Source organism: Cryobacterium sp. 10I5 (assembly GCF_035019865.1).
Lineage (GTDB): Bacteria > Actinomycetota > Actinomycetes > Actinomycetales > Microbacteriaceae > Cryobacterium > Cryobacterium breve_A.
The window spans coordinates 1-45,245 of record NZ_JASJVI010000024.1; the positions used below are offsets into that span (position 1 = coordinate 1).

The 45,245-nt window shown below is 67.7% G+C and carries 47 protein-coding genes and 1 tRNA gene; 21 read left to right on the top strand and 27 right to left on the bottom strand.

Going from position 1 to position 45,245, the window contains the following annotated elements; translation table 11 throughout:
• Positions 1-44 precede the first annotated feature (44 nt).
• The 3 genes from ftsX to prfB form a co-directional block, all read right to left on the bottom strand.
• Complete coding sequence (ftsX, locus tag QN350_RS08470) at positions 45-959, bottom strand: permease-like cell division protein FtsX (protein WP_322137491.1); 915 nt, start codon at positions 957-959, stop codon at positions 45-47.
• A complete protein-coding gene (ftsE, locus tag QN350_RS08475; protein WP_323516109.1) occupies positions 956-2,287 on the bottom strand; it encodes a cell division ATP-binding protein FtsE in 1,332 nt (443 codons plus the stop codon). The genes ftsX and ftsE overlap by 4 nt, the downstream gene beginning before the upstream one ends.
• Before the next feature lie 108 nt (positions 2,288-2,395).
• Positions 2,396-3,508, bottom strand: coding sequence for a peptide chain release factor 2 (prfB, locus tag QN350_RS08480; protein ID WP_281535404.1), 1,113 nt, complete (start codon positions 3,506-3,508; stop codon positions 2,396-2,398).
• Between the two features lie 84 nt (positions 3,509-3,592).
• On the opposite strand from prfB, the gene QN350_RS08485 reads away from it, so the two are divergent.
• From QN350_RS08485 to QN350_RS08495, 3 genes are read left to right on the top strand one after another with little or no spacing between them, the layout of a single operon-like run.
• Positions 3,593-4,906 carry an MFS transporter gene (locus QN350_RS08485; protein ID WP_322137493.1) on the top strand — a complete coding sequence of 438 codons (1,314 nt, stop codon included), beginning with the start codon at positions 3,593-3,595 and terminating at the stop codon, positions 4,904-4,906.
• Between the two features lie 43 nt (positions 4,907-4,949).
• A complete protein-coding gene (locus QN350_RS08490; RefSeq protein ID WP_281535406.1) occupies positions 4,950-5,453 on the top strand; it encodes a nitroreductase family deazaflavin-dependent oxidoreductase in 504 nt (167 codons plus the stop codon).
• Positions 5,454-5,455: 2 nt separating this feature from the next.
• Positions 5,456-6,118: a pentapeptide repeat-containing protein gene (locus tag QN350_RS08495; RefSeq protein WP_322137494.1), complete on the top strand. Its 663-nt coding sequence runs from the start codon at positions 5,456-5,458 to the stop codon at positions 6,116-6,118.
• Between the two features lie 238 nt (positions 6,119-6,356).
• Here QN350_RS08495 and QN350_RS08500 read toward each other — a convergent pair whose 3' ends face one another.
• The 5 genes from QN350_RS08500 to QN350_RS08520 all read right to left on the bottom strand — a co-directional run bounded on the left by QN350_RS08500 (position 6,357) and on the right by QN350_RS08520 (position 9,499).
• Positions 6,357-7,241, bottom strand: coding sequence for an EamA family transporter (locus QN350_RS08500; RefSeq protein WP_322137495.1), 885 nt, complete (start codon positions 7,239-7,241; stop codon positions 6,357-6,359).
• Between the two features lie 78 nt (positions 7,242-7,319).
• Positions 7,320-7,964 carry a phosphoribosyltransferase gene (locus tag QN350_RS08505; RefSeq protein ID WP_322137496.1) on the bottom strand — a complete coding sequence of 215 codons (645 nt, stop codon included), beginning with the start codon at positions 7,962-7,964 and terminating at the stop codon, positions 7,320-7,322.
• Between the two features lie 71 nt (positions 7,965-8,035).
• Complete coding sequence (locus QN350_RS08510) at positions 8,036-8,542, bottom strand: pilus assembly protein TadG-related protein (RefSeq protein ID WP_322137497.1); 507 nt, start codon at positions 8,540-8,542, stop codon at positions 8,036-8,038.
• Positions 8,539-8,982 (bottom strand): hypothetical protein, encoded by a 444-nt coding sequence (locus QN350_RS08515; protein WP_322137498.1) that lies wholly within the window; start codon positions 8,980-8,982, stop codon positions 8,539-8,541. The genes QN350_RS08510 and QN350_RS08515 overlap by 4 nt, the downstream gene beginning before the upstream one ends.
• 124 nt (positions 8,983-9,106) lie before the next feature.
• Positions 9,107-9,499 (bottom strand): TadE/TadG family type IV pilus assembly protein, encoded by a 393-nt coding sequence (locus tag QN350_RS08520; protein ID WP_281536076.1) that lies wholly within the window; start codon positions 9,497-9,499, stop codon positions 9,107-9,109.
• Between the two features lie 170 nt (positions 9,500-9,669).
• Between QN350_RS08520 and QN350_RS08525 the strand changes: the two genes are divergently transcribed.
• The 8 genes from QN350_RS08525 (at position 9,670) to QN350_RS08560 (ending at position 17,265) form a co-directional block, all read left to right on the top strand.
• Positions 9,670-11,046, top strand: a complete 1,377-nt coding sequence (locus QN350_RS08525; protein ID WP_323516111.1) for a recombinase family protein — start codon at positions 9,670-9,672, stop codon at positions 11,044-11,046.
• 84 nt (positions 11,047-11,130) lie between these two features.
• Entirely contained in the window at positions 11,131-11,598 is a 468-nt protein-coding gene (locus QN350_RS08530; RefSeq protein WP_323516113.1) for a hypothetical protein, read from the top strand.
• An 814-nt stretch (positions 11,599-12,412) separates the two neighbouring features.
• Positions 12,413-12,805, top strand: coding sequence for a hypothetical protein (locus tag QN350_RS08535; protein ID WP_323516115.1), 393 nt, complete (start codon positions 12,413-12,415; stop codon positions 12,803-12,805).
• Complete coding sequence (locus tag QN350_RS08540; RefSeq protein ID WP_323516117.1) at positions 12,802-14,127, top strand: DUF3631 domain-containing protein; 1,326 nt, start codon at positions 12,802-12,804, stop codon at positions 14,125-14,127. Before QN350_RS08535 ends, QN350_RS08540 begins: the two co-directional genes overlap by 4 nt.
• Positions 14,124-14,360, top strand: a complete 237-nt coding sequence (locus QN350_RS08545; protein WP_323516119.1) for a WhiB family transcriptional regulator — start codon at positions 14,124-14,126, stop codon at positions 14,358-14,360. Before QN350_RS08540 ends, QN350_RS08545 begins: the two co-directional genes overlap by 4 nt.
• Positions 14,361-14,362: 2 nt before the next feature.
• On the top strand, positions 14,363-14,650 hold the full coding sequence (locus QN350_RS08550) for a hypothetical protein (protein WP_323516121.1): 288 nt from the start codon (positions 14,363-14,365) through the stop codon (positions 14,648-14,650).
• Positions 14,651-14,888: 238 nt separating this feature from the next.
• Positions 14,889-16,256 (top strand): phage major capsid protein, encoded by a 1,368-nt coding sequence (locus tag QN350_RS08555; protein WP_323516124.1) that lies wholly within the window; start codon positions 14,889-14,891, stop codon positions 16,254-16,256.
• Between the two features lie 598 nt (positions 16,257-16,854).
• Positions 16,855-17,265 (top strand): hypothetical protein, encoded by a 411-nt coding sequence (locus QN350_RS08560; RefSeq protein ID WP_323516126.1) that lies wholly within the window; start codon positions 16,855-16,857, stop codon positions 17,263-17,265.
• A 146-nt stretch (positions 17,266-17,411) separates the two neighbouring features.
• Here QN350_RS08560 and QN350_RS08565 read toward each other — a convergent pair whose 3' ends face one another.
• The 6 genes from QN350_RS08565 to QN350_RS08590 form a co-directional block, all read right to left on the bottom strand.
• Entirely contained in the window at positions 17,412-17,582 is a 171-nt protein-coding gene (locus QN350_RS08565; protein WP_323516128.1) for a hypothetical protein, read from the bottom strand.
• Positions 17,583-17,985: 403 nt separating this feature from the next.
• Positions 17,986-18,933: a type II secretion system F family protein gene (locus QN350_RS08570; RefSeq protein ID WP_323502839.1), complete on the bottom strand. Its 948-nt coding sequence runs from the start codon at positions 18,931-18,933 to the stop codon at positions 17,986-17,988.
• On the bottom strand, positions 18,921-19,829 hold the full coding sequence (locus QN350_RS08575) for a type II secretion system F family protein (protein WP_322137540.1): 909 nt from the start codon (positions 19,827-19,829) through the stop codon (positions 18,921-18,923). Before QN350_RS08575 ends, QN350_RS08570 begins: the two co-directional genes overlap by 13 nt.
• Positions 19,826-21,055, bottom strand: coding sequence for a CpaF family protein (locus QN350_RS08580; protein ID WP_322137541.1), 1,230 nt, complete (start codon positions 21,053-21,055; stop codon positions 19,826-19,828). Before QN350_RS08580 ends, QN350_RS08575 begins: the two co-directional genes overlap by 4 nt.
• A gap of 89 nt (positions 21,056-21,144) precedes the next feature.
• Positions 21,145-21,909 carry a 3-hydroxybutyrate dehydrogenase gene (locus QN350_RS08585; protein ID WP_322140328.1) on the bottom strand — a complete coding sequence of 255 codons (765 nt, stop codon included), beginning with the start codon at positions 21,907-21,909 and terminating at the stop codon, positions 21,145-21,147.
• A 20-nt stretch (positions 21,910-21,929) separates the two neighbouring features.
• A complete protein-coding gene (locus tag QN350_RS08590) occupies positions 21,930-23,333 on the bottom strand; it encodes an MFS transporter (protein ID WP_322137542.1) in 1,404 nt (467 codons plus the stop codon).
• A gap of 140 nt (positions 23,334-23,473) precedes the next feature.
• Here QN350_RS08590 and QN350_RS08595 point away from each other — a divergent pair, with 140 nt between their 5' ends.
• The 4 genes from QN350_RS08595 to QN350_RS08610 all read left to right on the top strand — a co-directional run bounded on the left by QN350_RS08595 (position 23,474) and on the right by QN350_RS08610 (position 26,081).
• Entirely contained in the window at positions 23,474-24,400 is a 927-nt protein-coding gene (locus tag QN350_RS08595; RefSeq protein WP_322137543.1) for a LysR family transcriptional regulator, read from the top strand.
• Between the two features lie 32 nt (positions 24,401-24,432).
• Positions 24,433-24,514 (top strand) — tRNA-Leu (locus QN350_RS08600).
• A 1-nt stretch (position 24,515) separates the two neighbouring features.
• Positions 24,516-25,226 carry a DedA family protein gene (locus QN350_RS08605; protein ID WP_322137544.1) on the top strand — a complete coding sequence of 237 codons (711 nt, stop codon included), beginning with the start codon at positions 24,516-24,518 and terminating at the stop codon, positions 25,224-25,226.
• 99 nt (positions 25,227-25,325) lie between these two features.
• Complete coding sequence (locus tag QN350_RS08610; protein WP_281535418.1) at positions 25,326-26,081, top strand: DedA family protein; 756 nt, start codon at positions 25,326-25,328, stop codon at positions 26,079-26,081.
• Between the two features lie 111 nt (positions 26,082-26,192).
• Here the strand turns inward: QN350_RS08610 and QN350_RS08615 are convergent, their stop codons facing one another.
• The 4 genes from QN350_RS08615 to murI form a co-directional block, all read right to left on the bottom strand.
• A complete protein-coding gene (locus tag QN350_RS08615) occupies positions 26,193-27,110 on the bottom strand; it encodes a cation diffusion facilitator family transporter (RefSeq protein WP_322137545.1) in 918 nt (305 codons plus the stop codon).
• A 133-nt stretch (positions 27,111-27,243) separates the two neighbouring features.
• The gene (gene rdgB / locus QN350_RS08620; protein ID WP_322137546.1) at positions 27,244-27,846 is read right to left on the bottom strand and encodes an RdgB/HAM1 family non-canonical purine NTP pyrophosphatase; all 603 of its coding nucleotides are present in this window, start codon (positions 27,844-27,846) and stop codon (positions 27,244-27,246) included.
• A gap of 3 nt (positions 27,847-27,849) precedes the next feature.
• On the bottom strand, positions 27,850-28,584 hold the full coding sequence (gene rph, locus QN350_RS08625) for a ribonuclease PH (protein ID WP_322137547.1): 735 nt from the start codon (positions 28,582-28,584) through the stop codon (positions 27,850-27,852).
• On the bottom strand, positions 28,581-29,495 hold the full coding sequence (murI, locus tag QN350_RS08630) for a glutamate racemase (RefSeq protein WP_322137548.1): 915 nt from the start codon (positions 29,493-29,495) through the stop codon (positions 28,581-28,583). The genes rph and murI overlap by 4 nt, the downstream gene beginning before the upstream one ends.
• 167 nt (positions 29,496-29,662) lie before the next feature.
• Here murI and QN350_RS08635 point away from each other — a divergent pair, with 167 nt between their 5' ends.
• Both QN350_RS08635 and QN350_RS08640 read left to right on the top strand, forming a co-directional pair.
• Positions 29,663-30,895, top strand: coding sequence for a beta-ketoacyl-ACP synthase II (locus QN350_RS08635; protein WP_322137549.1), 1,233 nt, complete (start codon positions 29,663-29,665; stop codon positions 30,893-30,895).
• Between the two features lie 97 nt (positions 30,896-30,992).
• The gene (locus QN350_RS08640) at positions 30,993-32,321 is read left to right on the top strand and encodes a nicotinate phosphoribosyltransferase (RefSeq protein WP_322137550.1); all 1,329 of its coding nucleotides are present in this window, start codon (positions 30,993-30,995) and stop codon (positions 32,319-32,321) included.
• A gap of 52 nt (positions 32,322-32,373) precedes the next feature.
• Here QN350_RS08640 and QN350_RS08645 read toward each other — a convergent pair whose 3' ends face one another.
• From QN350_RS08645 to QN350_RS08660, 4 genes are read right to left on the bottom strand one after another with little or no spacing between them, the layout of a single operon-like run.
• A complete protein-coding gene (locus QN350_RS08645) occupies positions 32,374-32,667 on the bottom strand; it encodes a DUF3039 domain-containing protein (RefSeq protein WP_134445818.1) in 294 nt (97 codons plus the stop codon).
• 20 nt (positions 32,668-32,687) lie between these two features.
• Positions 32,688-33,170 (bottom strand): DNA alkylation repair protein, encoded by a 483-nt coding sequence (locus QN350_RS08650; protein WP_322137551.1) that lies wholly within the window; start codon positions 33,168-33,170, stop codon positions 32,688-32,690.
• Positions 33,171-33,177: 7 nt separating this feature from the next.
• Entirely contained in the window at positions 33,178-34,755 is a 1,578-nt protein-coding gene (locus QN350_RS08655) for a hypothetical protein (RefSeq protein ID WP_322137552.1), read from the bottom strand.
• Positions 34,731-37,118: an ABC transporter ATP-binding protein gene (locus QN350_RS08660; RefSeq protein WP_322137553.1), complete on the bottom strand. Its 2,388-nt coding sequence runs from the start codon at positions 37,116-37,118 to the stop codon at positions 34,731-34,733. Before QN350_RS08660 ends, QN350_RS08655 begins: the two co-directional genes overlap by 25 nt.
• A gap of 258 nt (positions 37,119-37,376) precedes the next feature.
• Here QN350_RS08660 and QN350_RS08665 point away from each other — a divergent pair, with 258 nt between their 5' ends.
• Genes QN350_RS08665 through QN350_RS08675 form a run of 3 tightly spaced genes read left to right on the top strand, consistent with a single transcriptional unit; the run spans position 37,377 to position 39,694 of the window.
• Positions 37,377-38,069, top strand: coding sequence for a phosphocholine cytidylyltransferase family protein (locus QN350_RS08665; RefSeq protein ID WP_322137554.1), 693 nt, complete (start codon positions 37,377-37,379; stop codon positions 38,067-38,069).
• Positions 38,070-38,111: 42 nt separating this feature from the next.
• Positions 38,112-38,912, top strand: coding sequence for an ABC transporter permease (locus tag QN350_RS08670; RefSeq protein WP_322137555.1), 801 nt, complete (start codon positions 38,112-38,114; stop codon positions 38,910-38,912).
• Complete coding sequence (locus tag QN350_RS08675) at positions 38,912-39,694, top strand: ABC transporter ATP-binding protein (RefSeq protein WP_322137556.1); 783 nt, start codon at positions 38,912-38,914, stop codon at positions 39,692-39,694. Before QN350_RS08670 ends, QN350_RS08675 begins: the two co-directional genes overlap by 1 nt.
• 6 nt (positions 39,695-39,700) lie before the next feature.
• Here QN350_RS08675 and QN350_RS08680 read toward each other — a convergent pair whose 3' ends face one another.
• Positions 39,701-39,976, bottom strand: coding sequence for a helix-turn-helix transcriptional regulator (locus tag QN350_RS08680; RefSeq protein WP_322137557.1), 276 nt, complete (start codon positions 39,974-39,976; stop codon positions 39,701-39,703).
• 117 nt (positions 39,977-40,093) lie between these two features.
• Here QN350_RS08680 and QN350_RS08685 point away from each other — a divergent pair, with 117 nt between their 5' ends.
• Positions 40,094-41,146: a hypothetical protein gene (locus tag QN350_RS08685; protein ID WP_322137558.1), complete on the top strand. Its 1,053-nt coding sequence runs from the start codon at positions 40,094-40,096 to the stop codon at positions 41,144-41,146.
• A gap of 8 nt (positions 41,147-41,154) precedes the next feature.
• On the opposite strand, the gene QN350_RS08690 is transcribed toward QN350_RS08685, so the two are convergent.
• The 4 genes from QN350_RS08690 to QN350_RS08705 are packed head-to-tail and all read right to left on the bottom strand — an operon-like array spanning position 41,155 to position 45,100.
• Positions 41,155-42,381: a hypothetical protein gene (locus QN350_RS08690; RefSeq protein WP_323516130.1), complete on the bottom strand. Its 1,227-nt coding sequence runs from the start codon at positions 42,379-42,381 to the stop codon at positions 41,155-41,157.
• Between the two features lie 26 nt (positions 42,382-42,407).
• A complete protein-coding gene (locus QN350_RS08695) occupies positions 42,408-43,286 on the bottom strand; it encodes a glycosyltransferase family 2 protein (RefSeq protein ID WP_322137560.1) in 879 nt (292 codons plus the stop codon).
• Positions 43,287-43,289: 3 nt separating this feature from the next.
• The gene (locus QN350_RS08700; RefSeq protein ID WP_322137561.1) at positions 43,290-44,117 is read right to left on the bottom strand and encodes a CDP-alcohol phosphatidyltransferase family protein; all 828 of its coding nucleotides are present in this window, start codon (positions 44,115-44,117) and stop codon (positions 43,290-43,292) included.
• Positions 44,114-45,100 carry a glycosyltransferase family 2 protein gene (locus QN350_RS08705; protein ID WP_322140329.1) on the bottom strand — a complete coding sequence of 329 codons (987 nt, stop codon included), beginning with the start codon at positions 45,098-45,100 and terminating at the stop codon, positions 44,114-44,116. Before QN350_RS08705 ends, QN350_RS08700 begins: the two co-directional genes overlap by 4 nt.
• Positions 45,101-45,245: the final 145 nt, after the last annotated feature.

Sequence of the window (45,245 nt, forward strand, 5' to 3'; positions counted from 1 at the left end):
GCCCACCAGTCTAGCGCTCGGCCTCGAGCCGCTCGGACGAACGGCTAGACCTTCAGGTAGCGGGTGATGGCGAAGTTCGCGGAGAACGCCGCGAGCACCGCGCCCACCACGAGCAGGATCGGCACGACGAGGAGCGCATCCTGCATGCCCACGAGCGAGAAGCCCGTCAGCCGGGAACCGAGGAAGCCCTGCACGAACCATTGCACCAGGGCAAGGACCGCACCACCCGCCAGGAGCGACCCGAGGAGAGCGGCGAAGACGCCCTCGAGGATGAACGGTGTCTGGATGAACCGGTTCGACGCGCCGACGAGTCTCATGATGCCGAGCTCGCGCCGCCTCGAGAACGCCGACAGGCGGATGGTGGTGGCGATCAGCAGCGCAGCCGCCACGAGCATGAGCGAGGCGATACCGATCGCCGTGTAACTGGCCGCGTTGAGCACGGAGAAGATCTGGTCGAGATACTTGCGCTGGTCCGCGACGTTCTCGACCCCGGCCACGCCGGACAGGCTCTCCACGAGCACATCCGATTGGGACGGGTCCTTGAGGTTCACCCAGAAGGTCTGGTTGAGCTGGTCGGGAGTCACATAGTCGGCGACGGGGTTGCCGGCGAACTGTTTCTTGAAGTTCTCGAACGCCTGCTCATGCGTCTCGAAGTAGTACTTGTCCACGAAGGGCGAGAGCGTCGGCGACTCGAGCTGCGCTTTGACGGCGTCGATCTGGTCCTGGCTCGCCTCTCCCCCGGTGCAGGTCTCCCCCGGTGAGATTGCCGTGCACATGTAGATTCCGACCTGGGCGCGGTCGTACCAGAAGTTCTTCATCTGGCCGATCTGCATCTGCATCAGGATCGCAGCGCCGACGAAGGTCAGCGAGATGAAGGTCACGAGCACGACAGAGACAACCATCGAGGCGTTGCGACGCAGGCCATTGGCAGCTTCGGAGAGCACCAGTCCGAGTCTCATCGGGTGGGTCCCACATTCTGTTCGCCGGTCTGGTCTGGTTTCTCGCCGGGAGCACGAAGCCCCAGCCTCTCGGCCAGGGTGAGCTGGTCGAGCACGTCGTCCTGGGTGGGCGCCATCGGACGCGCCATGTATGTCGGCTGCTCGCTCGCACCGGCGTCGGGGGAATCGTCTGTGACGGTATCCGGGGTCGCGGTCGCGGCATCCGCCTGCGGCTCGCGGCCGGGCACGAAGACCGCCGAGGTCAGCGGAAGGGGCATGCCGGAATCTGCGGCGATGGCCATGGCCTGCTCTCCGAAGGGCCGCGGGATGGAAGCGGGCGGCGCGATCGGCGCCGCAGGTTCTGCGCCCGTCTCGGCGAGGGAGACCGCACGAGCCGGGGCGTCGGGGACGATGACGACCGGCGTGATGGGTGCCGCAGGAACGTGAACGGCGGCGGGCGCAAGCGGTGCGGGCACGGGTGCGGAAGGGTGGGTGAGGGCGGGAGTCGCGGGGGCCATCGGGTTCGCCTGGTTCGTCGGGTTCGCCGGGCTCGCCGGGGCGAAGACCGACGGCAGCGCACTCGGTGCAAGCGCAGAGACGGTGCGCTGGGGGTCGATGGCCGGCTTCCGGTGCAGGCCGGCCCCGAGCGGGATGATCGGGATGCCCGCGGTCGCGTACCCGCCCTGGCGCTCGTCGCGCACGATCTTGCCGCCGGAGAGTTCGATGACCCTGCGCTGCATCTGGTCGACGATGCCGGCCTCATGCGTGGCCATGACCACGGTCGTGCCGCCCGCGTTGATGCGCTCGAGCAGGGCCATGATGCCCGCGCTCGTGGTGGGGTCGAGGTTTCCGGTGGGCTCGTCGGCGAGGAGCACCTGGGGCTTGTTGACGATGGCGCGCGCGATCGCAACCCGCTGCTGCTCACCGCCGGAGAGTTCGTGCGGCAGCCGGAGCGCCTTCTCGGCGAGCCCGACCATCTTGAGCGTGTCGGGCACGGCCTCCTGGATGAAGCCGCGCGACTTGCCGATCACCTGGAGGCTGAAGGCGACGTTCTCGAAGACGCTCTTGTTCGGCAGCAGCCGGAAGTCCTGGAAGACGACCCCGAGGTTGCGCCGGAAGTACGGCACCTTACGGTTTGAGATCGACCGCAAGTCCTGGCCGAGCACGTGGATGCGCCCGCTCGTGGGTTTGTCCTCCTTGAGGATCAGCCGCAGGCAGGTTGATTTGCCCGAACCGGATGCACCGACGAGGAAGACGAACTCGCCGCGCAGAACCTCGACGTTGATGTCGTCGAGGGCCGGTCGGGTCGTTCCCGGATATTTCTTAGTGATGCTGTCAAAACGGATCATGGCCCCTTGAGCCTAGGCAGGCATCCTGCGTTTTACCAGTTCGACATACCGGCGAGCCGGTCCTCACAGGCAGGAACCCCCGAATTGGGCCCCGTTCTGCGAGTGAGCTCAGTCCTGCGGCGCCTGCTTGCGCCAGCGGATGCCGGCGGCGATGAATCCATCGAGGTCCCCGTCGAAGACCTGGGTCGGATTGTTGACCTCGTAGTTCGTGCGGAGGTCCTTGACCATTTGATAGGGGGCGAGCACGTAGCTGCGCATCTGGTCGCCCCAGCTCGCCGTGATGACGCCGGCGAATTCCTTCTTGGTCGCGGCTTCCTGCTCGCGCTGGATGAGCAGCAGACGGGACTGCAGCACCCGCATGGCGGCCGCGCGGTTCTGGATCTGGCTCTTCTCGTTCTGGCAGCTCACCACGGTGCCGGTCGGGAGGTGGGTGATCCGCACGGCGGAGTCCGTCGTGTTGACGGACTGGCCGCCGGGCCCGCTCGACCGGAACACGTCGACACGGATGTCCGTATCGGGAATCTCGATCGACTCGGTCTGCTCGATGAGCGGAACGACCTCGACGGCGGCGAAGGAGGTCTGGCGCTTGCCTGCGGAGTTGAACGGGCTCATCCGCACGAGCCGGTGGGTGCCGGCCTCGACGCTCAGGGTGCCGAAGGCATACGGCGAATCGATCTGGAGGGTCGCAGACTTGATGCCGGCCTCTTCCGCGTATCCGACGTCCAGCACCGTCACCGGGTAGTCGTGCTGTTCGGCCCAGCGCAGGTACATCCGCATCAGCATCTCGGCGAAGTCGGCGGCATCGACGCCGCCGGCGCCCGAGCGGATGGTCATCACGGCGGGTCGTTCGTCGAATTCGCCGTTGAGGAGGGTGTGCACCTCGAGCTCGCCGAGGACCTTCTGCAGGCTCGCGAGCTCGATGGTGGCCTCCTCGGCGGACTCTTCGTCGCCCTCGCCGTCGTTGGCCATCTCGACAAGGACCTCGAGGTCGTCGAGCCGCGATTCGATGCTCTCGATGCGCGCGAGCTCCGACTGGCGGTGGCTGAGGTCGCTCGTGACCTTCTGGGCGTGCTCCGAGTCATCCCACAGGTCGGGGGCGCCGGCCTGGTCGTTCAGGTCGGCGATGTCGGTGCGCAGTTGATCGATGTCGATCACGGCCCGGATGTCGCCGAAGGTGGCCCGCAATGCGGCGATCTGCTCCGAAATGTCCAGCTCAATCATTTGTTGCCCAGCCTACCCGGCGACACAGGCCCCCGGCTTGTGTCGCCGGGCCGCGGCCGTGCACGCGGGTAGCATCGAGGAGTCATGACAAGCACCGAACGCCCCTTCAGCCTGCGCTCGGTGGCCCTTGCCGCGTTCCTGCCGACGTTCCTCTTTTCTGTCGGTGAGGGTGCGATCATCCCGCTGATCCCGATCATGGCCAACAATCTCGGGGCCTCCCTCGCGATGGCCGGGTTCATCGCCGCGATGATCATGGTCGGCGAGCTCATCGGCGACATCCCGAGCGGCTGGGTCGTCTCCCGGATCGGCGAGCGCAACGCCATGATCTGGGCCTCGTTCCTCGCGATCATCGCGATCCTCGTCTGCCTGGTCGCCCCGAACCCGCTCGTGCTCGGCATCGGGATCTTCGTCGTCGGCCTCGCGACGGCGATCTTCTCCCTCGCCAGGCACGCCTTCATGACGAGCTACGTGCCGGTCGCCTACCGGGCCCGCGCGCTGTCCACCCTCGGCGGGATCTTCCGCGGCGGCTGGTTCGTCGGCCCCTTCATCGCGACCGCCGTCATCCGCTTCACCGGGGGTACCCAGGCCGTGTTCTGGGTGTTCGTCGTCGCCTGCCTCGGCGCCGCCCTCGTGCTCCTGCTCCTGCCGGACCCGGCGAGCACCTTCGGCACTCCGGAACTTGCGACGGCTCCGGACGGAACCGTGCGCCCCGCCGGACAGGAACTCGCGGAAGAGGAGAGCCAGGGCCTGTTCCAGACCATCTGGAGCTTCCGCGGCGTGCTCCTCCGACTCGGCACCGGCGCCGGCCTGGTCGGAGCGATGCGGTCGGCGCGCGCCGTGCTCATCCCGCTCTGGGCCGTCAGTATCGGCATCAGCGAGCCGGACATCGCCCTGATCATCGGCATCGCCGGCGGAATCGACTTCGCCCTGTTTTATGCCAGCGGCCAGATCATGGACCGGTACGGCCGGATGTGGAGTGCACTCCCCTCGATGATCGGCCTCGGCCTCGGCCTCCTCGTGCTCGCGTTCACGCACGACCTGTCCACCAACGTGCAGTGGCTGATCGGCGTCGCGATGTTCCTGTCGGTCGCGAACGGGATCGGCAGCGGAATCCTGATGACCCTCGGCGCCGACCTCGCCCCGAAGGACAACCCCGCACCCTTCCTCGGTGCGTGGCGGTTCACCGGCGACTTCGGCAGCGCCGTCGCCCCCGTCGCCGTGGCCGCGCTCACGATCGTGTCGATCTCTCTCGCGAGCGGCGTGATGGGCGTCTTCGGGCTGATCGGCGCCGTCCTGCTCGGCCGGTACATCCCACGCTACGTTCCCCGCCGCCCCCGGCCAGGAACGAAGCCCGGACCCGGGTCTGCGGCGCCCGGAACGGTGCCCGGCCGGGAATGACCAACGCGGAATGTTCCCGAGTGGAGTGACGTTTAATGGTGTCATGCCCCTCAACGGAGAATATGAACCCAGCCCACAGCAGTGGGTCCGCGACCAGGTCGCCCTCTATGAGAGTTCAGGCGGCCAGCAAGGCACCACGATGCGCGGCATGCCCGTCATCGTGCTGACAACGCTCGGTGCAAAGTCCGGCAAGATCCGCAAGGCCCCGCTGATGCGGGTCGAGCACAACGGCAGCTACGCGGCGATCGCCTCCCTCGGCGGCGCACCGCGCAACCCGGTCTGGTACGCCAACGTCGTCGCCCATCCCGAGGTCGAGCTGCAGGACGGCACCCGGAAATGGGACATGGTCGCCCGTGAGGTCACCGGCGAAGAACGCGCCGCGTGGTGGGAGCGCGCCGTCGCGGCGTACCCCGACTATGCCGACTACCAGGTCAAGACCGAACGCATCATCCCCGTCTTCGTCCTCGAGCCCGTCGCCGCCGAGCCCGTCACCGCCGAGCCTGCCTCCGCCGTTCAGCGCCCAGCCACAGCCCCGGCACAGGACTGAGCGTGGCGCGCGCCCGCTCCGGCACCAAACCTCCCCTCCTCGACCCGATCCGCCTCGACGACCTCACGGATGCCGATGGCTCGGAAATCTCCTCAGGCGCCGGCGTCGATGCGCAGCGCTTCACCGACTGCGACTTCGATGGACGTGACCTCACCGGGGTTGCCTTCCGCGAGTGCGAATTCCACACCGTCTCCCTGAACGACGCGAATCTGCGCGGCGCAACCCTGTCGGAGTGCGTCGCTGGCGAACTTCACGCGGCCATTTTCAGCGCCCCACGCTCGGCCTGGCGTGACGTGCGGATCGAGCATTCCCGCCTCGGCTCTGTCGAACTGTACGAGTCGAGCCTCCGTTCTGTGCAGTTCGACGGCAGCAAGCTCGACTTCGTCAACCTGCGGAACGCCCAGCTGCACGATGTCCTGCTGAGCAACTGCATCATCGAGGAGCTCGATCTCGGCAGCGCGACCGTGCAGCGCCTCGAACTGCAGAACTGCCGGATCGGTACCCTCGACGTGACTCGGGCCACTCTCAAGGACGTGGACCTGCGCGGAAGCGACTTCAGCGTGATCCGTGGCCTCGAGGGCCTCCGGGGCGCCACGATCGACGATTCCCAGCTGAGTCTCCTCGCCCCGATCATGGCCGGGCATCTGGGCATCATCGTCGAGTAGCGGCGCAGCATTCGGCGTCCGGGGACCAACATCGCCGCGCGTTCCAGCCTCGCGCGCCTTGTCCGCCGTTCCGCGCCAGGCACGCGTGGCGCGGAACGGCGGAATTGGCGCGAGACGGCGTCGCTCGGATCAGCATCCGCTTCAGCCCCACTGATGCCGGCTCAACCGGCCGGTCGCTCCGCGCTGAGGGCGCCTGGCGAGGCGCCGCCGCAGGGCGCATACTCGTGCGGGTGCTGGACTACGGGATGGCGCCCGCGGTCGCCTCCAGGTCGGAGATCGGGCGGTCGCGCTGGGTCGCGATCGCGGCGCCCGCGGCCACGCACACCACGACGATCGCGATCTGCTGCTGGAGCATCAAGGTCTCGCCGAGCACGAGCACGCCGAAGACCGCCGCGATGACGGGGCCGAAGCTCGTGATGATCGCGTAGAGGCGCGGGGTGATCCGGCGCAGGATGTAGGTGTCGAGCACGTAGGGAAAGGCCGAGGAGAGCACCCCGATCGCGAGCAGCAGCCCGAGTACACCCCAGTTGAGGCGGGCATAGTCGACGGTGAGGAGCGCGAACGGCACGAGCAGGGTGAGGCTGACGACACTCGCAACCGAGATGCCCTCGAGGCCGGGGAAGGTCACGGCGACCCTGCGGGTGAGCAGGATGTAGCCGGCCCACGCCGCCGCGGCGACGAGGGCGTAGAACAGTCCGAGCGGGTTGATCTCTCCGGAGGACCAGGTCAGCAGGAAGACTCCCCCGGCTGCCGTCGTCGCGCACAGAAAGTCGAGCGGTCGCCGCGAGCTGAAGAGGGCGAGGGAGAACGGGCCGAGAAATTCGATCGTAGCGGCGATGCCGAGCCCGAGCAGGTGCACCGCCTCGTAGAAGGCGAGATTCATGACGGCGAGGTCGAGCCCGAGGAGGAGCGCGGGCCAGAGCAGCCGCCAGGTCAGGTTGGCCAGTTTCGGGCGGTAGAACGGCAGCACCGCGCAGGCCATCACGATCTGCCTGACCGCGACGACGACGGGGGAACCGACGATCGGAATGGCGAGTCCGGCGAGCGAGGAACCGTAGTTGATGCTGACCTCGGTGACGAGCTGCGCACCGGCCCCGGCGAGCCGTTCGGATTTCGCCGTCACGCTGGGGCCCCTGTCTCGTGCGCGTTGTGTGCCGCGCGGATCGCGCTCGCATTCGAGGCTAGCGGGTGGCGGGACGCTTCACGGCCCGGCCCACGCCTCGGTCAGGAGTGCGACCGTTTCCTCATCGGACAGCTGGTGGAAGTCGACGTAGAACTGACCGATCGCCCAGAATTGCTCCGGGATCTGCACAACGACCACGTCGTCGGCGAACCCGCGCATCTCCTCGACGACCTCGGCCGGGGCGACGGGCACCGCAAGGACGACACGCGCGGCGCCCTGGCGCTTCACCGCGGCCAGCGCGGCCTTGGCCGTCGCTCCCGTGGCGAGCCCGTCGTCGACGACCACGACGACGCGCCCCTCCGGATTCACCCGGGGACGGTCACCGAGATAGACCGCGCGCCGCCGCTCGAGCTCGGTCAGCTCCCGGCGCCTGGCCCGGCCGAGGCCCGCGGCGTCGGCCCCGGTCTCGACGAAGACGTCCTCGTTCACGATGGTCTGGGCGGTGTCCCCGTCCACGACGGCACCCATCGCGACCTCGGGGAATCCCGGTGAACCGAGCTTGCGCACGAGAATCAGGTCGAGCGGAGCGTGCAAGCGCCGGGCCACCTCGAGGGCGACCGGCACTCCCCCGCGGGGCAGCGCACACACGACGGGGTCGGAGAGGTCCAGGTCGGCGACGAGCTCGGCGAGCAGGCGACCGGCGTCGCGGCGATCAGTGAACATGACTCCTCCCGGTTCCGGTCGGTCCTCCCGGTTCGCCCGGTTCGCTCTGGAGAGTAGCCCCGCACGGGAGGTCACCGGAAGACCGAGCGGGCGACGGCCGTGACCTCGAGGGGAACTCCCGCCGGCAGCACGAGGGTGAGGACCGGTGGCTGCCAGTAGGCACTCAGGGATACCGTCGCACTCTGTCCGTCCGTGGATGCCGCCCGGGTCACGACGAGATCCTCGAGGGTGGCGTGCGGGGCCGCCGCGAGGTAGGCGTCCGCCGCCGTGCGGATCGCTGCGGAATCGAGTTCGGTGCGCAGCGGGGCCGCCGCGCCATCCGGGGCGACCGTGACCGCGTGGAGGCCGTACGCCTCTGCGGCGGCGAGCGCGGCGCCGTCCGCGAGGGTGAGCAGGCGTTTGCGTTCGAGGTAGAGGGATGACGCGGCAACGACCACGAGGATCACGACGAGCGCGAGGAAACCGTAGAAGATGGTGAGCAGGAGCGTGGAACCGGTGTCGTCCGACAGGTCAGCGGTCAGGTCACCGGCAGGGGCACGGTCACTCGCCTGATGCGACCGGTCTCGTCGCACGGTCATGGTCCGGTACCGGCCTGCCAGAAACGGGACACTGTCTGGGTCGCGTTCGATTCGAGGGGCACACTCGCGGTTCCGGCCAGGCCGAGCACGTCCGGCACGAGGGGCAGGGGCACCCGCAGGCGCACGGTGACAGTGACTGCGGTGCGGCGGGTCAGGCATCCGCCGACCGCTGACGCGCAGTCGATCGTCACCTGGGCGTCCCCGGACGCAAGGCCGTAATCGGCGAGGGCGACGTCCACCGCCCGCTGCGCCCGTTCCTCCCCGACCGCCTCGCTCGGTGCGCGCACATAGACGCGGGCGGCCTGCCGGGCGGCGCCCTCCACGGCGAGCGCGCCACCCTGCAGCGCGGACATCGCGAGCACGAGGTAGACGAGCGGCACAAGAAGGATCAGGCCGGTCGTGATGAACTCGAGGGATGCGGACCCGTTGTCGGAGCTCAAGCGGTGCAAGGGCATCAAGCGGCTGAGACCCCCGGAGCTGAGACCCCGGACACCGGGCCCCCGGACTCCGGGACCCCTGGCCACGCGTGCGTCGGGCACACCGCGACTGCCGTCTCGCACCCTGTCACCCGGAGCCTTCGACGACGGCACGCCCGACCACCTCCAGGCTCCGATCAGGGCCGAGCAGGCCAAGAAGCGGGAGCGGGGCGACCACGCGCATCCGCACGGTCGGGTAGCCGGTGTCGCTCGCATAGGTCGCGGTCACGTCCGTCGCGAACGCCGGACCGAGCGCGACCGTGATCAGGTCCCGGGTGCGGGCGGCGCCGGCGTCGAGTCCGGTATCGGCGAGCGACCCGTAACGGGCGCCCTCGGCGGCGGCGTCGAGCACGGTGTTGCGCACGTGCAGGGCGATGGCGAGTTGAAGCACGGTCAGGGTCAGCACCGTGAGAAGTGCCGCGACGAGCACGAACTCGGCCGGCGAGGAGCCGCGGTCGCCGCCTCCTGCGCGGCGCGGCAGCCGTCGCCACTCGCCGGTCCACGGTCTGACGGGTGCGGTCGGGCGGGTGGACCCTGTCAGAGTCCGCTCACACGGTTGATCGCCTGCTGGAAGATTCCGCTCAGCGCCGGCCCGGCGAGACCCCAGATCACGATCACCAGCCCGGCGGTATCAGGTATAGGGTGATCCACATGAACACGATTATCTACGTGAGACAGTCCCTCGACAGGGACGGGGCAGGCGCGGCCGTAGAGCGCCAACTCACTGAATGTCGCGCCCTAGCTGTCCAAACTGGTCTCGAAATCGCGCACGAATACGTCGATAACGACGTGTCAGCGTCAAAGGGGACGCGCCCCGGATTCCAGGAACTGCTCTCAGCGATCAAGGCCGGCACTGTGTCGACCATCATCGTCTGGCACACCGACCGCCTCTATCGGCGCGTTCGGGACCTCGTGGAGCTTGTGGAGCTGGCAGAGAAGCACGCTCTCCGAATCCTCACCGTCAAGGCCGGGGATCTCGACCTCAACAACGCAGCCGGACGAATGATGGCGCAAATCCTCGGCGCTGCCGCTCGCTACGAGGTCGAACAGAAGGGCGCTCGACAGGTCGCCGCGAACGTGCAGCGTGCCAATGCTGGCGTGTGGCAGTTCTCGAATCGCCCGTACGGCTATGAGCGCGTAGAGGGCAAGGTTCAGATCGTGGAGCCCGAAGCCGTCGTGTTGCGTGACGCCTACGCCCGGTATCTCGCAGGGGAATCGTATTACTCGATCGTGGACGACCTGAACACACGAGGGACATTGACCACAACGGGGAAGCCTTGGAGCATCACGACGTTACGCGCCCGGCTCCGAAATCCTGCCTACGCCGGCATTCGTGAGTACAAGGGCGACGCCGTAGCCCAGGGCGACTGGGAGCCGATCATCACACGCAAGACGTGGGACGAATACACGCGGCTCCGAACGCACCGAAAGACCCCCCACGACTGGAGCAACAAGACCAAGTATCTGCTGTCGGGCTTGGCCCTCTGCGGAGTGTGCGGCGGTCGTATGCTTGCCCGGCCGGACTACCCACGAAACGGCGTAGACCGCCCCCCACGCATCGCCTACGCCTGCACGGCTAAGTGGTGCACGCAGCGCGATCAAGAGCGCTTAGATGGGCTCGTGGAGGATGTCATCGTCGCCCGGTTCTCTCAGGCCGACGTGCTCGATCTCATGCGCGTAGACCAGGACGTAGCACCACAAGAGGCCGAAGCCCTCGAGCTGCGCCGCCGATGGGATGACCTAGCCGAGCTTGTGGCAGACGGCACCATGCGGCCTGCAGCGGTACGAGAACAGTCTGCAATCATTCAAGGCAAGCTCGCCCAACTGCAGGCCGCAATCGACAAGGCACGCGGGGGCTCAACGATGACCGATCTTGCGCTTGCGAGCGATACCGCAGCGAAGTGGGCAGGCTTCGGACTCCCCCAGAAACGACAGGTGATTACTTCGCTCCTCACCGTTACCGTTTCCAAACAGAAGAACACTCGAGTGTTCGACCCCAATGACGTAACTATCAAATGGCTGTCCTAGTCACCGAGTAGTTATGAAAGAACCCCCGGACTGTTTACGCAGTCCAGGGGCCCGCAACCGATCCACAACCAAAAGGAAATCGATATGAGCAACACACTAATCCACCAGCCCTTCACCGAAGCCGCTCACGACGCAGTGTGGGCCGATGCCCAGAACACACCGTGTGGAGTCGAGGGCTGCAACGGGTGGACGCACGACCCCAACGAGGCCGACAGCACCAAGTGGTCGCACGAGGTCGTGAAGGAAATTTTTGACGGAAGCACCGTCGAGGCGACCATCTGGTCGAGCAGAGACGGGATCGTCGGGGATATCCAGTACGAGGGCTACGGCGAAATGACCGCCGATGACTTCCGCGCCGAGGCTGACAAGTATGAGGCATACCCCGCCTGGCTCCGCAGCATGGCTGACCGCATGGACACGCTGAGCGCGCAGGCGTGGATGGAGGCGCACCCTAACTGGGACACGATCCGTGTGTCGGAAATCATGAGCACCGTCCCGCTGTCAGTCGTCGTGTTGATACTTGCACTGATCAAGACCGCAGAAACCGCCTAACCCAAGCTCGACAACGCCCCGGCCTGCGAGAGTAGGCCGGGGCACCACAAGACCCGAGAGGCGAATTATGGATGACTCAACGAAACGGGACGCCCCGAAGGCTTGGGATGAATTGATCGATGGGCGGACCGTACTTACGTGGGTTCGCTGTGGAGGCAATCGATTGCTCGCCGTGGTCGCAGACGAGCCGCCAAAGATTATCGCCCTCATCTTGCGGACCCCCGCGCCGGATATTCGCATCATCAATGGCGAGGCAATTGACTGCCACCCAGGCCCTGCCTGGCTCGCTAGGCGTCCTGAAGTGTCTTGGCACGTGCGATGCCGGACGCACGGTGAGCACATAATCCTCAGCGCCCTTGTAGTGAATGCGTTTATCAACGGTCGCCGCGCGGTGGCAGTTGCGACAGTGCAGAAACCTGCTTGATCTGCTATGTTTTGGGTATAACTCAAATATGTGTCCCAGTTCGCGCCGGAATCACCGTCATTTAGACGGCAGATCACCACCCGAACCACCCGAGTCAGCCGGGGTTGCTGACAAACGTCGGATACGCGTGGAGCCTTGAAAGGGGCACCTCGTGGTATCCGATTCTCATTCTCTGGCGCAGTTGCGCGCCGAACTTGCTCGTGCCGTGATGGCAGCGAAGCGAAACCCCTCCGAGGCTACGCACGAGGCCGTAACTGCTCTACGTGCGGGCTACGCTGAAGCAAAATTGGCTGACTACATAGGCCGCGTAGTCGCAACGGCTCCCCCGCTCAACCCTGAGCAGCGGGACCGGATCGCGGCTCTGTTGCGCCCGTCTGTCGGTGCATCCGCGTGAGCGCAGAGAAAAGCCGCCCCACGGCAAATGGAGCGGCCCAAGAGCTCACCAACGCAACCACTGCAAGCCTAAAGCCGGAGCACTCCAACCCGGCAAAACCCGCAGCCCTGATCGGCGCGACCGTCGAGAAAGCCCTCGACGCGACACTCTGGCGACTCAAGAGCGGCGAGCTACGTCTCGAGCAACTGACTCCCGCCCTGGCTGCGTTCTACACGATCGGGCACTCCGACGGCATGGCGCAGATGCTCTACCGCCTGCAGCAAGTCGAGGCCGACCGCGATCGCTACTATCGCGCAGCGTTCAACCCCCGCACGCCGATAACGATCGCGCCGTCATACGCAGAACGTGAAATCATCCGCGCCGAGATCTACTCAGGCGGTGCACGATGAGCGCCGTCGGTTCCGTCGGTTCCGTCGGCTCCGTCGATTCAATGGAGAGGGTGCTCGACGATGTGCGCGGCTGGCTCGCCCGGTTCGTATGCGTCATGGAGGACCGGGACCTAGACCTCCTCACTCTCTGGGCAGCGCACACGCACCTATGTTTCGAGACGTACTCAACCCCGCGCCTCGTGCTCGACTCCCCCATGCACGGCTCAGGCAAGACGACCGTGCTCGAGCACCTTTCACGTCTCTGCCTCAACCCCGTGCAGGCTGCATCGTTGTCCTCCCCCGCGCTCCTAACGCGGATGCTCAACGCGGGTATGCGAACGATCCTTATCGACGAGGTAGATCGATCGTTGGACCCGAAGAAACCAGGCGTCGAAGACCTCATCGCGGTACTCAACTCCGGGTACAAGCGGGGCGCAACTCGACCGGTACTCGTGCCAGCAAAGGGCGGCACCTGGGAAGTCTCAGAGATGTCTACCTTCAGCCCCGTGGCAATGGCCGGCAACGCCCCCGCGCTCCCCGACGACACGCGCTCGCGCTGCATCCGCGTACTACTCCTGCCTGACCTCGAGGGCGTCGTCGAATCGTCCGACTGGGAAGAAATCGACGAGGACGCACAAGCGCTAGGGGCGCGTCTAGCGGCTGCAGCAGAGGTAGTACGGGAAACGGTCAGGACCGCTCGCCCACCGATCCCAGAGGGCACCATCGGGCGCATCAAAGAGCGTTGGTACCCAATCAAGCGCGTCGCTTCATCTGCAGGGGAGAAGTGGGCATCTATCGCGGACGAACTCATCGTGCGCGACATCGAGGCGACTGCCATGGACAAAGAGGACGGTATCGCAAACGTGCCTCCCGCCGTCTCTCTGATTCGAGATGTCTACGCGGCATGGCCCGACGACGCCGGCTTCATCGCCACAACGGATCTTGTCTCGAGGCTCATCCGTCACAACCCCCTCATGTGGAGCTCCGAGAGTTTCTTCGGAAAGGACCTCACCGTGCAGCGACTGGGCCGAATGATGGTTACCGGATTCAAGATCCACTCCCAGCGGCAGGGTGACAGCGCGCGGGGGTATCACCGGGCAACCCTCGCCGCAGCATGGCGGCGCATGGGCGTTACCCCTCGCATTCAAACCGACGGAACCGCCAAGACCGACGGAACCGACGGGATGCAACTCAGCCACCCCTCACAGGTCACGAACGAGGCCGAGGGGCCGGCCTGCCGAGTGTGCTCGCGCCCGCTTATGGCTCCACAATCCCGAGCGGTTGGCATCTGCGGCATGAGAGACGACGACCACCAGGCAGCACGGCAGGCGGTGGCCGCATGACCAAGGCAACGGATGCGTTCGAGCGCCTGCAGTTCGCCATGTTCACCACCGATCCCGCTTGCAAGGACGACGACCGCTTCATCTCGGATGACGTACCCGCGGCAACCCTCGCGCCCATCTGCCGCACATGCCCCGTGTACGACCTCTGTGCAGCCTATGGGGAGCTCGACCGCCCCAAGGCTGGCACCTGGGCAGGCAAGCGATACAAGACAAACACCAAGAAAGGGAACTGAAAATGACCGAACAGCCTCACGACATCGACCCCCGCCTCGTCAACAAAGTGCTGCAACGGGTGCTCAACCTCGTCGCGCTCGACCAGGAGCAACTGCAAGTGTTCGCCGTCATCCGCGGGCTAGCTCTCGAGGATGCCGCGAACACTTCGCCCAAGGTTCGCGCGCACTACCTCGACGAGTCCGTGCGTGCCCTGGCCTGGCTCCTCGATCCTGAGCCCGGGCGCACGGCCGAGGTGGACTTCGTCTCTAAGCCCGAGACCGTCTTCGTCTACGCGAACGAGTCGAAATGACGGGCGCGGCGACGAGTTTTCCGGTATTCACCACGGCATCCGGTAGAATCAGCGTAGCTGGTTTGTTGCGACACTCGCCCGGAGGGGCACCGCGAACAGGTCAGGCTCACGCCCCCGAGATGCCGTGGATTCGGTTACCGGGTACGACAGGCCGCGTTGGATGACGCCCAAGGCCCGCCGCTTACCTTCCATCCACACCAGCCGAGGCTCTGCCCGGCGAATCTCCCAGGAGTGAATCATGGCTAACGCCGTAGATCAGATGTTGCACGACCAGTTCACCAACGCCGAAGAGCGACGCGACGCGATCAGCGCCGCCGCTGACAAGCACAACCGTTCCATGTCCAAGACCGAGCAGGCCAACTGGGACGCCGCCGACTTCGAACTCGACGCGATCAAACTCAAGCAGCAGGTCATCCAGACCGAGAAGGAAGAGCGCTGGGGCAACGCCCCCAAGTCGGTAAACTCCGGCACGTTCAACCCCGGCGGAATCCACACCAGCGACGCAGGCATCTACGTCCAGAACGGCCGAGAGTCCTACTTCAAGGACCTTCTGGAATCGCGCAGCGGCGACAGCGGGGCACGCGAACGACTCAACCGTCACTCACGCCAGTTCAACGACACCCTCGCGCAGAAGGGCATCAAGGAACTCCGCGCCATCAACACCAGCGCAGGCTCAGGCGGCGAATTCGCCCCGCCGCTCTGGCTGATCGATGACTACGTCGCAGCGCTTCGCCCGGCCCGGGCAACCGCGGACATCCTCACCAAGCTCGAACTCCCCGCGGGCACCGACATCATCAACATTCCCAAGGTCAACACCGGCACCGCGACCTCACTGCAGGTCACCCAGAACACCGGGATTCAGCAGACCGACCTGACCTCGACCACCGTGCCTGCGAGCGTGTACACGATCGCTGGCGGTCAGGTGCTCTCGCTGCAGCTCTTCGATCAGTCGCCTATGGCCGGCACCATTGACCGAGTGATTCTGGGCGACCTCATCGCGGACTATGCCCGCCAGGTCGGAAACCTCGTACTCAACGGCACCGGCACCAACCAGCCCTACGGCCTGTTGAACCTGCCGGGCACGACCGCCGTGACCTACACGGATGCGAGCCCCGCGTTCATGGGCGCGGGCAAGCTGTACTCGAAGATCGGTCAGGCCGTGCAGGCGGTCCAGACTGCCCGGTTCCTGTCCCCGACACACATCGTCATGCACCCCCGCCGCTGGGCATGGGCAGCCGTGCAGGTCGACGGGGCCAACCGCGCCGTTATCCTGCCCGCAGCAGGCGGACCGCTCAACGCCTCCGGCATCAGCTCCACAGGGGCGGCACAGGGCGTCGTAGGCGAGATGTTCGGCCTCCCCGTGGTTATCGACCCGAACGTGCCGACCAACCTCGGAGCGGGCAGCAACCAGGACCCGATCCTCATCGTGAAGGCCGACGACTCGTGGCTCTACGAATCGAGCATCCGCGCCGAAGTCTTCCCGCAGACCTACGCCAACCAGAACAGTCTCTATGCCCGCGTGTACAACTACATGGCACTCGCGCACCGGCTCCCGCAGTCCGTCGCCGTCATCAACGGCACCGGCCTGATTGCGCCGACTTTCTAAACCCACCCATTGAGGGTGTGGAATCAACGGACTGATTGCCCGCCACACCCTCACGGGTTCCCCGCGTCAACGTCACGAAGTCATCCCGTCATGGTTTGGATGACCTAGATCGAAGGCGGCCGAGGATGCACCCTTTCGCATCCAGTGACACCACCTGCGCACCGCACCACCAGACAACCCCGGCCCGCCGTTCAACGGACCGGGGTTGTCTCAATTCCCACGGGCAACAGACGCCACCACCTACCCGCCACCCCGCCACGCGCCACCACGGCAGTCAGGGAGGCAGAGACAAATCCCACGCACGAAACACCGCCCACCGCCCCCACAGGGCCTCCCACAGTGTTCCACCCGCGCAGGCACGGGGGTGCCGGTCAAAAAGTCCAGAGCCTTTGAGGCGCACACCACCCGCGTCTAGTCTTTTCCCCTCCGAGTGGCCCCGGCGTCACGCGACCGGTCACGCTAAGCACTTTCGCAGCTCACCACAGCGCGCAGCACGTCACGCTAACTCGACGTATACCCCACGCTTTGGGGGTGCGGACCGCCTCGCCTGGGCAACTCTTGCATGGGGTGCCACTTCTCCCGGGCATAGTCTCAGCACATGAGCCAAGAGCATGCATACATCGCACTCCTCTGGGAGGAAAACGCTGTGAAGCCGGATCGATTCGAGTATCTGACGGTCGGCGGGCAATTTCAGCCCCGAGTCGAACGACATATTCGACCGGAAGGCCAGTCGTTGGTCGAGGTGTGGCAGCTCCGCACACCCAACGCAGCAGTTCCGCCAGCACAGCCCGACTATGACCGTGTCGAAACCGTCGGCGTGGATTCCCGTCTTCTCAGCCCGCAACTCCTAAGGAGCTCCTTCAGGCTCAGCCATCCGGACGTTGATTCTCACATTCCCATCATTATCGCCCGAGACCGAGATGACCTGCGCCGAAGGTGGGACGCCAGGGCGGGCGAGTACGGCAGCTATTCGATGGACGAGATGACCATCACCGAAGTTCTCCACTAGAAGACACAAACGCGCGAGCATCCCGCGAGCGGTCCCTGTCGTAACTCACCCCAGCATCACAGCGCAGAACATCGGATAATTCCCCGCATGAAAAAACGGCCCGTCTCGCATATCGCGGGGCGGGCCGTTTCGTCGTTCAGCGGCGACTACTCCGTGTGCGCTGCGTTCTCGAGGCCGAGGGTGTAGCTCGCCATTGCCGCATGATAAGCGGCAACTCCGAGCATCTCGAGCCTCTCGAGCTGGTCCTCTCGGTTCTCGGCATCGTCGTATGCTGCTTGCGCGTTCGCTGCGTGGTCCTGGTGCGTCTTTGTGTTCATATCTGAATGCTCCCACGCGGGATGCACTAGCGCTGCACTATCCTGCATTCGACGCACCACCAGGCCCCCAGAACGGCGCGCATCGGCTCGAGGCACACCGGGCAGTTGGGCGTGTTCAGGTAGTCGAGATCATCCATGGATATAACCCTATTCATGTTCGATTAGGCAGTCCGGCGGTCATCAGCGTGATCAGCACCCAGCCGGGCACGTCTCCGGTGTCGTCGTGCCAGGCGTTCCACTGGCTGCGGATGCGCCGCGTCAGGGTATTCATCTTCGTCTCCTCTTGTCGATGGTCGTGTCTGTCGTCGTGTCGATGGTCGTGTCGATGGTCGTGTCTGTGGTCGTCGTGCACGCTCCGATGGTGTCGGGGAGTGATCTCCGGGCGGAGTCGAGGCCGGCACGGTCAGAGACCGGCCTGCAGGATGAAGAGGCCGGGGAAGATCGCGAACAGGACCGTCATGGGAAGGATCAGGAACACCAGCGGCACGAGCATCGCGACCTCTTTTTTGCCTGCCGCCTCGAGGAGTTCGCGTTTGGCCTCCTCGCGGGCGTCCTGGGCCTGGGCGCGCAGCACCTCGGCGAGCGGGGTACCGCGATCGAGAGCGCCGGCGACCTGGTCGACGAACCGGGTGAGCGCGGCCAGCTGGAGGGAGGCGGCCAGTGAATGCAGGGCGTCCACGAGTGGAATCCCGGAGTGCACCTCGGTGACGACGCCGGCGAATTCGCGGGACAGCTCCCCCGCACTCGTGCGGGACACCCGGGCGAGGGCGTCGAGGATGCCTTCCCCGGCAGACAGGGACAGGGTGAGGAACTCGAGGATGGTCGGTAGCTCTCCGCGCATCCGGGCGAGGCGGCCGAGAGCGGCGCGGCGGAGAAGTCTGTCCCAGAGCAGGGCGCCGCCGAGCCCGACGAGCACTGGGATGGCGGCCGCCGCGAGCACGGGGAGGGCGTGAAGGGCGGGGGCGAACACCACGGCGACGACGCCGGCGGCGAGGCACAGCAGTGCGCAGACGAGCTGCTGGGAGCGGAATTCGTCGAGGCTGCGCCGGGATCCCGATTGCCGGAGCCGACGTTCGACGGCGCCCGAACCGCCGAGCAGGGCTGCGAGCCCGCGTCTCAGCCGTCCGAAGACCGGCACGAACAGGGTGCCGAGCACGGGAATGGGATCGACGGTGGTGCGCCCGACGACGGCGCGGGCCTCTGCCGACACGTCGAGGAGGTACGGGGCCAGCCGGTCGGCGAGCCGGGGCCGGCTGAGCCGGGGGAAGACGCTCACGAGCGACCAGAGGCCGAGGCCGAGCACCGCGCCGAAGAAGACGCCCCACGAGAGCGGGGCGCTCACCGGAACCACCGGCGTTCCTCGGGGAGGCGGCCGATGAAGACCATCAGGCGGTACGCGATCACCGACACTGCCAGCCCGGAGACGATCACGGTGACCCCGCTGCCGGTGTTGTACGCGACCGCCCCCTCTGGGCGGGAGGACAGCAGCAGGAGCACGATCCACGGTGCCGCGACGCCGAGCCTGGCGGCGTTGACGACCCAGGACTGGCGGGCTTCGACCTCCGCCCTGATCGCTGCATCCTGCCGGAGCCACGCGGCGAGGTCACGGAGCACGAGGGTGAGGTCACTGCCGCCGACCTCCCTGGCCATCCGCAGGGTCTCCAGAATGCGATCGGCCACCGGATCGGCGAGGCCGGCCTTGAGCCGGTCGACGGAGTAGCCGAAGCTCCCGGTCGCACGGTAGTCCCTGGCGAAGTCTGCGAAGGCGGCCCGGGTGGGTACCGGCCCGGATTCGGCGAGCGTACTGACACTGTCGGGCAGGGCGAGGCCGGACCGCACGGCCGACACGAGGTGATCGACGACGTCCGGCCAGACCGTGCGGTTCGAGCGCCGCCGCTCCCGCGCCCGCCAGAGCACGATCGTCGTCGGAGTCAGGGCGCCGACGAGCCCGGCGACGAGGGCGAGGGCCCGCACCCCGATCAGCGCCTCGGCGAGGGCGGCGCAGGCCAGACCGAGCAGGAGCGAAATCGCCGAGAAGGCCGGGAGAGGCAGTGAGCCGAGGCCGGCCTGGGCGAGCACTCCACGCAGGGTCGCGAGACCGCGCTGACCGGGTCGGCCGGTCTCGCCGTCGGCCGGGCTCGGGTCTGAATCCGGTACGCCCGTCGCCGCCCGCCGTCGTGGCCAGAGGAACGGCGCGGCCATGAGCAGCAGGCCGGCGCCGAGCAGGCAGCCCAGCACGAGCCTCACGCGCGGTCCGCTCGCAGCACGATCGTCGGGTCGAGCCCGACCGCCCGGAACTTGGCGAGCTTGCCGGGGTGGCCGCCCGTGGGCGAGAGCCCGCTCCGGTCGGCGAGGAAGATCGGGCTCGCCTCGATCACAGTGCCGGCGAGCCGTCCGCTGACCGCGAGGATCTCGGTCACCCGCCGGCGCCCGTGGTGGTCGATCTCGCAGTGCACGACGATATCGATGCACCCGGCGACGGTCGGCAGCACGAACGCGGAATCGATGTTGCGCCCCGCGAGCAACGGCAGAGTACAGAGCTTGGCGAGGGCGTCCCTCGCGCTGTTCGCGTGGATCGAGCACATCCCAGGCAGCCCGCTGTTGAGGGCGATCAGGAGGTCGAGACTCTCAGCCTCCCGCACCTCTCCGACGACAAGCCGGTCGGGGCGCATCCGCAGCGACTCCTTGATCAGCCGTCTCAGGGTGATCTCGCCACGACCCTCGAGGCTCGGCTGACGGCACTGCATCGCCACGACGTCCCGGGCGGAGAGGTCGAGTTCGAAGGTCTCCTCGACCGTCACGATCCGCTCGTTGCGCCGGGTCGCCGCCAGCAGGGCGTTCAACATCGTGGTCTTCCCGGTCTGGGTGGCTCCGGACACGAGGATGTTCTGCCCGGCGAGCACGCACATCCGCAGGAACTCCGATGCCTGCTGGGTGAGCGAGCCGAGGCCGACGAGCTGGTTCAGGTCGCGGATGCGACGGGTGAACTTCCGGATGTTGACCGACCACTCCCGGGTGATGTCGGGAATCACGACGTGCAGTCGGGACCCGTCCGGCAGGGAGGCGTCGACGAACGGTGAGCTCAGGTCGACCCTGCGGCCGGAGGCCTGCAGCATCCGCTCGACGAGGTCACGCACCTCGCGCGCGGTAAGCACCATGGCAGTGAGCTCGGGAACGCCGTCCCGGGCGACGAACACCCGGGACGGCCCGTTGATCCAGATCTCCTCGATCTCCGGATCGTCGAGGAGCGGCTGCAGCGCCCCGAACCCGGTCAGCGAGGCGACGACCTCCCTGGCGGCCTGATGCTCGTCGGTGATGAGGGGGTGCGCGCCGCCGAGGGCCCGCTCGCTGTAGCGCTGGAGTTCGGCGCGCACGTACCGCTCGGCAAGGTTCTCGTCGGAGGCGAGGTCGACACCGTCACGGCGCACCCGCGAGCGCACCTGCTCGGTGATGATGCGGACGGCCTCGCTCATGCGGACAGTGTGCCCGGACGGCCGGATTCCTGTTGAAGTTATCCACAGGCCTCCGCCGCCCGGGCCGTACACCGTACGGGGCGGTCGGATCAGCGGGCGGACCAGCCGCCGTCCATGCCGTAGCTCGACCCTGTCACCATCGCCGCGTCCGCAGAAGCGAGCCAGGCCACGAGCGAGCCGACCTCCGCCGGCTCGACGAGGCGCTTGACGGCACTCTCGGTGAGCATGATCCGGCTGAGCACCTCCGCCTCCGGAATGCCGTGCACGACGGCCTGGTCGGCGATCTGCTTCTCGACCATCGGCGTACGCACATAGCCGGGGCTGACACAGTTGCTCGTCACCCCGTGGTCACCGCCCTCGAGGGCGGTGACCTTGGAGAGGCCCTCGAGGCCGTGCTTCGCCGAGACGTAGGCTGCCTTGAACGGCGACGCACGGATGCCGTGCACCGAGGTGACATTGATCACCCGTCCGAAGCCGCGTTTGTACATTCCAGGGAGCGCCGCCCGGATCAGCAGGAACGGCGCCTCGAGCATGAGGGCGAGGATCAGCCGGAAGTCGGCGGGGTCGAATTCCGCGATCGGGCTGATCCGCTGGATCCCCGCGTTGTTCACGAGGATGTCCATGTCGCCGAGTACGTCCGCGAGCCGGGCATCCGTCAGGGCCGGCGTGTCGGAAAGGTCGACGGCCCACGTCGAGCCGCCCACCTCGGCGGCGAGCGCCGAAGCGCCCGCCGCGTCGATGTCTGCGACCGTGACGTGGGCTCCGCGGGCGGCGAGGGAGCGCACGATGGCCTCGCCGATGCCGCTCGCTCCCCCGGTGACGAGGGCGCGCCGCCCGGCGAGGGGCTGTTCCACGGTCAGCGGCTGTTCCACGGTCAACGCAGCGCCGGGGCCGGTTCGAGGCCGTGCCTGGCGGCATCCGCCGCGTCGACGTCGCGGAGCGAGATGCCGTTGGTCTCCTTGAGCGTCACGACGGCGACGACCGTGATCGCGCAGGCGATCACGAGGTAGAACGCGACCGGCAGCCAGGACTTGTACTGCTGGAGCAGCGCCGTCGCGATGATGGGCGCGAGCGAGCCGGCGAGGATCGACGTGACCTGGTAGCCGAGGGAGACGCCGGAGTACCGCATCCTGGTCGGGAACATCTCGGCCATGATCGCCGGCTGGCCGGCGTACATGAAGGCGTGGAAACACAGCCCGATCGTGATCGCGGCGACGATGACAACCGGGTTGAGGGTGTCGAACATCGGGAAGGCGAAGAACGCCCAGCTGGCACCGAGAATCGCACCGGTGAGGTAGATCGGCTTGCGGCCGAAGCGGTCGGAGAGCCGGCCGACCTGCGGGATCACGAGGAAGTGCACGACGTGGGCGATCAGCAGGGCGAGGAGGAGCTGGCTGGTGTTGTACTTGTGCACTGTGACGAGGTACACGATCGAGAAGCTCACGATCGTGTAGTAGAGGATGTTCTCGGCGAACCGCAGCCCCATCGCGCCGAGGATTCCGCGCGGGTACTTGCGAACTACCTCCATCACGCCGTAGCTGATGGCCTTCTCGGCCTCTACCTGGGCGCGAGCCTCGAGGAAGATCGGCGCCTCACTGACGTGGGTGCGGATGTAGTAGCCGATCACGACGATGATCGCCGACAGCCAGAAGGCGACCCGCCAGCCCCAGCCGAGGAATTGCTCCGCGGGCAGGATCCAGGACATGGTGAGCAGCACGAGGGTCGCGAGCAGGTTTCCGACCGGGACGGCCGCCTGCGGCCAGCTCGCCCAGAAGCCGCGGGACTTGTCCGGGCTGTGCTCGGCGACGAGAAGCACTGCGCCGCCCCATTCCCCGCCGACGGCGAAGCCCTGGATGAAGCGGAGCGCCACGAGGAGGGCGGGTGCCCAGTAGCCGATCGTGTTGTAACCGGGCAGGCAGCCCATCAGGAAGGTCGCGGCCCCGACGAGGATGATCGTGACCTGAAGCGTGTGCTTGCGGCCAAGGCGATCGCCGATCTGGCCGAAGACGATTCCGCCGAGCGGCCGGGCGATGAAGCCCACCGCGTAGGTGAGGAACGCGGCGATGATCCCGTCGAGTTCACTCCCCGCGTTCGGGAAGAAGAACTTGCCGAAGACGAGGCTCGCCGCGGTCGCGTAGAGGAAGAACTCGTACCATTCCACGACCGTGCCCACCATCGAGGCGGCCACGATCTTCCTGAGACCGGAGGTCTCTTCCCGGGAGCTGCGGCCTCGCGCGCCTCCGGGGCTGTCGGCAGTGATGCGTTCGTTGACGCTCATGTCTGTCTCCTTCGGTGTCTTCGCTGACACTGTCGCTGGATGCCTCGGGCGGGTCGCCGCCCGGGCTCCACTGAGTATTGCCGCCCTTCGGCTCTGCGACCATGACCACTTCCGAACTCCGTATGTGCATAATTGCAGACATGACAGGATCCCGCCCGACCGTGCCGCCGAACGCCGACGACCTCCTGGTGCTGCTCGCGGTCGCACGCAGCGGCCGCTTCGTGACCGCGGCGGAAAGCCTCGGCCTCAATCACACCACCGTCTCGCGCCGCATCGCGGCCCTCGAAAAGGCACTCGACGGCCGGGTGCTCTCCCGCACGGTGGGCGGCTGGGAGCTGACAGAGCTTGGCGCACGCGCGGTCAACGCCGCGGAAAATGTCGAGGCCGCCGTCTCCCTGCTCGGCGGCCCGCCCGGGCAGGCCACTCAACTCTCCGGCGTCGTGCGGCTGTCGGCGACGGATGGCTTCAGCGCGTATATCGCGACACCGGCGGTCGCCGCCCTGCAACGCCGGCATCCCGGCCTGCGGGTCGAGATCGTCACAGTGACGCGGCGTGCGCTCCAGCACCGGTCGGGGCTCGACATCGAGGTCGTCGTCGGGGAGCCGCAGGTGCACCGGGCGGACGCGATCCTGCTCGGGCACTACGTCCTCGGCATGTACGCGTCGCGGGACTACCTCGCCGAGAACGGCACACCCGTGAGCGTGGCCGAACTCACTGAGCATCCGCTCGTCTACTTCGTCGATTCGATGCTGCTCGTCGACGACCTCGACGCCCCACGGCGCCAGGTGCCCTCGATGCGCCCTTCGCTGAGTTCGACCAACGTGTTCGTGCACGTCGAAGCCACGAGGGCGGGAGCCGGGATCGGTTTCCTGCCGTGTTTCATGGCCGACCAGCACCCGGACCTCGTGCGCCTGCTGCCGGACAAGTTCAAGGAGGAACTGCCGTACTGGATGGTGCTCCGCCCGGAGTCCCTGCACCAGCCCGCCGTCGCCGCAGTCGTCGCCGCCCTCCGCGCCCGTACCGCGTCCTTCACCGAGGCGCTGCAGGGCCGCGGCAGGGCCGGCTGACCAGACGATCTGGCTACACTGGAACGGCACAAGCGGGAGTGGTGAAATTGGCAGACACGCAGGATTTAGGTTCCTGTGCTTTCGAGCGTGGGGGTTCAAGTCCCCTCTCCCGCACATGATGAGCACATCGGCCCTCGACGGCCAACTGACCGATGTACTCGAGAACACGGGCGCCATCGTGTTCTACCTGCTCGTCTGGGCGCTCGTCTTCGCCGGGACGGCGGTGTTCCTCGGAGTGTTCATCCCCTTCATCACAGGGGACTCACTCCTGTTCGGGTCGGGGCTCGTCGCGGCATCCGCGGCGAACGTGGACATCGTCGTGCTGATGATCGGAACGGGCATCGCCGCGTTCCTCGGCGACCAGGTCGGATTCCTGCTCGGCAGGCACTTCGGCCGTGGGTACCTCGACCGCCGCGGCGGCCGGCGCACCCGCGCGGCAATCGTGAGGACCGAGACCTTCTACCGGAAGTACGGCTGGTGGTCGGTCGTGATCGCCCGGTTCATGCCCTGGGCTCGTGTCTTCGTGCCCGTCATCGCGGGAGTCGGCCGGATGAACTACTACCGGTTCCTCTCGAGCAACCTCGTCGGCGCACTCGCCTGGGGCGTCGGGCTGACCCTGACCGGGTACTTCGCGGCGAGCCTTCCCGGCGTCAAGAACGCCGCGTACGTCATCGCCGGGGTCTTCATCGCGGCTTCGATCTTCTTCGGTGGCCGCACCTGGCTCGCCGACCGCGCCGAGAACCGCCGGGACGGGGCCGGCGGCGGCCGACCGGACGGCCCGGACAGCCCGGCCGATACCCCGGCCGACGGCCCCGCAGCCGGGTAATTCACGGGTTTCACCCTCCGTTTAGCGCTAGCCTGTAACAGACCATCCCTGCTCATCACCGTGCGGTCGCCATGGCCACCACCGACTGGAGTCATTTTCGTGCTCAACACTGCTCTCAACCACGCCGGACTCATCCCGTGGCTTGACCCGGTAAACCTCATCGACGGGTTCGGCCCGTGGGCCCTGCTCGGGGTGTGCGCGATCATCTTCGCCGAAACCGGCCTGCTCGTCGGCTTCCTGCTGCCCGGCGACACCCTTCTCGTCATCACCGGCCTGCTCACCTTCGCTGGCGTCATCCACATCAACATCTGGTGGGTGGCCCTCGCCATCGGCTTCGCCGCGTTCCTCGGAGGCGAAGCGGGCTACCTGATCGGCCACAAGCTCGGCCCGCGCGTCTTCGAACGCAAGGAATCCGGACTGTTCAGCGTCGAGAACGTGCAGCGCACCAACGGCTTCTTCGAACGCTTCGGTGCCTTGGCCGTCATCATCGCCCGCTTCGTGCCGATCGTGCGCACCTTCGCGCCCGTCGCCGCCGGCGTCGGCCACATGAACTATCGCAAGTATTCGCTGTACAACCTCGTCGGCGCCATGATCTGGGGTGCCGGCCTCACCTTCGCCGGGTACTTCCTGGGTTACATTCCGCCGGTCGCCGACTTCGTCACGCACTACATCGACCTGATCCTGATCGCTGCCGTGCTCGGAACGCTCATCCCGACCGCGTTCCACTACGTTCAGTCCACACGCAAGGCCAAGAAGGCCCGGGCGCTCGCGGCGGCCGCGCCCGCCACGACCGACACCGGCAGCCTCGCTCTCGACGCGGATGTCTTCAACGGCCACCCCAAGCACGACAACTAGCCGTAGCCCCACTCGCGGCAGGCACACCTGCGCCGGTACGGACACCTGTTTCCCGTGCGCCGGCCACTCCTGTCCGTGCCGGCTACAGCTGCGTAAGCGCGGCCGGTCGGGTCAGCGGTGCGGGAAGTCCTCGTGGTCGGCATGCTCGGCCGGCTCGAGCTGGAACGTGGAGTGCTCGACGTCGAAGTGGGTGCTGAGGCATTCCGAGAGAGCGTCGAGAAGCGCCCCTGAGCCGCCGGACTGCAGCACGGCCGGCTCGACGACCACGTGCGCGCTGAATACATGGGCGCCGGACGTGATCGCCCAGACGTGCACGTCGTGCACGGCCGCGACCCCCGTTGTGTCGAGGAGATGTTTGCGAATCTCGGCGACATCGGTGTCGACGGGTACCGACTCGCTGAGCACCCGCACGACGTCCCGGAGCAGGGTGAAGCAGCGCGGCACGATCATGGCCGCGATCAGCAGGGAGGCAATCGCGTCCGCCTGCTCGAAACCGGTCGTGAGGATGACTCCGGCTGCGACGATGACTGCGACGGAGCCGAGGGTGTCGCCGAGCACCTCGAGGTAGGCACCGCGCATGTTGATCGAGGAGCCGGCCGCCGGGCGCAGCAGGAGCAGTGCTCCGAGATTCGCGACGAGGCCGATCACGGCGACCCAGAGCATCGGTCCGGCTTGCACATGGCCCTCGCCGGGCCCGAGCAGCCGGGAAACAGCGCCGATCACGACGGACACGGCGACGCCGAGCAGGATCAGCCCGTTGATGAGCGCCCCGAACACCTCGGCGCGCTGGTAGCCGAAGGTCTGCCGGTCGGTCGCCGGCCGTGCGGCAACGACGGTGGCGATGAGGGCGATGATCAGCCCCGCAAGATCGGAGAACATATGCCCGGCATCCGCGAGCAGGGCGAGCGAGCCGGTCAGCCAGGCCCCGGCGACCTCGACGAGGAGCACGACGGCGACGATCCCGATCGCGAACGAGAGTCTGGTGCGATTGGCGGCGGATGCCTGCCCGTGCGCGTGATCGTGGCCCATGTCTCCACGCTAGGCGGTGCCGGGGCGCGTCGCCAGTTCGGCGCCCAGTTGGGAATGAGTGCCGTTATCAGTGCGGGGGCAGGCGGGGGCAGGGCAGTCGTCAGACAGCGGGAGCGCCCCGGATCGCCGCCGGTCAGCCGAGCAGGTCCCGCAGCAGCGGGACGAGCCCGTCGAAGGCGCGCGCCCGGTGGCTGTCGCGATTCTTGACGGATGCCGTCAGCTCGGCCGCCGAGATCGCGTAGCCGTCGGGCAGGAAGATCGGGTCGTACCCGAAGCCGCCAGACCCTGCCGGCTCGGTCAGGATCTGACCGGGCCACTCCCCCGTCACGATGCGCTCGGTGCCGTCGGGCAACGCCAACGCCGCGACGCAGGTGAAGTGCGCGGCACGGTGCTCGGCGGGAACGTCCGCGAGCTGCCAGAGCAGCAGCCGCAGGTTCTCGCCGGAGTCCCTGGCCGGGCCCGACCAGCGTGCCGAGAAGATGCCCGGCGAGCCGCCGAGGATGTCCACGCAGATGCCCGAGTCGTCCGCGATGGCCGGCAGGCCGGTGTGCGCAGCGGCCGCCCTGGCCTTGATCAGGGCGTTCTCGGCGAAGGTCGTTCCGTCTTCGACGGGTTCCGGACCGTCGTACGCCAGCACCTCGACTCCGGGCAGCTGGGGCGCGAGGATGCGACGCAGCTCGTCGACCTTGTGCGCGTTGTGGGTGGCGAGTACGAGCCTCAGGATGTCAGCAGGCATCGGTCAGCGCCCGAGGGCGGCGTTCTGCAGTTCGGTGAGCGTGACGGTCCCGGCGAGGGCGAGATCGAGCAGCGAGTTCAGCTCCGCGCGGTCGAAGGGGGCGCCCTCGGCGGTGCCCTGCACCTCGACGAAGGAACCACGGCCGGTGACGACGACGTTCATGTCGGTCTGGGCACTCGAGTCCTCCGTATATGCGAGGTCCAGCATGGGCACGCCCTTGATGATGCCGACGGAGATCGCGGCGACGCTGTCGGTGAGGGGCTGTGCCTTCTGGCCGATGAACTTCTGTTCGCGGCCCCACTCGAGCGCGTCGAAGAGTGCGACGTAGGCTCCGGTGATCGCGGCGGTACGGGTGCCTCCGTCGGCCTGGAGCACGTCGCAGTCGATCACGATGGTGTTCTCGCCGAGCGCTTTCATGTCGACGACCGCGCGCAGGCTGCGGCCGACGAGGCGGCTGATCTCGTGCGTCCGGCCGCCGATCTTGCCCTTGACGGCCTCACGGGCCATCCGCTCGTTCGTGGAGCGCGGGAGCATCGCGTACTCCGCGGTGACCCAGCCCTTGCCTTTTCCGCTCATCCAGCGCGGAACCCCGTTGGTGAACGACGCGGTGCACAGCACCTTCGTGCGCCCGCACGAGATGAGCGCGGACCCTTCGGCCTGGTCGCTCCAGCCGCGCTCGATCGTGACCGGCCGTAGCTCGTCGATGGCTCGTCCGTCTGCGCGCACGATGTCGGTCATGAGGTCTCCTTGGTGTGCCGGTGATCCCTCGGGTGGGCGAGGGACGCTGCGTGGTGATGCTCGGAATTGGGGTGGGTGGCGGCGAACTCGACGAGCTCGCTGAGGCTGAACACGCCGGTCTCGACGAGGTCGACCGTTGAGACCTCCGGGCCGGCCAGGCGGTGGGCGAGGTCGAGGAAGTCTTCCGCGCTGTTGCCCGTCGCCTCGTACCGGTAGCTCGGCGGCGCCTTCTCGGTGCGGGCGAGGCCCTGGCCGACGAGAATCCGGTAGACGTCGTTCGCGGTCTCGGTGTCGCTCGAGACGATCGACACCGCGTCGCCCATCACGTAGGAGATCGCTCCGCGGAGGAACGGATAGTGCGTGCAGCCCAGAACGAGGGTGTCGACGTCCGCTGCGCGGAGGGGGGCGAGGTACTCCTCGGCGACGGCGAGTACCTCGTCGCCGGTCGTGACGCCGGCTTCGACGAATTCCACGAAGCGGGGGCAGGCCTGGGTGAAGAGGGTGATGTTGGTTGCTGCTGCGAAGGCGTCCTCGTATGCCCGCGAATTCACGGTGCCGATCGTTCCGATCACTCCGACCCTGTGGTTGCGGGTCGTGCCGACCGCGCGTCGGACGGCGGGCTGGATGACTTCGACCACCGGGACGCTGTATCGCTCCCGCGCATCACGGAGCACAGCGGCCGACGCGGTATTGCAGGCAATTACCAGCATCTTCACGTCCTGGGCCACGAGGTCGTCGAGAACCTTCAGCGCGAAGCCGCGCACGTCGGCGATCTTCTTCGGCCCGTACGGCGAATTCGCGGTGTCGCCGATGTACAGGATCGACTCGTTGGGCAGCTGGTCCTTGATCGCCCGCGCGACGGTCAAGCCGCCGACGCCGGAATCGAAAATTCCTATGGGTGCATCCGTCACGACAATCGAGCTTAGTCGGCCCGGCTGGCAGCGCCCCCGGGCCTCTGCGGGCACTCGCGTGTACCACGCCGGGAATATGGCCGTAACTACACTCGAAAGAGGGTTCCCGCCAACCGACGGTCGCCGCGCAAGACGGCGTCAGATTCGCCGTCGAGGAGATGATCGTCATGAATGACCGAGTCGTAATCACCGGGTTGGGCGCTCTCACCCCCCTGGGCAATTCCTGGCGGGAGACCTGGTCCGGCCTCACTAACGGTCGCAGCGGCGTCGCACGCATCACCCAGTTCGACCCCTCCGGACTCCCCACCCGCATCGCGGGCGAGGTCAAGAACTTCATCGCCTCGGAGCGGATGCCGTTCAAGCAGGCCAAACGCGCCACACGCGCCTCACAACTCGCCATCGCCGCGGCTCGCGAAGCCGTGCAGGACGCCGGATTCGGCGACTCCATGGAAGGCATCGACACCGCCGTCGTCGTCAACAGCGCCGTCTCCGGATATGCCGAGATCCAGGAGGCCACCGAACTGGTCAACTCAGGCGGCTCACGCCGGATCCCGCCGCGCTTCGTGCCCTCCTCCCTGCTCAACATGGCCGCCTGCGAGGTTGCGATCGACCTCGGCGTGCACGGCCCCGTCAACGCGAGCGCACTCGCCTGTGCGAGCGGCGCGTACGCCCTCCTCGAGGCGCGCACGATGCTGATGATGGGCGACGCGGACGTCGTCATCGCCGGTGGCGTGGAAGCGGCGATCACCCCGGTGATGTTCGCCGGCCTCAATGCGATGCACGCGGCATCCACCCACAACGACTCGCCCGCCGAGGCGAGTCGCCCCTTCGACGCCGACCGGAGCGGACTCGTCTTCGGCGAGGGCGCCGTCATCTTCGTGATGGAACTCCTCTCCCACGCCAGGGCGCGCGGCGCGAAGGTCTACGCGGAGGTTCTCGGCGGGGCACTCACGAGCGACGGCTTCAGCATCGTGGCCCCGGACCCCACCGGTCAGTACGCGAGCGCCGCGATGACGAAGGCCCTCACGAAGGCGAAGCTCAACCCGAGCGACATCGACGTGATCTGCGCGCACGGTACTTCGACGCAGGCGAACGACCGTGCGGAGACGTCCGCGATCCGGCGGGCGCTCGGGCACGCCGCCGACCGCATCGCTGTGACGGCGCCCAAGTCGATGACCGGCCACATGATCGGTGCCGCCGGGGCATTGTCCGGGCTACTCTGCGCGCTGAGTATCAAGACGGGCATCATCCCCCCGACGATCAACTACACGACGCCGGATCCCGACTGCACGCTCGACTACGTGCCGCTCGTGGCCCGTGAGAGGCCCGTGCGCTACGCCCTCGCGAACGCCTTCGGCTTCGGCGGCCAGAACTGCATCGTCGCGTTCGGCGCCCTGTAAGGGACAGCAGGACCCGGTCCAGGACGGAAGCAGGCCCCGAAGCGGTAGCCGGTACCGCTCAGCCTGGGCAGCCCCGCGGGAGGAATAGGCTGGCCGGGTGACTGAATCCTCCGCGTTCCGCACCGACCGATACGAGCTCACCATGGTGGACGCCGCCATCCAGAGCGGCACCGCCGACCGGGAGTGCCTCTTCGAGGCGTTCGCCAGGCGACTGCCGGACGGTCGCCGGTACGGCATCGTTGCGGGGACGGGGCGCCTGCTCGAGCTCATCCGGGACTTCCGGTTCACGGACGCTGAGCTCACCTGGCTGCGCGACAACCACGTCGTGCGCACCCCTACCCTCGACTGGCTCGCCGACTACGCCTTCCGCGGCAACATCTGGGGCTACCAGGAGGGCGAGGCCTACTTCCCCGGCTCTCCGCTGTTCTCCGTCGAGGGCAGCTTCGCCGACGCCGTCGTGCTCGAAACCGTGGTGCTGAGCGTGCTCAACTATGACAGCGCCGTCGCGAGCGCGGCCGCGCGCATGGTCTCGGTGAGCCTCGGCCGGCCGATCGCCGAGATGGGCTCCCGCCGCACGAGCGAGTACGCCGCCGTCGCCGCCGCACGAGCGGCGTACATCGCGGGGTTCGCGTCCACCAGCAATCTCGAGGCCGGGCGCAGCTGGGGCCTCCCCACGATGGGAACGGCCGCCCACTCCTTCACGCTTCTGCACGACAGCGAAGCGGATGCCTTCGAAGCCCAGGTCGCCGCTTTCGGCTCCTCCACGACGCTGCTCGTCGACACCTACAACATCCAGGCCGGAATCGACCGCGCCGTCGCCGTCGCCGGGACCGGGCTCGGGTCGATCCGGATCGACTCGGGGGATCTCCCGACCGTCGTCGCCGGTGCGCGTGCCCAGCTCGACTCGCTCGGCGCGGTCAACACCCACATCACGGTGACGAGCGACCTCGACGAGTATTCGATCGCCGCCCTGTCTGCGTCACCCGTCGACGCGTTCGGCGTCGGCACGTCCCTCGTCACGGGCTCGGGTGCCCCGGCCGCCGGGATGGTGTACAAGCTCGTCGCGCACCGGGATGACGCCGGCGAGTGGGTGTCCGTTGCGAAGACCTCGGCGGCAAAGGTCTCGGTCGGCGGCCTCAAGCGCGCCGTTCGCCGCCTCGATGCGAGCGGAACGGCCCGCGCCGAGGTGGTCCTGGTCGGCGACGACCCGGCAGACTCGACCGAGCCCACGGAGGAGTCCGGCAGGGACCGGGTGCTGCTCGTCCCGCTCGTCACGGAGGGCGTGATCGACGAGCGTTACCTCGGGGCGGCCGGCACGGAACGCGCCAGGCTGCACCACGCGTCCGTGATGCGTGAGCTGCCGATCGAGGCTTTCCGCCTCGGCCGCGGTGAGCCCGTCATCCCGACCCTCTACGAGCACGGGTAGACGCTGAGCACGGATAGGCGCCGCGCACGGGTAGACGGGCTCTAACGGACCGCTACTTCTTCATCGTGTCGTAGATCTCTTTGCAGGTCGGGCAGATCGGGAACTTCTCCGGGTCACGGCCGGGAATCCACATCTTGCCGCACAACGCCTTGACCGGCTTGCCGGAGATGGCGCTCTCGAGGATCTTGTCTTTGGGCACGTAGTGCGAGAACCGCTCGTGGTCGCCCGGTTCGATCTGCTCGGTGTTGAGGAGTTCCTCGAGCTCGCGGTCGAGCGTGGACGTACCCCCGCCCGGCTGGCCGGGGTTGCCCGGTTCGGCGATGCTGGCGCGAATGATTCTGATCATGGGTCCCATTCTAGGCAGCGTCAGGCTCCGCTCACGAGGTCGGCCGCCCGGCGGAGCCAGGGGTCCTGGTCGCGCGACCAGCGCTCGATGGCGGCATCCGCCCTGCTGCGAGGGATGCCGGAGAGTCGTGCGATCAGGGGGCGGGTGACGTCACGGGCGAGCGGATCCGCGAGCGCCGCCAGTCGGGCGTCCCGGACGAAGCCTTCGATGCGGGTGAGGTCTGTGTTGGTCAGCAGTCCGACGTTCGACTGCAGCAGCACGACGGCGGCGAGCCGGCGCTCGAAGACGGGAACGGACCAGAGCTCCGTGCTGAGCGCCGTGACCTCGTCGTGCGTCAGCCCGGGGTATCGCCGGGCGGCGTCGCGGATCGTGCCGCGGATCGCCCCGACCGTTGCCCCGTAGAAGGCGAGGTCACTTGCGAGCCTGGTTTTCTCGGCGTGAGCCCGATATTCGTCTCCCTCGTTGCGCAGGGTGGCATCGACGAACTCGCCGGCGGCGCTCACCGGTGGGTCAGGCGCGGAGCGCCGAGGCGAGCATCTCGGGTCCACGGGCGTTGAATGTGCGGCCCCCGAGCCAGATTCCGCCCCAGAGGGTGAGCAGGCCGACGACGACGCCGCTCGCGAGTGCGGGCAGGAGCCAGACCGGATCGACGAAGAGCCCGAGGACCGCGAACCCGATCGCCGGGAGCGACAGGATGACCGATCCGACGAGGGTCAGGGACTGGATCAGGGCCGCTGCAGTATCGGAGGCTTGCGGCTGCGTGAACGGGCTGTCCCCCGGCTTGGACGCCGGATACGGGAAGCGGGCGGAGCTGTAGCTCGAGAACCCGAGTCCGGTCAGCAGGATGCACGTGCTCACGCCGAGCACGGCGGGGAACGCGCCCCAGTCGCCGTACACGGCGACGCTGATGCACGAGCCGATGCCGATCAGCGGGATGCCGACGAGGAGGGCGGGAACGAGCCGACCCATCCGGTCTGCCATGCCCCGGGTGCCCGACACGACGTGCAGCCAGATCGCGGTGTGGTCGTAAGCGACGTCGTTGTGCAGCGCCCAGCCGAGGAAGATGCACATCAGCGGCACCGGCAGGAGCGCGAGGGCCTGGGTCGGCACCCCGGCGAATGCGAGCGGAAGCACGACGAGCACAGGGATCACCGGGATCATCACGAGGGACATGCCGTAGCGGGGGTCCCTCCGCCAGTAGGTCAGGCTTCGTGCGGCGATGGCGCCTGCTGCGTTGTTCGGCAGGCGGTCGAACCAGCCGAGGCCGCCGTACTCCTTGACGACGGCTTCCCGTCCGGGTGAGACGAGCATCCGGCTGACGAGGGCCTGCCAGGCGACCCAGAGGACGAACAGGAAGGCCGCGGCCTCGAGGAGCTTGAGGATCGCACCGCCCCAGTCTCCACCGGCCGCATCACCGGGCGCCGACCAGGCCGCCCCCAGCGGAGTCCAGCCGAGGATACTGCTGAGGCCGCCGATGAAGCCCATGCCGTAGAGGCTCCAGTCGAGGTTGACCACGAGCACGGTGACGGGAGCGAACATGACGAGCAGGAGAACGCCGACGATTCCGGCGATCTCGCGCGCGCGACGGGTGGCCAGCAGGAACGACGCGATGGAAGTGCTGACCCGGGATCCGAGCATGCAGGTGGCGAGGAGGATCGCCGCGGACAGGATGGCGAACACGGTCTCGCCGGGTCCGCGCGACCAGGTCACGATGGTGCCGAGCAGCACGATCGTGAGCACGATTGCGGGGACACCGATCAGTGCGGACAGGGCGAGTCCCAGGGACAGCTGCCGGTTGGGGATGCCCATGAGCGCGAACTTGCGGGGATCCATGCTGTCGTCGATGCCGGTCACGAGCGGAATCAGCAGGAACCCGAGCACAACCAGCGAGCCGGCGACCACGAGGCCGTCCCGGATCGAGCCGATGCCGTCACCGACGAAGCGCAGGCCGACGAGCAGGGCGAAGATTCCGGCGGCGACCGCGAGCCCATAGAGCAGGCCGATCACGATCCCGACCACCTGCCAGGGGCTCCGGCGGAAGAGATTGCCGAAGAGCCGGAGTTTCAGTCGGAGAAACTGTGCAGCCATTCCATCCCCTCCGCCACTTTGCGCCCGCCGGCGAGTGCGATGAATCGTTCTTCGAGGGTCTGCCCGCCGCGCACCTCGTCGACGGTGCCGGCCGCGAGGACCTTGCCGTTCACGATGATCGCGACGTGGTCGCAGACCCGCTGGATCAGGTCCATGCTGTGGCTCGAGAGCACGACGGTTCCGCCGCTTGCGACGTACTTCTGCAGGATCTCGGTCACGTTGACCGCCGAGACCGGATCGACGGATTCGAACGGTTCGTCGAGGACGAGCAGGCGCGGCGAGTGGATCATTGCGCAGGCCAGGGCGATCTTCTTGGTCATGCCCGCCGAGTAGTCGGCGACCAGCCGGTTGAGGGCGTCCTCGAGTCCGAAGGCGACAGAGAGGTCGGCGGAACGTTTCCGCACGGTCGCGCCGTCGAGGCCGCGGAGCACGCCGGCGTAGTAGAGCAGTTGGGCGCCGGTCAGCCGGTCGAAGAGGCGCAGCCGGTCCGGCAGCACGCCGATGACGCGCTTTGCGGCGACCGGGTCACTCCAGACGTCGATGCCGTGGACCTCGATCGAACCGTCGTCGGGACGGAGGAGGCCGGTGACCATGGAGAGGGTCGTGGTCTTGCCCGCGCCGTTCGGCCCGACGATCCCGTAGAACGAGCCCGTACGGACCTCGAGGTCGATTCCGGAGACGGCGAGCGTGCTGCCGAAGGACTTGCGCAGTGCCCTGACGGAGAGGACGACAGGCTCGAGGGCGCCGCGAGAGACGGGATTCGCGATTGCCGCGGCAGGTGCGACCGCCGGCTCAGGTTCCGGTTCGAGGACGGGTACTGCAACGGGAACGGCTTCAGGCTGCGGCTCGGGCGGCGCCGAGTGCGCGGTCGCGGTTTCGGTTTCGGTTTCAACCGCACTCGAGAGCGTGACCTCTGGCTTGGGCTCGGTCTCGGTCTCGGTCTCGGTCTCAGTCGTGGACTCGGCTTCGAGGCCGGTGACGGGCTCGACCTCCGGGGCGGTGACTGGCTCAGTTTCGGGCTCGACCTCCGGGTCGGTCACGGGCTCTGTTTCGGGCGCGGTTTCCAGCCCGGTGTCGTGCTGGTACTCCGGGTCGGTTTCGGGCTCAGTCTCGGGCTCGGCTTCGGGCTCGGCTTCGGGCGCGACTTCGGGCGCCGTGATCGTCGCCGGCGCGCTGGACGCCGAGGACTCTGCCGCGCTGGTGACGATCGGCACGGGTTCTTCGGCGACCACGGGTTCGGGCTTGGGCGTGGCGCTCGGCCGAGAGGCAGCGACGGGACCCGGTTCCGGAGCCGGCGCGGCACTCGGCGCGGGCGCCGGAACGGGCACCGACACCGGCACCGGCACCGGCACCGGCACCGGCATGACCTTGGTCGCGGGCGGCGGCGTCGGGACCGGCATGACCTTGGTCGCGGGCGGCGGCGTCGGGACCGGTCGAACCAACGCGGGCTCGTCGTCCTTCGGCTGCGCGGCTACCGGCGCGCTCGTGACAGCGTCCGGCTTGTTCTCGACGGGGGGCAGGTGCAGGCCGAGGACGGCCGTTGCAACCCAGTCCCTGGAGGTGCCGACTCCCGGGCGCGAACGTGGGGCCTTGGAAACGGTGGACGGAGCGGCGACGACCGACGGCACAACGACCGGCGCGGCACCGGGTACCGCGGGCGGCAGGCCGCCGCGTGTGGGCACGTTCGGCGGCATGGGGCCGAGTGAACGCCTGACGAGGGCCTCGGTACGGGCCTGCGCCTGGGCGCGAGCGAGCGCCTCCGGGTCAGGACGCGGTTTGATCGCGGCCAGCGCCAGGGCGTCGGCCTGGGCCTGCGCGCGAGCGGCGGCATCCGCCTGGGCGCGCGCCTCGGCCGCGGCGTATTCGAGGGCCTGGGCGGCCGCGTACTCCGTGGCCTCTGCGTGGGCGCGAGCCTCGGCCGCGGCCTTCGCCTCGGCCTGGGCGACGGCTTCCGCGGCGGCGAGCGCCTCTGCCCGGACGACGGCGGCCTTCGCTGCCCGCGACTTCGCGGCGCTCGCCCGCGCGGCTCGTTGACGGGCTGCGGTCTCGGCCTTCTCTGCGGTCGTACGGGTCTTGGCTGCGGCTCCTGCCGCGGGGGCGACGTGCGTCGGGGAGGGCTGTGCCGCGTCAACGGGCGCCTGGGGGGCCGCAGCGACCTTGCGGACCGGGCTCGCGCGGGGCTTCTGGGTTCGGGCGACGGGAGTGCGGGCTGCCGCGGTGCGGGTTGAAGAGGCGCGCGCCGAGGTTGCGCGGTCGGGCGTCGTCTTGGCCGGACGCGCCGGGGTGCCTGCATCGTTCGACGGAGCCGAATCGGACGCGGGCACAGTTGTGGTCGGCTCGTTGGGCTCGGAGTTGGGAGGCACGTGAGTCACCTCGCCAACCCTACCAACGACCCTCCGACAAGACTGGATAGTGGACGCGAAACCCGCCGAAAACGCTCTCATCCCGGCGCGTTCACAGGGACAGTTTCCGTACACCGACACCCAAAAGGGGCACTTAGGTTAGACTCACCCTTTCATGTTGGTGTGTCTGAACGGAAACGACGAGGTGAACCACAGGCAAACTGGCTCCACATTTTTTGAAGCGGGCGCAGGTTGTCCGGGACTGTTAAGGAGACGAACATGGCCACCCAGATAGTCATTTTGGCAGCGGGAATGGGCAGCAGATTGGGCCGTTCACTGCCCAAGCCGCTCACGGAACTCAGCGACGGCCGGTCGATCATGCGGCAGCAGTTCGACAACATCGAGCACGCATTCGGCACCGAGGCCCGCGTCACCATCGTCGTCGGCTACAAGCTCGAGCACATCATCGAGGCGTTCCCCCAGGCGTCCTTCGTCTACAACGAGGAATACGACCAGACGAACACGTCCAAGAGCCTGCTGCGTGCCCTCCAGGCCTCTGGCGCCGGCGGCGTGCTGTGGATGAACGGCGACGTCGTCTTCGATCCCGCCGTCCTCGACCGGGCTCACGCCATGGTCGAACGGGACCAATCCTTCGTGACGGTCAACACCTCACAGGTGTCGGAGGAAGAGGTCAAATACACGACGGACGCCGAGGGCTACATCAGGGAGCTCTCCAAGACGGTCACCGGCGGTCTCGGAGAAGCCGTGGGCATCAACTTCATCTCCAGTGCGGACAAGGCGATCCTCGTTCGTCACCTCGCCAGGGTGCACGACCAGGACTACTTCGAGCGCGGGATCGAACTCGCGATCGAAAAGAACGGCCTGCTGGTCGAACCCCTCGACATCTCCGACTTCTACGCCGTCGAGGTCGACTTCGCCGAAGACCTCGAGCGCGCGAACCTGTTCGTCTGATTCGTTTTCACCCGGATTCTGTGAGCATTTAGAGTGGAGCCTGTGAGTAGCTACGCAGAAGTGCGCCCGGAACAGCTCACCGCCCTCTCGCGCTACCGCCACTCACTGTGGCTGCTGACCCAGCGCGACCTGCGGGTGCGCTACTCCACCTCGTTCCTCGGCTATTTCTGGTCGATCCTGGACCCGCTCGTGATGGCCGGGATCTACTGGTTCGTGTTCACCCAGGTGTTCCACCGGGGAGTCGGGCACGAGCCGTACATCATCTTCCTGCTCAGCGCGCTGTTGCCGTGGATGTGGTTCAACGGGACCGTCTCCGACTGCACCCGGGCGTTCCTCCGCGAGGCGAAACTGATCCGGTCGACCCGGATCCCCCGGACAATCTGGGTGAACCGGCTCGTGCTCTCCAAGGGCATCGAATTCCTCGCCTCGATTCCGGTGCTCGTGCTGTTCGCGGTCTTCGCCGGCGCCCGGCCAAGCGGCGAAATCGTGTTCTTCCCGCTCGCCATCGCGATCCAGGCCATCCTCACGGCGGGGGTCGGCCTCATCGTCGCGCCGCTCGTCGTGTTCTTCCGCGATCTGGAACGCGCCGTCAAACTCATCCTGCGCTTCCTGTTCTACGCATCCCCGATCATCTACAGCACCCAGGACCTGCCGCACCAACTGCACTTCTGGGCGGCGTTCAATCCTCTCAGCGGTATCTTCAGCCTCTACCGGGCCGCCTTCTTCCCCGGCAACCTCGACTGGTTCACCGTCGGAGTCAGCGCGGCCATGTCCGTTGCCTTCCTCGGCCTCGGGCTGCTGGTCTTCACGCGCACCGAGCGCGCGGTCCTGAAGGAGCTGTGATGACCGAAACCGTCCGGACACCGGGGACAGCAGCGGCCGGGTCGCCCGTGATCGCCCTGGCCGGGGTCGGCATCCGCTTCCGTCGCAATCGCCGCGGCAGGCGCAACTTCAAAGACCTGTTCGGGAGCGGGGCCAGGCGCACCCGTCCGGGCGAATTCTGGGCCCTGCGCGCGGTGTCATTCACGGTGCAACGCGGCGAGGCCATCGGCGTTGTCGGCCGCAACGGCCAGGGAAAATCGACCCTGCTCAAGCTCGTGACCGGGGTCGTCCTGCCCGACGAGGGCACTGTGCATGTGACCGAGGGCGTCGCACCGCTGATCGAGATCACCGGCGGCTTCGTCGATGACCTGACCGTGCGCGACAATGTCTTCCTCACGGCCGGTCTGCACGGCATGACGAAGAAACAGATCGGCGAGCGTTTCGACGAGATCATCGACTTCGCCGAGATCGGCGACTTCGTCGATACCCCGTACAAGCACCTCTCGAGCGGCATGAAGGTGCGGATCGCCTTCGCGGTCATCTCCCGCCTCGAAGAGCCGATCATCCTCGTCGACGAGGTGCTCGCGGTCGGAGACAAGGCCTTCCGGGAGAAGTGCTACCGCCGCATCGAGGAGTTGCTCGCCGGCGGCCGTACGCTGTTCTTCGTCTCGCACAACGAACGCGACCTGCGTCGCTTCTGCGCCAGAGGCCTCTACCTGGACAAGGGCGCGCTGGTCCTCGACGGCCCACTCGATGAGGTCCTCGCCCGGTACGACGCCGACTACGGGGTGAAGCCCGCCTGAACCGTCTCAGGAATCGACGACGGCGAAACCGTCGCTATCGGGAGGCAACTGCTCCTTGGTCAGGCCGCTGAGGAGTTCTCCGACCTCGAGGCTCAGCACGTCCGCGAGCCGGATGAGGGTGTGGAATGTCGGGTTTCCGTTGCCGCGGTCGATCCTGGCGTAGTTGGACACGTTGAGTCCGGCCCGGTGAGCGACGGACTCCTGGTTGAGCTCGAGTTCCCTGCGGCGCTGCCGCAGGCGCACCCCGAGAAGGCGGCTCGCTTCTGAAGTGGGCTCCGGCATCCTCCATCTATAGGCGCGTAGTGGGAAAACCGCCAGTGGCCGGGGAAAAAATGTGAAGATCTCCCCTTGTCATACCGGCAACGTAAACTCGACGGGAATCGGAAGGACGGCATCGACATGGCACGAAGAGTGAAACCCCTCATCTCGACGACCGGAGGTCTGCCGCAGGGCGGCCAGCTTCCCACCGGCATCGTCCGGGGATTCGACCGGGTCATGGCCATTCACCGCCCGGCCGTGCTCGCCCACATCCGCGGCATCCGCCGGCGCTCGCCGGACGCGACCCCCGGCCAGATCATCACGATCCTCGAACGCCGTTACCTCGCCATGGTCACGACCGGCGGCGCGGCCGTCGGGGCGACGGCCGTCATTCCCGGGGTCGGCACCGGGGTGACCCTGGCCCTGTCCGGCGTCGAGACCGCCGGCTTCCTCGAGGCGACCGCGCTTTTCGCCCAGTCGGTGAGCGAGGTCCACGGAATCGCGGTCGACGATCCCGAGCGCGCCCGCGCCCTCGTGATGACGATGATGCTCGGCCGCGAAGGCTCTGACCTCGTGCGCCAGCTCGCCGGACAATTCAGCGGCACGGGAGCGGTGCGGACCGCGTACTGGGGCGAGCTGGTCACCGCGAGCATCCCACGCGCCATCATGGGTCCGCTCACGGACCGGCTGAAGAGCTCGTTCATCCGCCAGTTCGCGACCAGAGGCTCCGCGAGCTTCGTCGGGAAGGCCCTTCCGTTCGGCGTCGGCGCCGTCGTCGGCGGCGCAGGCAACCATATCCTCGGTAAGCGCGTGCTGACCTCGTCCCGCCTCGCCTTCGGCCAGGCGCCCGCCGGCTTCCGTCCCGAACTCGACCCGCGCATCCGCGAGGCCATCGTGCGGGAGGGCGGCGGCCTCGAGGGCGTCGGCCGCGCCGGTGCGCTGCGCGTCGCTGCGGGACACCGCCTCACGCAACTCGGGCAGCTCGGGCACGGCACCCTCACGGTGCTCCCCCGCATGGTCCCGCGGATGCTGCGCCGCGGCCGGTCGGTGGAGTCGGAGCCTGCCACGGCGGACGTTCAGGATTTGGAACGCCGGGAGTCGGATCACCCGGGATCGCATCACCCTGAGACGGGTTCGCACTCCGCAGGGCAGGACCAGGCTCCCCGCCAGCCCGCTTCGTCTCCGCGGCCGTAGCGGCCCGCTCAGCGCCGAACGGCGTCGAAGCGCACCCACTCGTCCATCAGGAACTGAACGGCGGCGTGGAAGCGAGCGGTGGCCGCCCCGGGAGCTGCGTCGCCGAAGTAGCGTTCGACCCAGACGCCCAGCCGGGCTTCGGCGTCCGGATCGTGTGCGAGCGCATCCAGCGTGCCCACGATCGACGACGCTGCGGACGCGTCGAGCCATTCGCACGCCGCGAGATACCCGCCGGTGTCGATCTCGGCCGCCGGATCGGCGGGCCGGGTCACGAGCAGGGCCTTGCCTGCGGCGAGCCGGTCGTAAACCATCGCGGAGATGTCGACGATGGCCATGTCCGCCGCCGCGAGCTGCCACCCGAGCTCCGCACCGGTGTCGTAGACGTGGTGCGCGGCGGGATCCCGGGCGTTGGCCGCCTTGATCAGGGCGACGATCCTGCGGTTGGCAGCGCCGTAGGCCTCGTCGGCGACCCCGCTGCGGGGGTGCGGCCGATAGATCAGGCGGTGCCTGGGCGAAGCGAGGAGCGCGGTGGCGAGTGCGACGCCGTGGGTCGCGATCGAGCCGTAAGCCGCGGTGGGCCGGTCGCCCTCCCAGGTCGGCGCGTAGAGCACGACCTGCCGCTCGTCGGGAACGTAGGGCAGCCCGCCGCTGTAGTGATCGGCCTGAGGACGGCCGATCTTGATCGCCCTCTTGTCGAAGTCGTAGCCCCAGAGCACCCGGTCGAGGCGGGCGAGCGCCGCGTCACCGGCGATGAAGGCGTAGTCGTACGCCTTGATCTGGTTCGTGACCATGTACATCTTGTCGCTTTCGCCATGGTTGATGAAGACGTGCCAGCACCGCGGGTAACGCATCATCTGGAAGTTCCGGGCGTTCTGGTTGACGTAGAACACGATGCGGATGTCCTGCTCCGCGACGACCCGTTCGAGGTCGGCGACCTTGCGCACGTAAGTCACGGGCACCGGGCATTCCTCGGACATCGGCAGCGCCCCGGTTCCGGTGCGGCTCAAAACGATGACGGGCCAGGTCTCGGCGAGCACGGCGAGCGGCCGGTACCACTGCCGCATCTGGTACAGATTGACGGCCCCGTCGGCGAAATAGACCGCGATCTTGAATCGGCCGACCGGAAGCGGACCGTCTCCGAGGAGGCGGCCGGCGAGCCGTTTCTGCGCCCGGCGCGACGCCACGACCTCCTGGACCAGCTTGACGGCCAGGCCGACGTCTTTTCGAATGGTCATCCCTCCAGAGTACCGAGCGCCCCGGGTCAGACGACGGGGGGACGGCCGGCCCTGGACATCCGCCAGACCGTGCGGGCGCTGATCGGGCGACGCTCCCCCGGATCCGTGCGCCAGCCCTCACTGAATCCGGCGAGCCAGGCCCGCAGCGCCGGCCGGTCGCTGCGGAACCGCACTATTTGGATCGCGAGCCAGGATCCGGCGTAGGCCGGGACCAGCACGGCAGGCAGGTTGCGCCGGGCGAGCCAGACCCGGTTGCGCGCGTTCAGCCGGTAGTAGTCGGCGTGCCGGGTCGGCTGGATGACGGGGTGGTTCGCCTCGAGGCCTCCCGCGTACCAGGTGCGCAGCCCCTGGTCCCAGACCCGCCAGGCCAGTTCGATGCCCTCGTGCGCGTAGAAGAACGGTTCTGCCCAGCCTCCGGTGGCCGTGAAGACCGCGCGGGGCAGCACCACGGCGCCTTCCCAGACCGAGAAGACGGCGCCGGATTCGGTCGCGGCACCCTTGCGGATGCGCGGAATCCACCGGGTCGGCGCGGCCGCGCCCGTCGGATCGGTCACCCGGGGCTGCAGCAGGCCGATCGACGGGTCCGCGCGAAGCAGAGCGACGGCCCGGCTGAGGAACCGGGGGTCCGGGATGCTCGCGTCGTCGTCGAGGAAGAACAGGTAGTCGCCTGCCACGAGTGGCACTCCGCGATTGCGACCGGCGGGGATGCCCAGGTTCTCCGGCAGGGCCAGCGCCCGGACGGCATCCGGCAACCCGGTCGGAACCCAGCCGTTGCCCACGCAGACCACGTCGAGAACGACCTCCTGCTGGGCGAGCACCGAGCGAATGCCGCGGGCGAGGTCGTCCGGCCGGGTGCCCTGGGTGAGCACGACGACACCGACCCTCGGCGGCACGGTGTCGGTCACGGCTCAGGACCGGACGCGGCGAGACGCCATGATGGCGACGAAGTGGCCGACGAGCGCGAGGAGCGACAGCGGCACCAGGGCGATGAGCACGATGCGGTCCATGAGCGGTTCGCCGACGAACCGGCCGAGCACCGCCGAGGCGAAGATCAGGATCGTCAGTTCGACGGAATGGTAGAGGCGGTGGAACGGCACGAACCGGGCGAGCCTGCGCAGCTGGGCGATCCTGCCGGGCGTGGGAGCCTGCTCACCGCGGGTGTCGGCGAGTTTGGTGAGGCCCGCGTTGGCCCTCGCGACATGCACCATGTCGTTGAGCGCCTTGTTGAGCACGATCACCAGGGCGAGCAGCAGCGCGAGGGTCGTCCAGAGGAAGTCCTCGGGAGATTCGAACGGGTACGCAGCCGCGCGGATGCCGAAGGCGATCGGGATGAGCGCCTCGGTCGAGTAGTGGCCGACCTTGTCGAGGAAGACGCCGGCCGGAGACGATTCACCTCGCCAGCGCGCGACTTCGCCGTCGCAGCAGTCGACGAGCATCTGCAGCTGCCCGAGGATCAGTGCGAGCAGGGCTCCCCAGACGCCGGGGATGAGCAGCGCCGCAGCGGCCGACCAGCCGACGAGGATCATCAGCGCCGTGACGCCGTTTGCGGTCACGCTCGTCTTCAGCAGCAGCCAGGTCAGATACGGCGACACGTCGCGCAGGTAGAGCGAGGCCGTCCAATGCTCGGCGTTCGCCCGCAGCCGCACCTCGGGCGGCTGCGCGACGGCCCGCAACTCGGCGATCGACGACGGCCGGGACGGGCGTACCCGACCGGTGGAATGTGAGTGGGATGTCATAGGTGTCTCCCGGTCCGTGCCGCGATGTTGCTGGTGAGTTTCAGGTACCCGAGCAGGAAGCCGAAACCCCAGCAGAAGTGGATACAGGGCAAGACTAGAAGGAACCAGACGCCGGGGCGCCAGCCGTCCGGGCGAGTCACGACGACGGTGGCCAGGACGACGACGAGCAAGTACCCGACCGGGGCGATCCAGCCCAGCAGCAGCCACGGCACGACGAAGCCGGCGAGGCCGAGGAGCACGCCGGCGGCGACACCGAGCACCATCACGGGCGGCGCGAAATAGCGGATGCCGTTGTCGGCGGGGAAGCGCCGCGCGAGTTCACCGCGCCACATTCCGGTCGACAGCATCTGGCGGGCGAGGCGGGACAGGCTCGGCCGCGGCCGGTAGACGACGCGCAGCTTCGGCGTGAACCAGACCGTGCCGCCCTGCTCGCGAAGACGCCGGTTGAGTTCCCAGTCCTGCCCGCGCTTGATGGTCTCGTCGAAGAGTCCGGCACGCAGCAGGCTGTCGCGGCGGAAGCAGCCGAGGTAGACCGTCTCCGCGGCGCCCTCCGGGCCACCGACGTGGAGAGGCGTTCCGCCGAGACCGATCCGGGTGCCGTACGCGCGGGCGACGGCGCGCTGGAACGGAACGGTGCCCTGGGCATCCATGACTCCGCCGACGTTGTCCGCTCCGGTGCGTTCGAGGGTCTCGACGGCGACCCGCGCGTAGTCGCGGGGCAGCACGGAGTGGGCGTCCACCCGGATCACGACCGGGTAGGCGGATGCGCGGATCGCGGCGTTGAGTCCGGCCGGCGTCGACCCGATCTCGTTCGGCACGACCCGGATGCGCGGGTCGAGTTCGACGAGCTCGGCGACGAGTTCCTCGGTGCCGTCGATGCTCGGCGCAAGGGCCAGCGTGACGTCGAACGGGCCGGTGTAGTCCTGGCCGAGGAGGCTCGTGACCGCGGCCCGGACATGCAGCACGTCGTTGAGCACGGGCATCACGTAGGAGACACCTGACAGGGTCGCGTCGCCGGTGTGTGCTGCCTGTTCGATCGAGTGTCCATTCCGTTGCGGACTGTCCAGACTACCAGCCCACCCCTTCGGGGGCCCCCTGAGACGTGCGGACGAGGCCAGGGAACACGAC

What these genes read in the sequence shown, in the direction of transcription:
- ftsX (WP_322137491.1), bottom strand. Translation starts at nt 959, where the DNA reads ATGAGACTCGGACTGGTGCTCTCCGAAGCTGCCAATGGCCTGCGTCGC.
- ftsE (WP_323516109.1), bottom strand. Translation starts at nt 2,287, where the DNA reads ATGATCCGTTTTGACAGCATCACTAAGAAATATCCGGGAACGACCCGA.
- prfB (WP_281535404.1), bottom strand. Translation starts at nt 3,508, where the DNA reads ATGATTGAGCTGGACATTTCGGAGCAGATCGCCGCATTGCGGGCCACC.
- QN350_RS08485 (WP_322137493.1), top strand. Translation starts at nt 3,593, where the DNA reads ATGACAAGCACCGAACGCCCCTTCAGCCTGCGCTCGGTGGCCCTTGCC.
- QN350_RS08490 (WP_281535406.1), top strand. Translation starts at nt 4,950, where the DNA reads ATGCCCCTCAACGGAGAATATGAACCCAGCCCACAGCAGTGGGTCCGC.
- QN350_RS08505 (WP_322137496.1), bottom strand. Translation starts at nt 7,964, where the DNA reads ATGTTCACTGATCGCCGCGACGCCGGTCGCCTGCTCGCCGAGCTCGTC.
- QN350_RS08510 (WP_322137497.1), bottom strand. Translation starts at nt 8,542, where the DNA reads ATGACCGTGCGACGAGACCGGTCGCATCAGGCGAGTGACCGTGCCCCT.
- QN350_RS08525 (WP_323516111.1), top strand. Translation starts at nt 9,670, where the DNA reads ATGAACACGATTATCTACGTGAGACAGTCCCTCGACAGGGACGGGGCA.
- QN350_RS08530 (WP_323516113.1), top strand. Translation starts at nt 11,131, where the DNA reads ATGAGCAACACACTAATCCACCAGCCCTTCACCGAAGCCGCTCACGAC.
- QN350_RS08540 (WP_323516117.1), top strand. Translation starts at nt 12,802, where the DNA reads ATGAGCGCCGTCGGTTCCGTCGGTTCCGTCGGCTCCGTCGATTCAATG.
- QN350_RS08545 (WP_323516119.1), top strand. Translation starts at nt 14,124, where the DNA reads ATGACCAAGGCAACGGATGCGTTCGAGCGCCTGCAGTTCGCCATGTTC.
- QN350_RS08550 (WP_323516121.1), top strand. Translation starts at nt 14,363, where the DNA reads ATGACCGAACAGCCTCACGACATCGACCCCCGCCTCGTCAACAAAGTG.
- QN350_RS08555 (WP_323516124.1), top strand. Translation starts at nt 14,889, where the DNA reads ATGGCTAACGCCGTAGATCAGATGTTGCACGACCAGTTCACCAACGCC.
- QN350_RS08560 (WP_323516126.1), top strand. Translation starts at nt 16,855, where the DNA reads ATGAGCCAAGAGCATGCATACATCGCACTCCTCTGGGAGGAAAACGCT.
- QN350_RS08565 (WP_323516128.1), bottom strand. Translation starts at nt 17,582, where the DNA reads ATGAACACAAAGACGCACCAGGACCACGCAGCGAACGCGCAAGCAGCA.
- QN350_RS08580 (WP_322137541.1), bottom strand. Translation starts at nt 21,055, where the DNA reads ATGAGCGAGGCCGTCCGCATCATCACCGAGCAGGTGCGCTCGCGGGTG.
- QN350_RS08590 (WP_322137542.1), bottom strand. Translation starts at nt 23,333, where the DNA reads ATGAGCGTCAACGAACGCATCACTGCCGACAGCCCCGGAGGCGCGCGA.
- QN350_RS08595 (WP_322137543.1), top strand. Translation starts at nt 23,474, where the DNA reads ATGACAGGATCCCGCCCGACCGTGCCGCCGAACGCCGACGACCTCCTG.
- QN350_RS08605 (WP_322137544.1), top strand. Translation starts at nt 24,516, where the DNA reads ATGATGAGCACATCGGCCCTCGACGGCCAACTGACCGATGTACTCGAG.
- QN350_RS08615 (WP_322137545.1), bottom strand. Translation starts at nt 27,110, where the DNA reads ATGGGCCACGATCACGCGCACGGGCAGGCATCCGCCGCCAATCGCACC.
- rdgB (WP_322137546.1), bottom strand. Translation starts at nt 27,846, where the DNA reads ATGCCTGCTGACATCCTGAGGCTCGTACTCGCCACCCACAACGCGCAC.
- rph (WP_322137547.1), bottom strand. Translation starts at nt 28,584, where the DNA reads ATGACCGACATCGTGCGCGCAGACGGACGAGCCATCGACGAGCTACGG.
- QN350_RS08635 (WP_322137549.1), top strand. Translation starts at nt 29,663, where the DNA reads ATGAATGACCGAGTCGTAATCACCGGGTTGGGCGCTCTCACCCCCCTG.
- QN350_RS08645 (WP_134445818.1), bottom strand. Translation starts at nt 32,667, where the DNA reads ATGATCAGAATCATTCGCGCCAGCATCGCCGAACCGGGCAACCCCGGC.
- QN350_RS08655 (WP_322137552.1), bottom strand. Translation starts at nt 34,755, where the DNA reads ATGGCTGCACAGTTTCTCCGACTGAAACTCCGGCTCTTCGGCAATCTC.
- QN350_RS08665 (WP_322137554.1), top strand. Translation starts at nt 37,377, where the DNA reads ATGGCCACCCAGATAGTCATTTTGGCAGCGGGAATGGGCAGCAGATTG.
- QN350_RS08675 (WP_322137556.1), top strand. Translation starts at nt 38,912, where the DNA reads ATGACCGAAACCGTCCGGACACCGGGGACAGCAGCGGCCGGGTCGCCC.
- QN350_RS08680 (WP_322137557.1), bottom strand. Translation starts at nt 39,976, where the DNA reads ATGCCGGAGCCCACTTCAGAAGCGAGCCGCCTTCTCGGGGTGCGCCTG.
- QN350_RS08685 (WP_322137558.1), top strand. Translation starts at nt 40,094, where the DNA reads ATGGCACGAAGAGTGAAACCCCTCATCTCGACGACCGGAGGTCTGCCG.
- QN350_RS08690 (WP_323516130.1), bottom strand. Translation starts at nt 42,381, where the DNA reads ATGACCATTCGAAAAGACGTCGGCCTGGCCGTCAAGCTGGTCCAGGAG.
- QN350_RS08700 (WP_322137561.1), bottom strand. Translation starts at nt 44,117, where the DNA reads ATGACATCCCACTCACATTCCACCGGTCGGGTACGCCCGTCCCGGCCG.
- QN350_RS08705 (WP_322140329.1), bottom strand. Translation starts at nt 45,100, where the DNA reads ATGCCCGTGCTCAACGACGTGCTGCATGTCCGGGCCGCGGTCACGAGC.